At 60.0% G+C, this 57,671-nt stretch carries 50 protein-coding genes and 4 pseudogenes (2 of these 54 cut by a window edge); 24 read left to right on the plus strand and 30 right to left on the minus strand.

All coding sequences use genetic code 11. The annotated features are described in order from the left end of the window. Positions 1–365: the beginning of a Gfo/Idh/MocA family protein gene (locus BK660_RS03020; protein ID WP_123432014.1), read on the minus strand. 562 nt of this gene lie to the left of the window's left edge; the window shows 365 of its 927 coding nt (coding positions 1–365); the start codon lies at positions 363–365; its stop codon lies beyond the left edge, outside the window. Between the two features lie 199 nt (positions 366–564). On the opposite strand from BK660_RS03020, the gene BK660_RS03025 reads away from it, so the two are divergent. Then, the gene (locus tag BK660_RS03025) at positions 565–1,551 is read left to right on the plus strand and encodes an AraC family transcriptional regulator (protein WP_123432015.1); all 987 of its coding nucleotides are present in this window, start codon (positions 565–567) and stop codon (positions 1,549–1,551) included. A 49-nt stretch (positions 1,552–1,600) separates the two neighbouring features. On the opposite strand, the gene BK660_RS03030 is transcribed toward BK660_RS03025, so the two are convergent. From BK660_RS03030 to BK660_RS03045, 4 genes are all read right to left on the minus strand, one after another. Continuing rightward, positions 1,601–3,520, minus strand: coding sequence for a tyrosine-protein phosphatase (locus BK660_RS03030; RefSeq protein ID WP_123432016.1), 1,920 nt, complete (start codon positions 3,518–3,520; stop codon positions 1,601–1,603). Between the two features lie 137 nt (positions 3,521–3,657). Next, positions 3,658–6,243, minus strand: a complete 2,586-nt coding sequence (locus BK660_RS03035) for a bifunctional diguanylate cyclase/phosphodiesterase (protein WP_123432017.1) — start codon at positions 6,241–6,243, stop codon at positions 3,658–3,660. 265 nt (positions 6,244–6,508) lie between these two features. Then, the gene (locus BK660_RS32905; RefSeq protein WP_259698470.1) at positions 6,509–7,027 is read right to left on the minus strand and encodes a hypothetical protein; all 519 of its coding nucleotides are present in this window, start codon (positions 7,025–7,027) and stop codon (positions 6,509–6,511) included. A 115-nt stretch (positions 7,028–7,142) separates the two neighbouring features. Continuing rightward, positions 7,143–7,586, minus strand: coding sequence for an anti-virulence regulator CigR family protein (locus tag BK660_RS03045; protein ID WP_123432018.1), 444 nt, complete (start codon positions 7,584–7,586; stop codon positions 7,143–7,145). 153 nt (positions 7,587–7,739) lie between these two features. Here BK660_RS03045 and BK660_RS03050 point away from each other — a divergent pair, with 153 nt between their 5' ends. Then, positions 7,740–8,192, plus strand: coding sequence for a hypothetical protein (locus BK660_RS03050; RefSeq protein WP_123432019.1), 453 nt, complete (start codon positions 7,740–7,742; stop codon positions 8,190–8,192). 68 nt (positions 8,193–8,260) lie between these two features. Continuing rightward, the gene (locus BK660_RS03055; protein WP_123432020.1) at positions 8,261–8,722 is read left to right on the plus strand and encodes a GyrI-like domain-containing protein; all 462 of its coding nucleotides are present in this window, start codon (positions 8,261–8,263) and stop codon (positions 8,720–8,722) included. A 142-nt stretch (positions 8,723–8,864) separates the two neighbouring features. Here the strand turns inward: BK660_RS03055 and BK660_RS03060 are convergent, their stop codons facing one another. After that, complete coding sequence (locus BK660_RS03060; protein WP_123432021.1) at positions 8,865–9,257, minus strand: GFA family protein; 393 nt, start codon at positions 9,255–9,257, stop codon at positions 8,865–8,867. A gap of 201 nt (positions 9,258–9,458) precedes the next feature. Further along, complete coding sequence (locus BK660_RS03065) at positions 9,459–9,800, minus strand: hypothetical protein (RefSeq protein WP_123432022.1); 342 nt, start codon at positions 9,798–9,800, stop codon at positions 9,459–9,461. 203 nt (positions 9,801–10,003) lie between these two features. Here BK660_RS03065 and BK660_RS03070 point away from each other — a divergent pair, with 203 nt between their 5' ends. From BK660_RS03070 to BK660_RS03095, 6 genes are all read left to right on the plus strand, one after another. Further along, a complete protein-coding gene (locus BK660_RS03070) occupies positions 10,004–10,240 on the plus strand; it encodes a hypothetical protein (RefSeq protein ID WP_123432023.1) in 237 nt (78 codons plus the stop codon). Between the two features lie 154 nt (positions 10,241–10,394). After that, positions 10,395–14,141, plus strand: a complete 3,747-nt coding sequence (locus BK660_RS03075) for a response regulator (RefSeq protein ID WP_185044946.1) — start codon at positions 10,395–10,397, stop codon at positions 14,139–14,141. 190 nt (positions 14,142–14,331) lie between these two features. Continuing rightward, positions 14,332–15,477 (plus strand): response regulator, encoded by a 1,146-nt coding sequence (locus BK660_RS03080; protein ID WP_123432025.1) that lies wholly within the window; start codon positions 14,332–14,334, stop codon positions 15,475–15,477. Positions 15,478–15,482: 5 nt separating this feature from the next. After that, entirely contained in the window at positions 15,483–16,883 is a 1,401-nt protein-coding gene (locus tag BK660_RS03085) for a GGDEF domain-containing protein (protein WP_123432026.1), read from the plus strand. A gap of 131 nt (positions 16,884–17,014) precedes the next feature. Further along, a complete protein-coding gene (locus BK660_RS03090; protein ID WP_123432027.1) occupies positions 17,015–17,887 on the plus strand; it encodes a transcriptional regulator in 873 nt (290 codons plus the stop codon). Further along, positions 17,880–18,398, plus strand: coding sequence for a hypothetical protein (locus tag BK660_RS03095; protein ID WP_123432028.1), 519 nt, complete (start codon positions 17,880–17,882; stop codon positions 18,396–18,398). The genes BK660_RS03090 and BK660_RS03095 overlap by 8 nt, the downstream gene beginning before the upstream one ends. 17 nt (positions 18,399–18,415) lie before the next feature. Here BK660_RS03095 and BK660_RS03100 read toward each other — a convergent pair whose 3' ends face one another. Further along, complete coding sequence (locus tag BK660_RS03100) at positions 18,416–19,288, minus strand: DNA/RNA non-specific endonuclease (protein WP_123432029.1); 873 nt, start codon at positions 19,286–19,288, stop codon at positions 18,416–18,418. A 216-nt stretch (positions 19,289–19,504) separates the two neighbouring features. Further along, entirely contained in the window at positions 19,505–21,052 is a 1,548-nt protein-coding gene (locus BK660_RS03105; RefSeq protein WP_123432030.1) for a phospholipase D family protein, read from the minus strand. A gap of 181 nt (positions 21,053–21,233) precedes the next feature. Here BK660_RS03105 and BK660_RS03110 point away from each other — a divergent pair, with 181 nt between their 5' ends. Further along, the gene (locus BK660_RS03110) at positions 21,234–21,536 is read left to right on the plus strand and encodes a DUF4189 domain-containing protein (protein ID WP_123432031.1); all 303 of its coding nucleotides are present in this window, start codon (positions 21,234–21,236) and stop codon (positions 21,534–21,536) included. Positions 21,537–21,593: 57 nt separating this feature from the next. Here BK660_RS03110 and BK660_RS03115 read toward each other — a convergent pair whose 3' ends face one another. Further along, complete coding sequence (locus tag BK660_RS03115) at positions 21,594–21,938, minus strand: cupin domain-containing protein (protein WP_123432032.1); 345 nt, start codon at positions 21,936–21,938, stop codon at positions 21,594–21,596. 233 nt (positions 21,939–22,171) lie between these two features. Here BK660_RS03115 and BK660_RS33530 point away from each other — a divergent pair. Next, a pseudogene (locus BK660_RS33530) lies at positions 22,172–22,450 on the plus strand (PAS domain-containing protein); the annotation flags it as partial. A gap of 303 nt (positions 22,451–22,753) precedes the next feature. Then, positions 22,754–23,737 (plus strand): annotated as a pseudogene (locus BK660_RS33535) (methyl-accepting chemotaxis protein); the annotation flags it as partial. 174 nt (positions 23,738–23,911) lie between these two features. Here BK660_RS33535 and BK660_RS03125 read toward each other — a convergent pair. The 3 genes from BK660_RS03125 to BK660_RS03135 all read right to left on the minus strand — a co-directional run bounded on the left by BK660_RS03125 (position 23,912) and on the right by BK660_RS03135 (position 26,120). Further along, positions 23,912–24,241 carry a DHCW motif cupin fold protein gene (locus tag BK660_RS03125; RefSeq protein ID WP_123432034.1) on the minus strand — a complete coding sequence of 110 codons (330 nt, stop codon included), beginning with the start codon at positions 24,239–24,241 and terminating at the stop codon, positions 23,912–23,914. Between the two features lie 116 nt (positions 24,242–24,357). Further along, positions 24,358–25,158 carry a lytic transglycosylase domain-containing protein gene (locus tag BK660_RS03130; protein ID WP_123432035.1) on the minus strand — a complete coding sequence of 267 codons (801 nt, stop codon included), beginning with the start codon at positions 25,156–25,158 and terminating at the stop codon, positions 24,358–24,360. 140 nt (positions 25,159–25,298) lie between these two features. Next, on the minus strand, positions 25,299–26,120 hold the full coding sequence (locus BK660_RS03135; RefSeq protein WP_123432036.1) for a glucose 1-dehydrogenase: 822 nt from the start codon (positions 26,118–26,120) through the stop codon (positions 25,299–25,301). Positions 26,121–26,273: 153 nt separating this feature from the next. On the opposite strand from BK660_RS03135, the gene BK660_RS03140 reads away from it, so the two are divergent. Further along, complete coding sequence (locus BK660_RS03140; protein ID WP_123432037.1) at positions 26,274–26,948, plus strand: class I SAM-dependent methyltransferase; 675 nt, start codon at positions 26,274–26,276, stop codon at positions 26,946–26,948. Positions 26,949–27,005: 57 nt separating this feature from the next. On the opposite strand, the gene BK660_RS03145 is transcribed toward BK660_RS03140, so the two are convergent. Then, positions 27,006–32,468 (minus strand): CHAT domain-containing protein, encoded by a 5,463-nt coding sequence (locus tag BK660_RS03145; RefSeq protein WP_185044948.1) that lies wholly within the window; start codon positions 32,466–32,468, stop codon positions 27,006–27,008. Between the two features lie 363 nt (positions 32,469–32,831). On the opposite strand from BK660_RS03145, the gene BK660_RS03150 reads away from it, so the two are divergent. Then, complete coding sequence (locus BK660_RS03150) at positions 32,832–33,680, plus strand: hypothetical protein (RefSeq protein ID WP_123432039.1); 849 nt, start codon at positions 32,832–32,834, stop codon at positions 33,678–33,680. Then, a complete protein-coding gene (locus BK660_RS33540; RefSeq protein WP_404942933.1) occupies positions 33,676–34,026 on the plus strand; it encodes an FRG domain-containing protein in 351 nt (116 codons plus the stop codon). The genes BK660_RS03150 and BK660_RS33540 overlap by 5 nt, the downstream gene beginning before the upstream one ends. Positions 34,027–34,431: 405 nt before the next feature. Here the strand turns inward: BK660_RS33540 and BK660_RS03160 are convergent, their stop codons facing one another. Then, positions 34,432–34,821: a c-type cytochrome gene (locus BK660_RS03160; protein ID WP_123432531.1), complete on the minus strand. Its 390-nt coding sequence runs from the start codon at positions 34,819–34,821 to the stop codon at positions 34,432–34,434. 165 nt (positions 34,822–34,986) lie between these two features. On the opposite strand from BK660_RS03160, the gene BK660_RS03165 reads away from it, so the two are divergent. After that, positions 34,987–35,283: a DUF7693 family protein gene (locus BK660_RS03165; protein ID WP_123432041.1), complete on the plus strand. Its 297-nt coding sequence runs from the start codon at positions 34,987–34,989 to the stop codon at positions 35,281–35,283. A gap of 6 nt (positions 35,284–35,289) precedes the next feature. On the opposite strand, the pseudogene BK660_RS03170 reads toward BK660_RS03165, so the two are convergent. Then, a pseudogene (locus BK660_RS03170) lies at positions 35,290–35,669 on the minus strand (hypothetical protein); the annotation flags it as partial. A gap of 174 nt (positions 35,670–35,843) precedes the next feature. Next, the gene (locus tag BK660_RS03175) at positions 35,844–36,179 is read right to left on the minus strand and encodes a hypothetical protein (protein ID WP_123432042.1); all 336 of its coding nucleotides are present in this window, start codon (positions 36,177–36,179) and stop codon (positions 35,844–35,846) included. A gap of 331 nt (positions 36,180–36,510) precedes the next feature. Here BK660_RS03175 and BK660_RS03180 point away from each other — a divergent pair, with 331 nt between their 5' ends. Next, positions 36,511–38,223: an amidase gene (locus tag BK660_RS03180; protein WP_123432043.1), complete on the plus strand. Its 1,713-nt coding sequence runs from the start codon at positions 36,511–36,513 to the stop codon at positions 38,221–38,223. 48 nt (positions 38,224–38,271) lie between these two features. On the opposite strand, the gene BK660_RS03185 is transcribed toward BK660_RS03180, so the two are convergent. Together BK660_RS03185 and BK660_RS03190 are read right to left on the minus strand one after the other, a co-directional pair. Continuing rightward, entirely contained in the window at positions 38,272–38,652 is a 381-nt protein-coding gene (locus BK660_RS03185; RefSeq protein WP_123432044.1) for a RidA family protein, read from the minus strand. 67 nt (positions 38,653–38,719) lie between these two features. Further along, positions 38,720–39,259 carry a carbonic anhydrase gene (locus BK660_RS03190; RefSeq protein ID WP_123432045.1) on the minus strand — a complete coding sequence of 180 codons (540 nt, stop codon included), beginning with the start codon at positions 39,257–39,259 and terminating at the stop codon, positions 38,720–38,722. Between the two features lie 157 nt (positions 39,260–39,416). On the opposite strand from BK660_RS03190, the gene BK660_RS03195 reads away from it, so the two are divergent. After that, entirely contained in the window at positions 39,417–40,310 is an 894-nt protein-coding gene (locus tag BK660_RS03195) for a LysR family transcriptional regulator (protein WP_221178634.1), read from the plus strand. Here BK660_RS03195 and BK660_RS03200 read toward each other — a convergent pair. Next, positions 40,307–41,323, minus strand: a complete 1,017-nt coding sequence (locus BK660_RS03200; protein ID WP_123432046.1) for a M14 family metallopeptidase — start codon at positions 41,321–41,323, stop codon at positions 40,307–40,309. The two genes, BK660_RS03195 and BK660_RS03200, sit on opposite strands and share 4 nt — an antisense overlap. 170 nt (positions 41,324–41,493) lie before the next feature. On the opposite strand from BK660_RS03200, the pseudogene BK660_RS03205 reads away from it, so the two are divergent. Beyond that, positions 41,494–41,979: pseudogene (locus tag BK660_RS03205) on the plus strand (TetR family transcriptional regulator C-terminal domain-containing protein); the annotation flags it as partial. Here the strand turns inward: BK660_RS03205 and BK660_RS32910 are convergent. The 5 genes from BK660_RS32910 to BK660_RS33420 all read right to left on the minus strand — a co-directional run bounded on the left by BK660_RS32910 (position 41,935) and on the right by BK660_RS33420 (position 47,338). Further along, positions 41,935–42,942 carry a DMT family transporter gene (locus BK660_RS32910; RefSeq protein ID WP_123432047.1) on the minus strand — a complete coding sequence of 336 codons (1,008 nt, stop codon included), beginning with the start codon at positions 42,940–42,942 and terminating at the stop codon, positions 41,935–41,937. The pseudogene BK660_RS03205 and the gene BK660_RS32910 sit on opposite strands and share 45 nt — an antisense overlap. Continuing rightward, positions 42,942–43,640, minus strand: a complete 699-nt coding sequence (locus tag BK660_RS03215; RefSeq protein WP_123432533.1) for an ABC transporter permease subunit — start codon at positions 43,638–43,640, stop codon at positions 42,942–42,944. The genes BK660_RS32910 and BK660_RS03215 overlap by 1 nt, the downstream gene beginning before the upstream one ends. A gap of 5 nt (positions 43,641–43,645) precedes the next feature. Beyond that, a complete protein-coding gene (locus BK660_RS03220; RefSeq protein WP_123432048.1) occupies positions 43,646–44,359 on the minus strand; it encodes an ABC transporter permease in 714 nt (237 codons plus the stop codon). Between the two features lie 153 nt (positions 44,360–44,512). Beyond that, positions 44,513–45,295 (minus strand): transporter substrate-binding domain-containing protein, encoded by a 783-nt coding sequence (locus BK660_RS03225; RefSeq protein WP_123432049.1) that lies wholly within the window; start codon positions 45,293–45,295, stop codon positions 44,513–44,515. A gap of 27 nt (positions 45,296–45,322) precedes the next feature. Next, the gene (locus BK660_RS33420; protein ID WP_123432050.1) at positions 45,323–47,338 is read right to left on the minus strand and encodes an aminotransferase class I/II-fold pyridoxal phosphate-dependent enzyme; all 2,016 of its coding nucleotides are present in this window, start codon (positions 47,336–47,338) and stop codon (positions 45,323–45,325) included. Between the two features lie 381 nt (positions 47,339–47,719). Here BK660_RS33420 and glcD point away from each other — a divergent pair, with 381 nt between their 5' ends. The 4 genes from glcD to BK660_RS03250 are packed head-to-tail and all read left to right on the plus strand — an operon-like array spanning position 47,720 to position 51,927. Continuing rightward, positions 47,720–49,219 carry a glycolate oxidase subunit GlcD gene (gene glcD / locus BK660_RS03235; RefSeq protein WP_123432051.1) on the plus strand — a complete coding sequence of 500 codons (1,500 nt, stop codon included), beginning with the start codon at positions 47,720–47,722 and terminating at the stop codon, positions 49,217–49,219. Next, positions 49,219–50,283 (plus strand): glycolate oxidase subunit GlcE, encoded by a 1,065-nt coding sequence (gene glcE, locus BK660_RS03240; RefSeq protein WP_123432052.1) that lies wholly within the window; start codon positions 49,219–49,221, stop codon positions 50,281–50,283. The genes glcD and glcE overlap by 1 nt, the downstream gene beginning before the upstream one ends. 3 nt (positions 50,284–50,286) lie before the next feature. Continuing rightward, positions 50,287–51,504 carry a glycolate oxidase subunit GlcF gene (glcF, locus tag BK660_RS03245; RefSeq protein ID WP_123432053.1) on the plus strand — a complete coding sequence of 406 codons (1,218 nt, stop codon included), beginning with the start codon at positions 50,287–50,289 and terminating at the stop codon, positions 51,502–51,504. A gap of 21 nt (positions 51,505–51,525) precedes the next feature. Then, complete coding sequence (locus BK660_RS03250) at positions 51,526–51,927, plus strand: heme-binding protein (RefSeq protein WP_123432054.1); 402 nt, start codon at positions 51,526–51,528, stop codon at positions 51,925–51,927. 182 nt (positions 51,928–52,109) lie between these two features. On the opposite strand, the gene BK660_RS03255 is transcribed toward BK660_RS03250, so the two are convergent. The 5 genes from BK660_RS03255 to BK660_RS03275 form a co-directional block, all read right to left on the minus strand. Continuing rightward, positions 52,110–52,439: a hypothetical protein gene (locus tag BK660_RS03255; RefSeq protein WP_123432534.1), complete on the minus strand. Its 330-nt coding sequence runs from the start codon at positions 52,437–52,439 to the stop codon at positions 52,110–52,112. Between the two features lie 104 nt (positions 52,440–52,543). Beyond that, positions 52,544–54,085, minus strand: a complete 1,542-nt coding sequence (locus tag BK660_RS03260; protein ID WP_123432055.1) for an ArnT family glycosyltransferase — start codon at positions 54,083–54,085, stop codon at positions 52,544–52,546. A 3-nt stretch (positions 54,086–54,088) separates the two neighbouring features. Then, on the minus strand, positions 54,089–54,367 hold the full coding sequence (locus BK660_RS03265; RefSeq protein WP_027924746.1) for a lipid-A-disaccharide synthase N-terminal domain-containing protein: 279 nt from the start codon (positions 54,365–54,367) through the stop codon (positions 54,089–54,091). Beyond that, entirely contained in the window at positions 54,364–55,104 is a 741-nt protein-coding gene (locus tag BK660_RS03270; protein WP_123432056.1) for a glycosyltransferase, read from the minus strand. Before BK660_RS03270 ends, BK660_RS03265 begins: the two co-directional genes overlap by 4 nt. A gap of 43 nt (positions 55,105–55,147) precedes the next feature. Then, positions 55,148–56,125, minus strand: a complete 978-nt coding sequence (locus BK660_RS03275) for an NAD-dependent epimerase (RefSeq protein WP_123432057.1) — start codon at positions 56,123–56,125, stop codon at positions 55,148–55,150. A gap of 145 nt (positions 56,126–56,270) precedes the next feature. Here BK660_RS03275 and BK660_RS03280 point away from each other — a divergent pair, with 145 nt between their 5' ends. Next, a protein-coding gene (locus BK660_RS03280; protein WP_259698471.1) for a M15 family metallopeptidase crosses the window boundary here: on the plus strand, positions 56,271–57,671 show its 5' portion. 21 nt of this gene lie beyond the right edge of the window; only the first 1,401 of its 1,422 coding nucleotides appear in the window; the start codon lies at positions 56,271–56,273; its stop codon lies off the right edge, out of view.

The raw sequence follows: 57,671 nt of genomic DNA on the forward strand, positions 1-57,671 counted from the left end.
GCATAGCGTGAGTGCCAGGCGAACAAGCCGCTGACGCCCTGCTCTGCGGCCTGACTGACCAATGCCATCGCTTCACCTAACGTCGCGCACGGCGGTTTTTCGACCAGCACGTGTTTGCCGGCGGCCAGCGCTTGTTGCACCAGTGCGAATCGACCTTGCGGCGGTGTGCAAAACGCAATCGCATCGACGTGCGGGCCCTTGGCGAGCAGCTCGCTCAGGGACTGAAAATTCTCTACCCCGGCGCAGGGCTGACCTTGCGTGGCGACAGACACCAACTGGAACGCGGGGTTGGCGTTGATAGCGGGAACGTGTTGATCCTGGGCAATCTTGCCGTAGCCCACCAGGCCGAGACGAATCGGTTGCATCAATGACTCCTGTTTTTTTTGTCTTGTCATGGAACGCGAAGCGGCAAGATTACGTTTGTCTAGCGTGGAAGTCATTGATGACATGCTGATGCCCCCGCCGTCACAATCCTGTCACTCCCGCCTGCTAACGTCTGCGCGCTCCCCGCCTACCCCAATCGCCCCTGTACCCAAGTTCCCCCGACCCAAGGTGCCACTCAAGGTGTTCTCAGCCCCGACACGCCAACAAATCATCCTCAGGTCCGATGGCATGCGCTGCGATGACTTTGGCGCGTTGTTCTCGACGATGTTCGGCAACCGCTATTCCGACACGCCGCCCCCGCCGTCAAACATCATCATCGGCGGGGTCTACGGCCGGCATGAAGGCGTGAGTTTCCGCAGGATGCATTACCGCGGCGACTTCACGGTCGTGTTTCCCGACCCCCATGACGAAATCACTTTTGTCATTCCTACTGCCGGCAAGATCGTGTTCAATCACGCGACCGAGTCGGTCGGCGTCACCCACGTTGGCCTGGCGATTGATAAAGCCGACATTCGCTCGATGCGTTTTCTCGATAATCATGCCCAGCATGGGATGTCGATCAGGCGCGCCCATCTCACCGAACGACTGTCGACGCTGCTGGACAAGCCGATCCTGGAAAAGCTGCACTTCGAGCCGACGGTCGATCTGAATGTCCCGGCGTTCCAGGGCATCAAGGCATTGATCGATCTGGCGACGGGCACTGAGTTCGATCAACTGATCAATGCCGGTACGCTGATGCCTTCGCGTCTTCGCGAAATGCTGATCGACACGGTGCTGGAGGCCTGGCCGCACAACTTCACCGAAGCCTTGCGACGCCCTGCCCCGTTGATCGCGCCACGGCATGTGAAGCTGGCGGTCGAGTACATTCAGGCGCATCCCGAGCACATGGTCAGCGGCACGGATCTGGCTCGGCTGAGCAACGTCAGCCAGCGTGCCTTGCAGGAAGGTTTTCGACGGTTCGTGGGTCTTTCGATCGTTGACTATCAACGGCAGGTGCGTCTGAAACGGGCTTACGATGCGCTGGCGCAGGATGTCCCGACGTCCGTGACCGAAGTGGCCTTGCGATTTGGCTTCAGCAATATCGGGAGGTTTTGCCAGTATTTCCAGAATGCCTATGGCGTCAGTCCCGCTGAGGTGAAATCGGGGCGCAAGCGAATCCGGCGCTAATGGCGAGGGAGCCTGCTCCCTCACCACAAGTGTCCATGTGCCTTCTGGATCAGAATAGATAGCTGGCCTTGAGGCCGCCGCTGAAACCGTGGCTGTCCCCTCCACCGCTGGCACCGACTTCGGCACCCAGGCTCAGCGGGCCAAGATTGGCCATGACATTCACGCCGCCAGTAAACTGATCCCGGTTGTCGAAGGCGGCACGCTGCTCGACGTCCAGACTCAGCAGGTGTCCTTCGCTATAGACGTCGTTATCGCCCAGCACATGTTCATAACCCACCTGAACGCCCGGCACCAGTTGCCACGCGCCCATGCCGACCGGGGCAAATGCGACATTGAGATTGGCCATCGCGCTGCGGCGGGTTTCCTCTGTGCTGTCGACGTCGAGGGCCAGTTCGCTGCCTTTCTCCTGGAAGCCGGACACGTCCAGGTGACTGACGCGTACGCCGAGGCTCGGTTCGAGGATCATATTGCTCACCGGCACACGATAGCCTACCGCAACCGTTGCACCGGACAGCGTGCCATGGCTATCGCCCTTGGCCGTGCCCAGTCCGCCACCGAGGTCGCGTTTGCTTTCGTAGTCGAGCCAGCCGGCGTTGGCCTTGCCTTCGACAAACAGACCGCGTTCCAGACCGTCGAATGCATAGCGGGCGCCACCGGTGAAAAAAGTCCAGTCGGTATCCACCTCACCGCCCGCCCCGCCGACATTGCCGTTGCTGTAGCCAAAACCTGCGTGGGCACTGAGTTGTTCGGAGAAGCGCTGGGTCAGGCCGATCATCAAGCCCTGGCTGTGCTCGTTGCTGCTGGCAGCCTGGGACGAACCATCGGTGCCCAGATAGCCGGCCAGCGCCGTGCTCCACAAACGATATTGGCCGATCTTCAGATCCGTGCCGCTGGCGAACGGCGCAGCGGCCTGCTCGACCATCGCCCCTTGGCGTAGCAAGTAGCTGGTCGCATCGGCATGCACCTGGCCACCGACTGTGGACTCGACGCCGCCAAGGCTGCCGGCATCGATCGCCGATTGCAGGTAGTAGTTGTAAGCGCTGTAAGTGCCGGACAGGTCGCTGTTCTGCAGCTGTTGCAGCAACCCGGCGCCCGCGGCGGCGTTGCCGACGAGACCGTCCTGGCCCGGCAGGCTGTTATAGAAAACCATCTTGCCGCGCAGCACGTAAATGGTTTCCTGGGACAGCCCGAGGCCTTGCTTGAGGTAGTTGTCCATGCTGCCGTACTGCGCGGTCACCTGATCCAGACCGGCTTGCAGGAAACTCGCCTCCACGCCGAGCAACGGCGCATAGATCGCCGCCATACTCGGCGGCATGGCCGCCAGTGTCGCCTTCACGCGCGCCGCGGTGTAGTCGTTGGTCGCCAGGTAGTTGCTCATGATGGTGGCGCTGTCGACGCCGGCAATGCTCTGCAACACGGCGGCGGTCCAGCCCGTCCGGTCCTTGCCGGCCGTGCAATGGAACAGCTGCGCGCCATCGATACTGGCCAGTTCATTGAACAGCGTGCTGAGTTGACTGCGCATCCCCGCGTCACTGACGAACGCCCGGTTGGTCTGCTGCATCATGGCGACGGCATCGGCGGCGCTTCTGAACGAGACCGTGGTGATGTTGGCACCGGACGTGGCGCTGCCAATAATGTCGATATTGGTATAGGTCGCCCCGGTCAGCAGGGTATCGGGTGTCGCGGCGATTTCACTCGGCGTGCGCAGGTCGTAAACGGCCTTGATACCGAGACCGTTCAAGGTGGCCAGATCCGCCGCCGACGGGGTCAGCGCGTTGGATCGATAGAACACACCACCGCGCATCGTGCCGTCGTTGGCCGTGGAATACGCGGTAGTGGTGCCGGCGATATCGCGGAAGTTGTCGATGCTGCGCAAGCGCGGAGTGTCGAGGTTGGTGGCCTCGGCAGCCTGGGCAGCAGCGATAGACAGGCTCAAAACGGACAGCGAACACAGAAGACGTGGAAACACGGTACAGCCTCATTCATGCGCATTGGGCTGACCACTATCTGCAAGGAAGGAACACCGAATATGACAGTTTGGCCACGGATGAAAATCCGTGCGCGATTGGTCCGGAGGGCGCGTTTTTGGTCTGTATTTCCCGACCTTTAAATGTTGCTGGCGCTGACTGCACTGCCTTTGACGCCGACCAACGCATTAAACGTATTCACATCAAGCGGCCGGCTCAGGAAATAACCTTGGCCTTCATCGCACGCCACCCCTTTGAGCAAGCTCAGCTGCTCGGCGCTTTCAATGCCCTCGGCCGTCACCGTAAGCGCCAACGCGCGTCCCAAGCCGACGATCGCCTGGATAATGGCCCGGTCATCCTCGCTTTCGTCCAGCCGGTTCAAGAAGCTGCGGTCTATTTTCAGGCCATCGAAAGGAAACGCGCGCAGGTAACTCAACGATGAATATCCGGTTCCAAAGTCGTCCATGGAGATCCGCACGCCGAGGCGTTTCAGCGTGCGCATTATCTCAAGTGCACCCGTGGCATCTTCAAGCATCACGCTTTCGGTAATTTCCAGCTCGACCCGGGCAGGATCGATTCCGGTGTCGTGCAGTGTTTTCTGAATGCGCTCGACCAGATTGCCGCGCTTGAATTCGGTCGATGACAAGTTGACGGAGACGAACAAATTCTCCGGCCACTTTGCGGCGCAACGGCAAGCGGTCTGGATTACCCAGTTGCTCAGGAACAGGATTAGCCCGGACTCCTCGGCGATCGGGATAAACGTATCGGGAGGGATTAAACCGCGCACGGGATGTTGCCACCGGACCAGCGCTTCGGCGCCAACCATCTGACCGTCCGAAATACGATAGCGTGGCTGGAAATGCAGGCGCAGCTCGCCGTGTTTGATGGCGAAACGCAGGTCGTTTTCCAGACGGCGGCGCTCAATGATTTTGGCGTTCATGTCGCCGGCATAAAAGCGCCAGGTGTTACGCCCGCCCGTCTTGGCCTCGTACAACGCAATGTCCGCATAGCGCAGCAACTCGGTCGCTTCGCACGCATCATTGGGCGCCATCGCGATACCGATACTGGCGCTGACAAACACTTCCTGCTGATCAATCTCTATGGGCCGCTCAACCGACTCGATCAGGCGATGACACAGGGTCTCGACTTCCTCCTGAGAACTCACGTCACTGAGGATCAATACAAACTCATCCCCCCCGACCCGGGCGACAAGGTCGCCGTGGCGCACGCAGTCAGCCAGACGGCTCGACACTTCATTGAGCACCCGGTCACCGGCGGCGTGCCCGAGCAAGTCATTGACCGGTTTAAAGCGATCAAGGTCCAGACAGAGCATGACCAGCGGTTGTTCCACCGTTGGTAATGCCTTGAGTTTACCGTCCAGAAACTCTTGAAGACGGGTCCGGTTGGGGAGCCCGGTGAGGGCATCATGCTGGGAAAGGAATTCGATGCGCCGACGGGCTTCGACTTCGTCCGTCACATCCGTTGCGGTGCCCCGGAACCCTGCGCCCGTCATGTCCCGGGCCGAGATCCGCGTGATGCGCTCCCGCCCCTTGGCATCGACATAGCGACACTGAATGCTGATGTCCGGACGACGGTTCGGAATGCTCAACCACTGGGTCAGCAAACCTAATTCGGTGCTCAGCAGATCATTGATCGACGCACCGATCCAGGCATCCCGTGAGAGTCCGGTGACGTTTTCAAATCGATCGGACAAATAGGTGAAACGCCCGCCATCGCCTGTTTCCCATACCCAGTCCGAGATGGCTTCAACGACGTCGCGAAAGCGCGCTTCGCTGATACCGAGGGCGTCCTGACTGTTCTGAAGCGAGGTGTAGCTGGCGTCCAGCGCAACTGCGCTGGCGGTGGTGCGCCGCAAAATAACCCAGGTCATCAGGCACACCAACAACGCGGCAATGCCGATCAACGGCAGCCCTACTGCCAGTAACCGCTGACCCGGGCTGGACGGACTCCAAGACAGATTGCCGGCAGCACCGTTCTCTCCCAACGGCAAGAAGGACGTTGTGTCAAGATCATCAGCCGAGGCGACATGCAGGCCCTCGACCCCAAAATCATTACCTAATAGCTGAAGCTTGGCGCTGTCCAGAATGTCGACGAAAATCAACACCGACGGCTGCCGGGCATCAGACTCCACGGTCGGGTCGGTTCCCGGTGTAATGGCGGCTGCCGCGACCAGCGCGGGTTCGCCTCCAATATTGATAAAAGCGGTTGTCGGTGTTTCTGATTCCGCACCGGCACGGGCCTTTTCGAGAAGCGGTGCGATGGCGTTTCCCAGCCACTCTGAAGCGTCAACGGGTTTCAGCTCACCCTTGATCACCGAGTAAACCGTTTGATTGACGTCGTTGACGACAAACAGTCCCTGAAAGCCAAAATCGGTGTAAAGCGTTGGCCCGGCGTTTTGCCGTACATAAGCCCAATCCGGGTCTACTTGAGCATGCAAGTGCTTGTAGGCATCCCCCCAAAATGCGTAATCCTTGACGACCGAGCGCAGCGATTTTTCCAGCGATTGCACAGCCTTCTTTGTGTAAAACGCACTTTCGACTTCCTCTGTCCGGTCTAAATCGTTGGCAAGATAAACCAGTGAAAAGCTGGCCAGTAAAAACACACCGGCCAATAGACCGACAAACTTGAACAGTGAAGTCCGTGCCAGCGACACGTTTGAACGATGAGAGAGGGAGTGGACGATAGAGGCGAGGCTATTCGGCATAATTTCCCGCTGGTCGTTGATGCAAGAGGGTTGTACACCACGTTATCGGCTGTATGAGCGAACTAATGAATAACCAGATTTTGCGCGAGGCCGTTCACAATGCTCTCGCAGAGGGTAGACGAGGAATCTGTCCATTACTCGCAACACGTCAGAAATTTATGCCGGATATGGGAGGTAATCGATAAAGCTGAGGGGTATTAATGGTTGCCGAGTGTGGCGCCTGAAGATCGGATTCAAACAGGCGCCCAGTCAGAGGTTCATCTGATCAATGGGTCTTGGGCGATACCGAGGTCCCGACTTTGCTCAACCCTTTCGTGTTGTGATCACCTGGCGTCGAAGTCGCAACCGCTCGAGCTTTGGCTACGCCGCGAGTGTCTTTGGAGTGAGCGATGCCTGAAGTCGTTGAGCCATGACCGCGATCACCATTGCGATCACTGCCGTAGTGGTTTCCGCTTTCACCATGATCGCGAACAGCTTTGCCGGCATGGTCACTGCTGAGCCCGTCGCCGCGCCCGTTACTGCTAATGCCGCCGGCGTGATCTGATCCGCTATGGCCGCCGGCTGTACCGCCACCATGGCCACCGCCAACACCACCGCCGCCTCCGTGACCGCCACCATTACCGCCGCCGCCACCACCACCACCACCACCACCACCACCACCACCACCACCGTCCTTCGCATAAGCGGAGTTCATGATGGACAGATCAGCAGGCAGTAAGGGGGCGGCTGCAAGCATCATGGCGCATGACAATACAGCAACGAGACTCTTGTTTTTTAAAAGCATAATTGCTTCCACAGGGTTGATATCACGTGTTTTAAGACGCGTCAGACCCTAGTCAGTTCAAGTCCCGCGACAGATGGAATGGCTTTCCTGCGCTATTGAAAACAAGAATCAAACACTAATCGAAAGCACCGTTAAGCACTTCGTAAATTAGCCCGGTGGCGAGTGCGACCAATATCAAGTCCGTGCCTGCTTGTTGCCATTCATATCCGTCGTAATGAGGCAGCCTGCCGACTAACCGGCCGTCCAGTTTTTTGGCAATCCCAGGTGGTAACGGTTTGCCTCGCGCAAGGTTCTTTTGAATACCCGGTGGCAATGCAGGCCCAGAGTTCCAGTAGCCTGGATACCCGCCAATAATTCCCAGGACATTGCCGCGATCAATGCTTGGGCCGTTGTCCCAATCGCTGCCCTTGCCTTGGTTTCCATGGGCCTGATTGTTGTGCGAATTTCCCTTGCCGTTACCCTGGCCCTTTCCATTACCAGGGTCGGCTATTGCCGATGTTGAGCCGACGATCAACGCAATGCTCGTGACGGCTGTAATCAATAAGCGAGATCTGAACATGGGTCGTTCCTTCTTCGTGGCAGGACGCTCTACTGAAATTTAGTTCTCCAATCCAACAAGTGTGCACAATTTCGTGCGGATAACACCAGAAATGACATTAATGAGCTATACCGGCTAATCACCCCCGCAGATCTTCGACACAGGAGTTTGGCCATGAAGTTCAGACACTCACTGGCAGCGCTACTGGTCAGCGCAACGCTTTTCGGCTGCGCCACATCATCAGACAAAAGCGTGACCGTTCCGTTAGTTGCCACGCGGCAGAACGCCGGTCAGATCGGCGATGTAACGCTGACCAGCTTTGACAATAAAACCGGGCTCAGTTTCTTCATCAGCGGTGCTCCAAGCGGCGTTATCCTGCCTTTGCGCCTCTACACCTTCATCTATAAAGGCAGTTGCGAGAATCCCGGCGCCGAGGCCTATGCCATGAATGATCAGGTCAACACCGAACGCCAGCCCATACGCGGCTGGACGTTATCAAGAACCGCGCCTGTTGCGATGTCGGTGCTGATGGCGGGCGGGTATTCCATCGTCCTGCGAACAACTGCAACGGATGGCAACGTCGATATTTTCTGTGGCGATATCAAGCAAGGCAGCACGGCGAAGTAGCCATCCCTTAACTGGCGTCAGGGTGTGCTTTAATCCGGGCTCTTCAACAGAGAGTGAGAGTCCCCGGAATGGAACCCAACATCGCACACCTGTCCAGCTTCCACGTAGCGGGCCTGACCGCACGTACGAACAACCGCGATGAGTCCACGCAGGACTGCGCAAAAATTCCCGATTTGTGGGGCCGGTTTTTTTTCGACAATGTCGCCGAGAAGATCCCGCACCGGGTGCCTGACGCGCCGATTGTCGGCGTTTATTCAAACTACGAATCTGACGCGAGCGGCGCTTATGAGGTGACGGCGGGGGTGTCCGTCAGTACGCCGAACCGCGACTTCGATAACGTCGAGATTCAGGCAGGCAAGTACATGGTCTTCGAGGCCCGCGGCCCCATGCCGGCGGCCGTTATCCAGGCCTGGGGGACTATCTGGGCCTACTTTGAAGCGCATCCACAGGTGGTACGCAGTTACGCCACGGATTTTGAATCATATGTCGGGCAAGACGAAGTTCAAATTCACATTGGCATTGTGTCGTAGGCGCTCCGAAAGTTTTTTTATTTCGACAACACGTTTTTCACGAAACGCTTACAGAACGTAGCGCAGATTGAAATCACAAATGGATTTGACCCCAAACAGAGAGCCCGCCGAAGCGGGCTTTTTGTTGTCTGCCGCCTCCCCCCTACTCCTCCGCCCGCCCCGTGCCTTCCCGATCGTGCTCATAGTGTCGGGTGAACGGAAACGCCGGCAACCAGGACTCGCGACGCACGGTCCAGCTTTCGTAAGTGGGCTTCAGTTGGTCAGGGGCATCCAGCGAGCCCAGGTTCACTTCGACTTCGTCGCCCGAGCGGGCAAACACCGACGAGCCGCAACGAGGACAGAAGAACCGTCCGGCGTAATCGCCTGTCTGGCCCTCGATCGTCACCGCCTCCTGAGGGAATATCGCTGAGGCGTGGAAAAGCGCTCCATGGTGCTTGCGGCAATCGAGACAGTGACAAAGACCGACCCGGTAAGGGCGGCCCGAGGCCACAATCCTGACGTTGCCGCACACGCAGCCGCCCGTGAATCGATCCATGCTGCACCTCCTCTGGAATCACCCGGTCGCAAGGGTGATTATGAAGATAGCAGCACGGGGCGAACGCCATTCTTTCACTCACGTGGTTGTTCAGTTTCAGGCAAAAAAAAGCCCCGTCACCGACATGCGGTGCGGGGCAAGAAAATTGGTTGGTTGCGGCCAACCAAAGGAGCTCTGTAAAAAAACGCTTTCAATCCGGGGTCAGATGCAATCCTGTGCGGCGCGTTCAAAACTTGACGGCAGGAAGCTCGAGGCCAGCAAATGCCGTTCATAGATGAACACCTTGCCGCCGTTCCCGGCCTTGTAGGCTTCCAGCACGTTGTCGGTCGAGACTTTGCTCGGCACCACGATCCGGTAGCTGCGCGAGGTCTGCGAGACGGTCGGGCTCAACGCACTGCCCTGCAATTTCGGGACGACGCAGTCAGCGTATTGCGCCGGGGTCTTGCGGGTCTGCAAGGTCAGGGTCGGGTCGTTCGGTGTGGAGGCACAACCGGCGAGCAACACTGAGGCAACTGCCGCGGCAGATACGAATAAAGGACGCATCGGTCTCTTCCTGAAAACAAAATGTTCGGTTCATCACGGGATTTTTTTCATCCGCGTGTTCGATGGAGGGGATTTTCCGACTATTGTCGACAAAGAAGAACTTGTGTTTGGTAATGGTCACTATTACGTCTAGCGATAGTTGCGCGCCACGCAGATGGATGCACACTCAATCACCACCAGAAACGATTGATGAGGATCACGCCTTGAGAACTTTTGACCTGATCCGCGACGCGGTTCTGCCCGACTTCCGTGACCGGGTGGCCGAGTACCTGGTCCAGTACGAAACCGTGCTGATGGGCGAAAACCCGCCCGAGCCGGAGCTCGCGCGGGCCACTGCCAATCAGTTGCGCGGTTATTTGCGCGGCTTGAACACCATGCGGGTGCTGGGCATGGCGGATTGGGAGGAGCTGGATCGGCGGGTGGTGAATACGTGGCTTTAGCGCCGCCAGCCCGGCGCTTCACACCTTTTCAGCGTTTTTCATCAAACCTATCCCATTGAATCAGCTGTTTTCACAGCACCACTGAAGGCGTAGCGGTTTTACTGCACACCCAAGCTTACGGCGCATGTCCGGGGCTTTTGTCGCAGGAGAACCCATGAGCCTGGAACGTCTGAGCAAACTCATCTCGATCGGATTTGGCATGGCGCTGATGGCCTGCCTGACCACCGTGGCACTCGATGAGTACTTCGGCAAACAGGCCGAGCACGCCACTGATCGACGCCACCAGACGATCATCGGCGTTGCCAGAATGTCGACCCTCAACCGCGAACTGACGCAACTGGCGAGGCTCTATGTCGGCACCGGCGATGAGCTGTTTCTCACCCAATACAACCAAAAATGGCAGGACGGCCAGACATTCCACGCCGCGGCGATGGAGTTTCGAGCGATTGGATTGACGGACACAGAGACCCAATTGCTGGCCAGAGTCGAGGACATGGATCTCAAGCAGACGGGCATGGAGCGCGTGGCAATGAAGGAGAGTTTCCACAGAGGGGGGTCGTCACTACTGGCAACGACCACCTACATCAACTCCGAGTGGAATTTTGCCGCCGCGCTCAATCAGCTGACACTCTCGACCACCCAACGTTTTAATAGCGACTTCGAGGCAGCCCGCCACAATGCCGAGTTGGCGAGCCACATTAATGTCCTGATGCAACTGATCACGCTGGGCGCGGGACTGGCCTTTCTGGTCATCCTGCGCCGTCAATTGGTGATGCCGTTGTTGCGTCTTTCCGAACGCATGCGCCGCCTGCATGCCGGCGAAGCCCTCGGGGAATCGCTGCACCGCCAGGGGCTTGCTGAAGTCGTGACCCTGGCCGAGGCCTTCGATGCCTATGTCGAGGTCAATGAAGAACTGCGCCGCCAGCACTGGGTCAAGGGCCACCTCGGCGAGCTGGTGCAAGCCTTGCAGCTGTGTACCAGTCGGGAAGCTTTCGCGGCAACGTTGCAGCAAAAACTCGGCGAATTCCTGGGTTGCAAGGCCGTGTTGCTGTTCGACGCCGTGCCCTTCACCCCCCGTACTGGCCAGGTGCATTTCAGTTTGCCGCTGCTGCAAGAAGGGCAACAGTTGGCCAGCCTGGAGCTCGATTTCGCTCATCGCCCGGATCCCGCCCAGTTGACGTTGCTCGACAACTTGCCCAACCCGCTCGGCACCTTGCTGAGTTTGCTGCAGCAGCGAACGCACAATCTGCAGTTGTTGCTGCAGGCTCACCGGCAGACCCGGCAACTGGAAATTCAGGCGATGAAACTGCAACAGCGCCAACAGTCCCTGGAAGCCACTGAAAGCTGGTATCGCGGCATCGTCGAGTTCGCCCCCAAAGCGTTGCTGGTGTTCGACGAGCACGGTGTGATCCTCGCCAATCAGGAAAGCGAAGCGACCTTTGGTTATGCCCCCGGCAGCTTGCTGGGCCACAGTTACCGCACGCTGTTGCCCGATAACCAGCTCGAGGTGATTGATCACTTGCTCGAGCGGGTGCGTATCAACAACGTGCTCGATACGGTCGAGCTGGTGGCCCGTCGTGCGGACGGTGGCGAGTTTCCTGCCGAGATGCGCCTGTGCCTGCTGCCCGCGCGCGAGGATCGCGGGCAATGCCTGTGCGTTGCGATTCGCGATCTCAGCCAGCGCAAAGCCGAAGAACGCAGCCTGCGTGAAGCGCACGAACTGCAGCAGGCCATTGTGAGCTCGGCGCCGTATGGCATTGCACTGGTGCAAGGCGGGTTGATCACGCAGGCCAATTCACGGCTGGATGAATTACTGGGGTACGCGCCTGGCGAGCAGTTGCAGTGCTCCCCGCTGATCTGGCTGGATCAGGTCATGTCAGCGCACACCTTGATGACGCTGGAAGCGCAGGTTCGCGCTGCGCTGGAACGCGGCGACATTTATCAGCAGCACATTCAACTGCGTCGCAAGGACGCCCAATGCTTCTGGGCCAGCGTCAGTGCGCGAGCCATCGCGTCCGGAAACCAGTCGCGCGGTTCGATCTGGATCATCGAAGACATTTCCGCCCAACAAGCGGCCGCAGACGAGATGCAACAGGCGCGGCAACTGGCCGAGGACAGCGCACGCATCAAGGCCGAATTCCTCGCCAACATGAGCCACGAGATTCGCACACCGATGAACGCCATCATCGGCATGACGCACCTGACGTTGAAGACCGAGCTGAACGAACGTCAGCGCGACTACCTGAACAAAGTCCAAAGTTCCAGCCGGCATTTGCTGGGGGTCATTGACGACATTCTGGATTTCTCCAAGATCGAGGCCGGCAAGCTTCAGCTGGAAATCCGTGACTTCAGCCTCGCCCGGTTGCTGGAAGAAGCGCTCGATCAGGTACGACCGCGCATTGCCGATAAAGGCCTGGATGTGCGCCTGAATATCGGTGCCGACGTGCCCGAATGCTTGCGTGGCGATGCGCTTCGCCTGCGGCAAATACTGCTCAACTACCTGAGTAATGCGGTTAAATTCACCGAACGTGGGCAGATCCGGCTTGAGGTGAGCGTGCGTCAGGCTGGCGCGGATGACGCTTTGCTGTATTTCAGCGTGACCGACAGCGGCATCGGGCTCTCGTCCGAACAGCAAAAACATATGTTCCAGAGCTTCCAGCAGGCTGACGCCTCCACCACACGCCGCTTTGGTGGCACGGGCCTGGGGCTGGCAATTGCCAAGCAACTGGCCGGGTTGATGGAGGGTCAGGTCGGCGTCCAGAGCGTGCTCGGCGAAGGCAGCCACTTCTGGTTTGAGGTGCGCCTGCAGGTGGCTCGCAGCACGGCCATTGATGGCCTGACCGCAGGAGAGCCTTTCAGCGACTGGAGAGCGGCCGAAGGAACCCGTGTCCTGCTGGTGGAAGACAACGAACTGAATCAGCAGGTGGCCGCCGAATTGCTGCAGGCGGCGGGGTGTGGGGTTGATATCGCGGCGGATGGCCGACAGGCGCTGAACCGGTTGTCGCAAGTGCGCTATGACCTGGTGTTCATGGACATGCAGATGCCGGTGCTCGATGGTCTGGCGGCCACCCGTCTGCTGCGCCAGCTGCCGGGGCTGGGCACACTGCCGGTGATCGCGATGACCGCCAACGCCAGTCAACGTGATCATGACGCCTGTCTGGCGGCCGGAATGAATGATTTTGTCAGCAAGCCCTTCGAGCCGCAGACGCTCTACGCCCTGCTCCGACGCTGGCTTACGCAAACTCCTACCCCCCAACGCGCAGTCACGCCGGAGTCCGGGATGAGCGACGCTGATGCGGGTTTGAAGCTCGATGACGTAGACACGGTGGCCGGACTCCGACGGGTACTGGGCCGGCACAGCCTGTATGCGGATCTGTTGCACCGCTACCTGGATCACCAGAGCCCATTGCAGGAACAGTTGAGTGCGGCGCTGGCGGCGGGCGAGTTGGTCAAAGCCGAGTTGTTGGCCCATAGCTGCAAAGGCGCATCCGCGACTATCGGTGCCGACGCCGTCGCACAAGCGGCCAATGCATTGGAGCTGGCACTGCGCGCAAAGCGCCCAAGCGATGAGCTGCAACTCAGGTTGCAGACGTTGTCCGTCCCCTTGAAGGCACTGCTGGGGCAACTGCGGGTGAAGTTGCCCTACGAAGTTGAGGCAACACCGACAGCGGTCGACATTGTCGAGTTGCAGCGGATCTGCCGAGACCTCGACGCCCTGCTGGGTGATTGTGATGCGCAGGCAGTGCCTTACTTTTGCGCCCATGCGGGCGTGTTGCGCGGCGCGTTTGCCAATCGCTTTGCGCCCCTGGAAGGCGCAGTCAACCAATTCGATTTCGGCCGGGCCCAGGCCTGCCTGAGAGAGGCCCTGCAGGCTGTGCAACCGCCGGCCAACACGTGCTGATCAGAAGTTTTCAGCGTTTTTCAGCGCCCGGCGGCGTCAGTTCAGGCCATTTCAGAGCAGCTGCGTGGGTGGCATGCGTTACTGCAGTCACTTGGCAGAAGCGACGGACCGTGCATTCCCGTCGCGCTTTCGGGTTTGCGCCCGGCTGCTTGACCGCCCCATCCGGTGACCCCGTCACGAGGACGTCCATTTGAACAGCTCAACCCCTCGACCCACCGTGCTGGTGGTCGACGATATGCCGGCCAATCTGCAACTGATCAGTGAGCTGTTGTTTGATCTCTATCACGTGCGCGTGGCGACCAGCGGTGCCCAGGCGTTGCAGATCGTCGAGCGGGCGATACCCGATCTGATTCTGCTGGATGTGATGATGCCCGACCTGGATGGCTATGAGGTCTGCCGTCGTCTCAAGACAGATCCCAAGACACGTGATGTGCCGGTGCTGTTTTTGAGCGCGCGGAATCAGGACGAAGATGAGTGCCTGGGGTTCGAGCTTGGCGCGACCGACTACCTGTTCAAGCCGATCAACCCACCCACGCTGCTCGCACGGGTGCAGACCCAGTTGCGCCTCAAGGCGACAGCCGACCTGTTGCGCTCGCAAAATACCTACCTCGATCAGGAAGTCCTGGCGCGAACCCGTGAGCTGCAAGCCACCCATGACGTGACCATCCTGGCCCTGGCGTCGTTGGCCGAGACCCGCGACAACGAGACCGGCAATCACCTGCGACGCACGCAGCACTATGTCCGGTTGCTGGCGGAGAAACTGCGCGATCACCCGCGTTTCAGCGCGCATCTGGATGATCAAAGCATTGAGCTGATGTTCAAGTCAGCACCCCTGCACGATATCGGCAAGGTCGGTATTGCCGACCATATCCTGCTCAAGCCGGGCCGCTTTGAGCCCGCCGAATTCGAAATCATGAAGACCCATGCCCAATTGGGTTATCAAGCGCTGGTGCATGCCGAGGACATGCTGGGGGCGCAAGTGCCCTTCCTGCGCATCGCCAAGGAAATTGCGCTGTGCCACCACGAAAAATGGGATGGCAGCGGTTATCCCAATGGACTGGCCGGCGAGGCCATTCCGGTCAGCGCCCGCCTGATGGCCGTCGCCGATGTCTACGACGCGGTCATCAGCCGAAGGGTCTACAAGTCGCAAATGTGCCATGAGACAGCGGCAACGATCATCCGCGACGGCGCCGGCCGGCATTTTGATCCGGACGTGGCGGCCGCCTTCATCGCCATTGAACAAGAGTTTGAACAGATCGCCGAACGCTATGCCGACCCGGTTACCGAGGAGTTCCTGGCAAACGTTGATGCGGTGCCGGTTGTTACATCGGAGTAAACATCATGAGCTGGGTCGTCAGGCACGCACAGACAATCAAGCGCAGTTGCTGGATAACAGTCGCCGTTCTGTCGACGCTGATCGTCGTTGCGGTGGTTGATCGTTATCAGCGTCAATACGTCATGCTGCTGGACAGTCAGCAAGCACTGCTGGCGCAACGCAGTGCCTGGGGTTATGCCAGCCTGTTGAACGATCTGCAAACCCATAAACTGCAGCAATCGATGCTGATGGCCAATCCGCCGCCCAAAGGCTGCCTGTCCGACGTATTCATTGCCGGACAGCAGCGCTCGACGGCGACCCAGTCTGCGGATGTCGAAGGGCTTTCACAGTACACATTGCGGGTGCCGATTCACCAGTTGGCACCAATGCCAAAACCGCAGGCGCCACGCATCCGCCTCAAGGACAGCGGCATCCACATGACCAGCCGGCAACTGCTGGGCTATACCTGCGATGGTCGTTACGCGGTGATCCAGGAAACGCAGACCCGGTTGGAACCACAACCGCTACTGCCGCCGCAGGCGCTGGGCTCAGCGATTGCCGAGGGGCTTATCGTGCATGTCGCCCTGACGCAGGGTCAGGGACCCACCTTGTATTTCGACATCCACTTCTCCGCCGGCAAGGCCACGTACCTGCCGGCCACGGAGGCGGCCTGGTCGACCTCATTGCCTTTTCAGGTGCAAGGCGAAGAGCGCTTCTTCCGGCACTACGCGAATCTGCACCATGGGCTGCTAATGCGTATCTACAGTGATCCACTGGCGCCGCATTTTCTGTCGCAGTTCCTTAGCTTCAACGGCTTCGGCTTGTTGTTGGCGATCGGTGTACTGGCGTGTTTGCTGCTGATCAGTGGGCTGGTGACACACCTGATCGACGCCAGTGTGGTGCAACATCAGGCGGCCACTCGTGACTTTCTCACCGGCCTGTACAACCGCCGGGCGGCGATGACGCGGGCTGAAATGGAATTGGCGCGCGCCACGCGCAAACCGGGTTCGGTCTGCGTATTGATGCTGGATATGGACCACTTCAAGCAGATCAATGACACCCACGGCCATGACGGCGGCGATCAGGTGCTGAAGTTTCTGGCGCAGTTACTGACCCGGACAGTACGGCAACAGGACCTGGTGGCCCGCATCGGCGGTGAAGAGTTCCTTATCCTGCTGCCGGACACCGATTTGCCAGGCGCACAACAGATGGCCAATCGTCTGCTGCAGGCGCTGCGCACCTCGACGGTCGAGTACGCCGGCAAGCGAATTGGCGTCACCTGCAGCCTGGGTGTGTGCGTCTGGAATGGCCCCGGGGAAAGCGTTCAGAACCTGCTGATCCGTGCGGATCGGCTGCTGTATCACGCCAAGCAGCAAGGGCGCGACCGCTTTGCCAGTGAGCGCCTGCCCGATTCTGCGCTGGCCTGAATTCGGCCCTGAGGCCGGGATTTCGCTACCAGTTGCGTGCAGAGGTTGGCCAAAGCAAGGAATGGCCGCTTAACTCTAGAGGTCGACGACGCGAATCCGACTTGCCGTCCTGCCACGCACGGAAGCTCGCCATGGGCCAATTGCTGATTGATGAACACCTGGTGTTCGACGAGAACAACTTCCTGTTGTTTCGCGCCGACGCCGATGAGGAGCCGTTGCGCATCGGTGCAATCGCCAGCCGCTGCCTGGCCATGCTGCTCCGGTCGGACGGTGCCGTGGTGCGCAAGCGCGAGCTGATGGCCGGCGCATGGGGGCAATATGGCCTGGAAGTGACCGACAACAGCCTGGCCCAGGTCGTCCGGCAATTGCGCCTGGCGCTGGAAAAACTGCAGCCCGATCGCGAATTCATCCAGACCTTGCCACGCATAGGCTACAAGCTCGCCGACGGCGTAAGGGTCGAAGAGTTGTCAGCCGTGGCGAAAACGGCGCCTGCCCCGAGCGAGGCGAAGGCTGGCAGCGAGGCACCCGCCTCTGCTGCAACTCCGGTATCAACGATGGCCGATGCAGAGGACGAACCGCCATCGATCTCGGCAACACCTGCATCAGCCAGACCCGATTCGACTCCGATCCCCGTGCTCCCAAGAACATCGACAAAGCGTTGGGGCCTGTGGCTCGCATTGCCGCTGTGGGGCGTACTTGCATTCTTGTCGGGAAAAACCTGGCTGGCACCCTCGCCCGAAGCGGCGCCGCCCGCGTTCGCCGCGCCCGTCACGATGGATGACGTGCGCGTGCATCTGACGGCTCAGGACGTACAACCCCCAGCGCCATCGCACCTGCAACTGATGGTCCAAAACAGTCGAAAACTGGCGGGACTTCTAGGCATCTCGGTGCAAAACATCCACCTCTACCTGTTGCCGTCGCGTCGAGGGGCGGATCAGATTCTCTGCGATGGCGAGCTGGAAACAGCCAGCAGTCGCTGCATTGGCGTCCAACAACATGACTAGACGCGCCGCAAACACACTCTGGAGCCTGGCCTTCGTCGTCGTTGGCCTGTCGGGCTTGGCGCTGGGACGCCTGTCGGGCGAACACACGACCAAACCGAACCTTTGGTGCACGGGAGAAAGCGCGCACCAAGTGCCGTCCGAAGTGCGTCCTGCGTGGCTGACGACGCGTTTCAGGCTGGACTTGCAGCCCACCGGCCTCAGCCATATGCGCATGGTGGCCCGATTGATCGATGCCGACTCGGGCGCTGAAATCGGCGCTCTACGCCGCAACAGTGCCTTTGGGGTGCAACAACAGGACCAGCGATTGCAGATTACTGTCGAGCGTTCCGCCAAGGGCGAAGCGGACAGCCCGATTCCTGAACTGTCGGGCGCGCTGGGGATGTTTATTTTCCGCTCGGACAACAGCGTGAGCTACTGGATGCGGTCGCTGTCCGATACGCGCTACCTGTTCGATGACGGCAGTGACATGTTCATACTGTGCAGTCAGCGTTCATCATCGAACAAGGGTTGATGGCCAAGCGCAAGCGATCAAGTGCGCCCGACGGAACCTGTGACGGGCAAGTTACCCAGCAACTTCAGCCCCGTGGTTTTCACGAACGTCTCGTAGTCCATCGGTCTCTCGATACGGGTTTCTGCGTTGGGCAGAACGTACGCCCAGGCGCGCTTCGACGAGGCGTCGTAAACCAGCTTGAACAGGCGCGTCGGCACCCAGACCTTGTTGTCGCCAATGGTGCTGTGGCCCGAGTCAAAGATCGGTCCGGTAAACACAAAGACGTTGCCATCGGCGCGCTTGGCAAACTTCCTGACATCCGACTCGACCTTGCTCCAGATCTTGCGGTTGTTGGTCGGGTCTTGCGGCACCATGTTCGACAGCGCAAAGGATTGGGCCATGGCATTAGGGTTCGGTGCATCGGCGGCCGGGGATTGGTGACCACGATCCACCGCCGGGTGTTGGCTGCGGTAATCGCTCAACTCTGCCCGCCCACCCTTGGGGATACGTGGGTCCGGGTAGAACTGGTTGGTGCGTTCCTCCCCTTTGGCGTCCTGAAGCTGGGCGGCATTCAGTCGCTCGACCACCACCAATGGCGTCTTGCTGGTTTGCGAGTACAGCACCGCGAAGTTGTCGGAACACAACGCCAAGGGATTCATGGTGGCAGGCACCGTGGCGATGTTGATCGGCCTGGCTGCCGGGAACAGATCGGCACAGCCGTCGAACGAGGCCAGTTTCTGTTTGTTTGAATAGAGGTCCAGCGCCGCGTTCTGGCTGATCGAGCCCGAACGGGACACTTGCTCCTGATGCTGGGCGGGCGGTTTGAGGAGATCCAGCAGGCTGCGGGCTTGCGCCCCGGTCGAGAGCAAAACAAGGGCCGACAGCCCAACTGCAATTTTGCGTAGGTACATGCGTCAGATCTTCGATGTGTAGTGAGGGATAAACGAATGGCGAGCCCCGATTCACGGGACCAGGTGGCGGCGGTTGCGGATTATAGTGCGGTGAGCATGCGTTCACAGTCCTTGATCAAAATACCGATGCGGGTCCGGTCGGCTCCGGGCAGTTCGACCGCTGAGGGTCGTGCGGAGGTTATTGACCACCATAAATTCTTTTAGTGCGAGAGGTTTCTAAAGCATTTTTTCCAGGCCGATCTTGTCGCTGAGCCACGCCTTGAAACTGCGCCAACGACCGCCCGGCTCCGTTCGCAACGTATGCAGGCGGCCGTCGTCTTCAGTGAGCCAGACGACTTCGCCGTTTTCCAGGCGAGCCTGGTAGCTCACGGCGGGCGCCATGCCCTCAAGCGCCAGCTCGCGCATGTAGCCGGCCAACTCAGGACTGTCGACCAGCACGCCGACTTCGGTATTCCACAGCACTGAGCGCGGGTCAAAATTGAAAGAGCCGATGAACACCTTCTGTTTGTCCAGAATCATGGCCTTGGTGTGCAGGCTGGAGTCCGAGCCACCACTAAAACCACGGGAAGAACCGCCACTGGGGTCGTCCGGCTGAAGCCGCAGCTCATAGAGTTTCACGCCATGTTCGAGCAGGGTCTTGCGGTAAGGCGCATAACCGCCGTGCACCGCCGGCACGTCGGTGGCTTCCAGTGAATTGGTCAACAAGCGCACATCAACACCGGCATCCGCACGCCCGAGGAGGTAGCGCATGCCCGACTGTTGCGGGACGAAATAGGCCGAGATCAGGATCAGGTCCTGACTGACCTTATCGAGCTCAGGTCGCAGTTGAGTGGTCATCAACAGTGCCCGGGCCGGTTCGTCGTCGGCCAGCACCTTGCTCGGAGCGTCCCACATCGCCTTGCTGTGCGCCCAGATCAGTTGCTTGCGCCAGGTTTCGAGTTGCGGTTGAGTCCGGTAGGTCATGAGGTGATCGTACAACGCCCTGTTCTCGACACGCGTGCTCTGCAGCGATTGCTCGAGGCGTTGCCGACTCTTGAGCAAATCTTCGGCGGTTGGCTTGTCGGACACCAGTTCACTGATCGGCTGGCTCAGGGCGCTGTTCCAGTATTGATCGAAGCTGCGGCCCAACTGCGCGGCGACCGGGCCGACGCACAGCAAATCCATGTCGGTGAAGTTGCGATCGGCCTTGGCGTCGAAATACTCGTCCCCAAGATTGCGTCCACCGACGATGGCTGCGCTGTTGTCGGCCAGCCACAGTTTGTTGTGCATGCGCCGGTGCTGTTGGGACAGGTTCAGCAGACGGCCCATGGTTCGGGTGACCATCGTGCTGCGCCCCAGATGCAAAGGGTTGAAGACACGGATATAGATATTCGGGTGCGCGGCCAGGGTCGCGATGACTTCTTCCTGGCCGTCGCTGGCGGTGTCATCAAGCAACATGCGCACCCGTACGCCGCGATCGGCGGCCAGCAACAATTCACGCACCAGTGCCCGGGTGCTGAGACCGTTGTGCACGATGTAGTACTGCAGATCGATGCTTTTCTGCGCGTTGCGAATCAACTCGGCGCGCGCCCGGAACGCTTCGCTGCTGTTAGGCAGCAAGCGAAAACCCGAGCGCCCCTCGTGCGGGGCGGCCTGGGCCTGGATCGAGCGCCCTAACGCCGATTCGTTGGCCGGTATTGCCTCGCTGAATTCGTGGGGCAAGCGCGTGGGGGTACAGCTGACGACCAGCAGTGCGAGAAACAGTGCGGGGAAGAACCAGGGCATGGACAAGGGGCTCGTCCTCAACCTCGACGGGGGCGTTCCAGCGGCAATCTGCACAACTTTTTTCAGTAAAGCCCGGTTCAAGCAGCCTGTCGAAAATTAACTGCCTTACTGTTCCTGTGCTGCACCGTCTAATCTGAATAGAGCAAGACCCTAAACATGCCTCTTGATCAGGGGAAACAGGATGACCGAAAAAACAGCGCGCCACTGCTGGTCATGGTTCCTGCTTTCCCTGCTCGCCATCAGCCTGGCGCTGACCGCTGGATGTTCAAGAAAAGTGCACAGGGATCCCTATGCGCTCTCAAGCTTTGGCTCAAATTGCTACGCAAAAGCGCTACCCACTGCTGGCGAAGGTGGGCTGGCCTGGGGCGACACCCTGAACATGGCGCGCAAGAAATCCATGGACAATTGCATACGCTATGCCGGCCGCTCCGGTGGCACGCCGAAGACCTGCCAGGTGGTGGTGGCGGAGTGCAAAAATCAATAGCGGCCCAAGACCTGGCTTGTGCCACGTCGGCTTGTTTTGTGGGGAGCGGAACTGGCCTTAGTCCTGCCGCACAATGTCGACCGAGATCTCCACCGCCGTCATCGTTCCTCTGTTCTCAAGCCAATGTGTGGTGTTCCTGTCTTCGGGCCAGCCAACTCCCGGCCCATAGTCCGTGGCGACTCCATTGCGATGATCGGTGATCGTACCTTGCAGGATGTAGACGGTGCCGGGGCGGTCTACATGGTTGTGAATCGGCCCGAAAACGCCTCCAGGCTCGATGGTCACTTTGCGCATTCTGAGTTGGCGCCCTGCCATGCCCTCGATCTCAGGACCCAGGTCAATCGTTGCCAGTAACTGCACCGCAACGCCTTTTGTCTCGGGTGCTGGCTGCTCGTTGTTCATCACCTTTACCTCTCTGTACAGACAGGGCCTGACTTGCAGTAGACACCCTAATGAGGGTCGGCTGTCGAGAGTCGATTAGCGGTTCAGACGTGTCATGAAATGAAAAGAAAGTGTCGTCGAATGAATGGTCGACCGCAAAACAATACGCGTAAAACACGTCACTAACTGTAGTGGCGCTGCGCCTCTTTCGTACCTCCAAAACATAATAATAATCCGAAGAAGGATCGCGTTTCATGCGTGTGAATTTGCCCGTAACCGAGCAAGAAAGAGTCTTCCCTGCCGAACAACGGTTGATCTCCATTACCGACCTTGATAGCCGAATCACTTACTGCAACGAAGCGTTTGTCGCCATCAGCGGTTTCACCCACGACGAATTGATCGGCCAGCCGCATAACCTGGTCCGACACCCCGACATGCCACCCGGGGTGTTCATTCATATGTGGCACACCATCAAGCAAGGCAAACCCTGGATGGGGATTGTGAAAAACCGCGCGAAAAATGGTGATTTCTATTGGGTCAGTGCCTACGTCACGCCCATCTATGAAAACGGGCGCATGAGTGGTTACGAGTCGGTCCGCTCGGTGCCCACCCGCGATCAGGTTTGCCGGTCCTCGACACTCTATGCGAGGATGCGTGCCGGCAAGCCGATCGTTTCGCTGAGTGCGCGGATTTTCCGGCCGATGCAACACGGTTGGCCATTGCTGATGGCAGCCGGTGTTTCGCTGTTGGGTGATCAGTGGTTACCAAAATCGGCGGCCCAGGGAGTCCTGGTGGCGAGCCTGATAGTTGCCTGGTACCTGATCGAATCCCGCCAGCGCAAAGCCATCGAGCGCACTCTGGCCGAGCACCCGAAAGCATTCTCCGATCCGTTGGTCGCGCTCACCTTCAGCGACAACCACGGCCCCCAGGGTCGACTGGACATGGCCATGCTCAGTGAAGAAGCGCGCTTGCAGACAGCACTGACCCGGCTGGTCGATGCCGGGATCAATGTAAAAGCCAAAGCCGCACAGTCCTCCGAACTCTCGGGAGCGCAAGCGCAGTCGCTGGATCGCCAGCGCAGTGAAACGGATCAGTCCGCTGCCGCCATCTCGCAAATGGCGGCAACGAACCAGGAAGTGACGCAAAACGTCATGAACACGGCGAATGCCGCGTCCGAAGCCGACCAGTTGACTCGCGAAGGCAGTGAACTGGCCGTGCAAAGCCTGAGCGCCATGCAGGCCATGAACGACGCCGTCAACGAAATCGGCCAGGCGGTCAACGCCTTGGCGAGCGAGACGCAAGCCATCGGCAGTGTCGTGGATGTCATCACGTCCATCGCCGAACAGACCAACCTGCTGGCGCTGAATGCGGCGATCGAGGCAGCCCGGGCAGGTGAACAAGGTCGAGGTTTTGCCGTGGTGGCCGACGAGGTGCGCTCCCTGGCACAACGCACCCGCACCTCCACCGAGCAGATCCACGGCATCATCGCATCACTGAACAGCGGCGCCGATCGCGCCGTATCCACCGCCAGCCGGGGTGAACAGATTTCCCGCGACAGCATGCAGCGTGTCGAGGCGGTGCAGTCGGCGCTGGTCGGCATCAGTGAAGCCGTCAGCCGGATCACCGGCATGAGCCAGCAGATGGCGTCGGCCTCGGAAGAACAAAGCCACGTGACGGAAGACATCAATCAACAGATCACGCGGATCGCTCAACTGTGTGATCACAGTGCCGGACAGGCCAAACAAGGTGCTGCGATCAGCCGGGATCTGGAGGGAATGGCGGAGTATCTGCACGGTTTGGCAGAGCGGTTTAACCGTTAAAGATTACCGATTTATTTTCCAAAAACACAAAGCACCTGTGGGAGCGAGCCTGCTCGCGAAGGCGGCAGCCCATTCAACATTGATGTTGGCTGCCACACCGCTTTCGCGAGCAGGCTCGCTCCCACAGGGATTTCATTTGCCTGAGGTAGTGCGTCAGCAGGTCCACCCCCACTACTAATCCACAATGAACAACTTCGCCCCGGTGGTGGTGAACGACCGATGTCCCTCGGCATTATTACCCACCTGATAACTCATTCCCGGCGTCAGTGTGAACTGCCGACCATCTTCCAGCTCCGTATGCAACTGCCCCTCGAGGCACAACAGGATGTGCCCCCTCCAGCACCAGTGATCGGCCAGATACCCAGGGCTGTACTCAACCATCCGCACACGCGCTGAACCAAACTGACAGGTCCGCCAATAGGCTGTGCCCGTCTGACCCGCATACGCCACCGGCTCTATCGTTGACCAATCGGTGGTACCGAAAGGGATTGCGGTGAGATCCATGGTTGCCTCATCGAAGTACAATAATTGCCGACCGTAACAATCTGGCGATCGTGCCGATAGACACAGACGGTCCGCATTTATGGGATACAGGTGCCGCGAACCCGCAACGGGCCATACTAGCGATGGTTGCGATAACGTTCGGTCAATGACTGCACGAGGGTGACGTAGGATTGCGTCTCCGCGTAGGGAGGCACCCCGTTGTACTCGACCACGGACGCTTCGCCAGCGTTATAGCCTGCCAACGCCAGCACCTGATTGCCGTTGAAGCGTTTGAGCAGCCAGGCCAGGTAGCGCACGCCGCCACGAATGTTCTGTCGTGCGTCGAACGGATCGTCCACCGCGAAGCGCTCGGCGGTGGCGGGCATCAACTGCATGAGTCCCCGGGCGCCGGCCTCGGAAATGGCGTTGGGGCGAAACGCCGATTCGGCATGAATCACTGCGCGGACCAGCGCCCTGTCGACACCATAATGACTCGAAGCGGCTTCGATCTCCCTCCGATAGGAATCAGTGTCCAGGCGCAGTGAGGCGACCTTGAAATCCTTCGGCACCCTGCACAGATAGCAGCCCTTGATGACATAGAGCTCAAGGACATCGACCCGTGCGGAGATCCCGACGGGGCGTCGGCTCACATATTGACGAACACCCTTGTGCATGAAGGTAAACACCCGAACCCGCACCGCGCCTGAATCGTCGTCCTGCACAAGCTGCGGCAGGGCACTTGCCTTGGCGCTGACACCGGCCATGCCAGTCTGGCGAGTGCAGCGGGCGTTGGTGATGGCTTGGCTGGTGTAGCTGATGGTTCCGTCACTGGCTTGGCATTTAAACGTGGCGCTGGCGCACAGTGGAGCGACCAGCAAGGCCAGCTCGATGCAGCCAAGAAGGCTCTTTCGAGCCCATCGCCATGCTCTGGAACTCATCACATCGCTCCGTGCCCGGGCTCAGCCTTTGTTCTGATAGTTATACCCCTTGTAACCGGTCAGGGAACTTGCGTTGACGTACGGGCTGCCCCTAGCCAGTCGTCTCATTCTCGGATGAGTTCGGCCCTTTACACCCGAAGCTAGGCGCCGCCGTCATCCACTTGAGTCGGCGTTACCGGCGAGCCTGCCAACAGGCCGCCATCAATGTTGAACTCACTGCCGGTGATGTACGTCGCTTCATCCGAGGCCAGCAACAGTGCCATGGCCGCCACCTCTTCCGGCATGCCGAACCGTCTGAGCGGCGTGTCCCGGACCAGTGCGGCCATTCGTTCTTCACGACCTTCGTCGGTACCTAACATCGGCTCCCACATGGGCGTGAGGATGGCCGCCGGATGAATCGAGTTGCACCGAACCTTGAGGCCTTGTTCGGCGCAGTAAAGCGCCACCGTCTTCGTGTGATTACGAACCGCGCCCTTGGACGATGCGTACGCCGCCGCCCCCGGAATGCCGACCAGGCCTGAGCGAGAAGAGATGTTGATAATGGAACCCGCCCCTGCATTTCGCATGGCGCGAATGGCGTACTTGCAACCAAGGAATACACCGTCGAGATTGGTCTGATGCACGGCGTGCCAGTCCTCCAGTCGCGCATGCTCCGGATCGTGCCGCACGGCACCTTGCTCAAACCCGGTAATCCCGGCGTTGTTCACCAGGACGTCCAGCCTGCCGCGCTCCTTCAAGATTTGCGCCGTCACTCGCTGCCAGTCGTCTTCCCGCCGCACATCAAGTCGCAGATAAGTGGCGCGGTCGCCGAGTGAGTTTGCAAGCGTTCTGCCGAGTTCGTCGTTTATATCCGTGACATAAACAAAGCAGCCCTCCTGCACAAAGAGTCGCGCAATCGCGGCGCCAATCCCTTGGGCTGCCCCTGTAATGATCGCAGTCTTGGAGGTGAGTTTATTGTCCATAAAAGATCCCGAGACTCCCTTGGTTTGATGCATGCAAAGCGTTAACGAACCCGAACGACCGGTCAAATCCACACCCAACAGCAGACACTAGCATCCCTGACGTAAAGCACATGTTCTATCCTCTAATCCAACCCCTCAACTCCGGACATCAACATGCCCGCCCCCGAATCCATCCTCCTCCAAAGCTGGCACCATAACGCCCGATCCTGGATCGAAGCCATCCGCACCGGCGCCATCGAAAGCCGCCAGCAGGTCACCGACCAAGCCATGCTGTTGGCGGTGATGGGCCGCCAGCCTGAGCGCGTGCTCGACCTCGGTTGTGGCGAGGGCTGGTTGTTGCGCGCGCTGGCGGACCGGGGCATCGAGGCGGTTGGTGTGGATGGTGACGCGACGCTGGTCGAGGCAGCGCGGACGGCGGGCTCTTCGTCGGTGCATGTGGCGAGTTATGAAGAATTGGTGGAGGCGAAGGTCAACGTCGGCATCGACTACGACCTGATCTGCGCCAACTTCGCGCTGTTGCACCAGGACATCATCCCTCTGCTCGCCGCCATGAACGCCCTGCTCCTCCCTGGCGGCACGCTGGTGATCCAGACGCTGCATCCGTGGACCGCAGCAGCTGGTGATTATCAGGATGGCTGGCGGCAAGAGACCTTCGCCGGGTTCAAGGGGCAGTGGCAACCCATGCCCTGGTACTTCCGCACCTTGTCCAGTTGGCTCAATGCGCTGGACATGGCCGGTTTTCGGCTGGTCGGCTTGCAGGAGCCGCAGCACCCGCAAAGTCCTGTGCCGCAGTCGTTGCTGCTGGTGGCCGAGCGGCCGAAGAAATAGCGGCCAATGAGCCGGGGCGCGTGAGCGCCGAATTCACGTTCGAGGCGATCGCGCATTTCAATCCTGCGCGCTCACCCAGTCCATCATCTTTTCCTTGAACTCCGTCACTGCCGATTTTTCCGCTTTACCGGCCTTGGACATGTAGCGGTCCAAAACGAAATCGACCTGCATCTGAACCTCACGCCACTTCAGCACGGCCGGCACTCTGCGCTTCAAATCAGCGAACTCATTAAGCAGCCGGGTGCTGTTGATCTTCAGCTTGTTGTTTGCCAAGGCCAGGTAAAGACCGGAGAGGATCAACGCGGCCACATTCTGGAAATCCGGACTGCTTTCCACCCAGGGCCTGAGTTGCACCTGGACTCGCAGAATGTCAGCTTCGACTGACGCTGGCGCAGCGATAAACAGATGTGCAGCGACGCGTTCCAGAGCCGGCTCATAGGCGCGGCCCGGATCACTGACAATGGCACGCTGCTCAGCCTCGGCAAAATATTCCTCCATCTTTTGCAAGGCGGTTTTCTCTGCCTGCGGGTCGTTGGCCAGCACCTCAATCCAAGCCAGGCGCTTGTACGCCGTACCGCAAAGGCTGATACGCCCCAAGGTCGGTTGCAACTTGCACACCCGGGTCAGCAGATTGATCGCACCTCCCGTCTGCTTGCGCGCCGAGTTCAGCGCCGAACTCAACTCCTGAGGGGATTTTTTCGCCGCAGCATTCACTTGCAGCCAGGCTCGACGAGCCCGCAAATCGCCCAACTGTTCGCTGGCCCTAAAGCTGGCACCGCCGTCGTTGGCACCGATGGCGCGCTCGAACCAGGCGATCGCCCGTTCGGTTTCCCCGGCTTCGGCCCAAGCCTGAGCGAACGCCTCACACACTGCGCCCATCTCGTTCCATAGATGGCCGAAACGGCTTTCCAGGATTTCGATCATATTGATGACCTGCACCTTGGGTACCTTCTTGTAGCGGCTGTCATCGATGGCGATTTCCAACGCCAGTACCAAGGCCTGTGGTGAGGCAATGCTGTCGAAGCCTTGGTCAGGTGCAGCAGCAGGCTGATTGGCATCTTCCTGTACGCGTGCGAACACCCAGTCCGGGTCGCCGTAACACTGGAAAGCTGCCCAAGTATTACTTTCCGGGGCCGCCCGCAAAGCCTCCTTGCGCGCCGATGCCACGGCATCGATAAATCTGATGCCGTTGAGCAACTGGCTATAAAACTGGGTTGCAAACAGACTGGCCGCTCGGTCATCCACCGCCCAGCCCGCAACAACAACGCAACGCACGCCCATGGCAATCAGCTCCTCGGCCACCGTAGCTGCGAAACGGGTGCGGTCGTAACTCAGATGCGTGGTCTTCAACAACTGGGTCGGGTCGATCGCCCCCAAATAACAGCAGTTGATGAATACCAGCTCGGGCACCACGCGCATGCTTTTCATCTCTCGCGGGCCGAGGAAAATGTTGTTGGACAAGACGATCCCCCGTGGGTCCAGCATCTTGGGCTGGGTTTCCCCCGCCTTGGCCGGCGCATCGATGTCCGGCAAGGGCAACGCCTGGAACAGCGGCGGCTCACCGTGGCCAGCGATATGCACGATTCGCCAGTCGTGAGCCAGCAAGGCACTGGTCACCGCCAAGGCATCGACTGTGACGCTGGGTTCGGTGTCCTCGGCTATCAACGAACGCACTTTGCCAGTCGGCAGGGAGTTTTCCATCAGGGCCGTGATGGCATGGGCTTCGGCACGCGCACCAGGCAGTCTCGGATAGCGCTTTATATCGGTGACCGGCTCGCCAATGATCAAAACGTAGGCGTCGGTTGTGGCGTCCAGTACCTGTTCGCGATAGCTCTCGGTCCGTAGCTTGCGCAGCAGTTTACTGCGGATCGCCCAGGGGACCTGTTCTTCTGAGGTTGATCGGTCCGGATCACGCTCGGTATTGAGCAACTCCCAAGGGATGGCAGCAGTGGAGCTGTCCAACTCGATTTGCATTTCCGTGGTGCCACCGAGGTAAGCGTCCATCTCCAGTGGCACCAGCAATTTGAACAGGGTCTGACCGATAGCGCTGCCGGCCGAGGGCTGGTTGGACGAGGCACCGACCAGCTCATGCAGCAACGCCACTTGCATCGACTGCGCCCGCACTTCGGCGCGGGCGCGCCGAGTGTCCAGGGTATAGGCAATCATCGGCAGCTGATTTTCATCGTACTGCGTGACGGCGGAAATGAAGTCGTAGCGAGTGCTTCGGTAGCCGCCCTCCAGCGGCCTACGCAGCCATCCGGTGCCGGACTTGATGGTCGGCGTCACCCGGAAATCTTTTGCCCGTGACACACCCAGCACCTGCACGGCGCGCCAGGCGTCGGTGGCGCGATCCAGGTAAAGCTCGGTCAGATGCAGGTGACTGACAGTCGGCCAGCCCTTCTGCTTGAGCCGGATATTAGCGTCGCGTACCCCTTGGGCAATTAACGCCGCTGACTGCCCTGGCGACATGCCAGCCCCGCCGCTGCCAATCAACGCAGCAGCGATTTCGAACTGCACCGGTGCACCGCGATTCTGTTCGGCCAAGCGTTGGGCCCAGGCCAGAACACCCTGGCGAACCGTCTCCAGCAGGTCGTTGGAACTCAATTTGCCCTCTTGTCCCAGGCCCACCACGATAACCGCTTCGGGACGCGGTAGTTGCAGTGGATTTTCGCCATTCGCGGCGATGTTCATGAATACCTGATTGCTGCGCGGAGCCGAGGGGTAGAGGCTCATTTTCAAGGCATCGCCAAGCAAGCCGCCGACCATTTCATCGACTACCCGTTCGCTGCCAGTAAGACCGGCGCTGGCGTAGTGACCGACGATCAGCGGATCGCGGGTGAACTTCAGGTTGCAGTTGATCACGGTCACGGGCAGCGGCGGCAATTCTTCGCGCGCGGTCGGGGTGATCGTCTGGCTGTACAACGTGAAGACATCATCGACGCTGACCGGCACAGTAATCCGGTCACCGCGCACCGGCCTGCTCGTCACATAGGGCAATGACCGCTGGGGGACGCCACCACGGCTGACTGTCTGGTCCAGCACCGTGAGTTCAGTGGTGCGACCGGTTTGCAGCAACGAAAGAAATGCCGGGAATGCCGCACTCTGCTTTGGCAAGTCGCCGTGGACACAGGCTAATTTATAGGCTTGCACCCCAGGTAGCAGAGCGCTGTGCAACGTTACCCTGCCATCGCCGCCGTCCTGCGCATCCTGATAACCGAAACCCTTTTCGGCACTGACGGTATACCCATCGGGGGTAAATTTCGCTTCGCCCACAACCATCGACAGCTTGTCCTTCCAGGGGCTTAGATCCTGATCATCCAATGCCTTGCGCAACGCTGCCGCGACCGCCAGAACTTCACTGCTGGGCTTGCCCCAATCGTAGTAGTCCTGCTGAATGCGCAGGTGGTGCCAAAAGCTGTGCGCCTTCAGCCACTGCTGGTCCTTGCTGGACAGATCGGCCCAGACCTCGGCATCGGTCAGGTTGAGCACCGGGTCGAGCAGATTGGCCTGCAATTGAATAAATCCGGGAAAGGTTGCCATGAGTGCCCGGGACTTCTGCGGTGTAAACGGCGCACCGGCGAACGCCAGGCTGTTGCCGAAGGTATCGTCTCCCGACAGCACCTGCATCGGTGCCCAGGAACCACCATTGGGTGTGCCAAGCATTAACAGCCGAGCTTGTGGATCGGCCATCATTCGCGCCCAGACTTGCGGGCACTTGAGCAACATCGTCCGTGCCAGCAAGCCGCCCATCGAGTGCGCCAGCATCCTTACCGGTTGCCGCGTAGCGGACCTGGCGTCGAGCGCGTTTTCCACGGCATCCCCGAGTCGTTTGGCCTCCCGTTCCATCGGCACGCGCCAATCGTAAGCAAACACAATCACCTGGTGTGTTGCCTCAAGGAATTTAATCAAGTCCTCGTAGACCATGCCCACTGCGCCATCGGGTTCTACATCGTCCTCCATGCCTTGCTTGTAGCTCAGTTCATCGAGGCCATTGATTAACCAGGGCCCCAGCCAGATACGTCGGTCGCCTGCTTTGAGATTACTGCCCAGAATGCCCGGTAACACGAATACCGCCGGCTTCTGCGCCGCAGGTATGTCGCTGCCACCACCGCGCCGTCCACTGGCATCCCGGCCTTGCCAGGACAGAGGCCCGATGGGCGTGAAATCCCTGGGTTCGTCCAGCGTCAGGCCCTCGACAACGGCTGACGCGGTGCGCTCGTTGCTGAAATAGGAGAAGTGCGAAACGGTGCCGCCCTGGTTGAGCAGGAAACTCGCCGACCTGGCCCTGGGCGCACCGCCGTACATGGAACTGGTTTGCACCACCAGGTCGTTATCGGTCCAGAAAAACGTGTCAGAGAGTAAGGTCTTGAGCCAACTGACCACCGAGTCCCCTTCCATGTCACCGGCAATGACTCGCAATTCACTGTCAACCGGCGTGCGAATCAGGTGCAGCCACTGGACCAGCGGGCTGTCGGGCATCTGTGCAGCCAGACCGGGCATGAGCAATGGATCGGTGCGACGGCGGGCCACGTCAGCCAATAAATCGATGAGTTCGGGCACCACAGGCACGCCGCTCAGTTCCATGCTCCATTTGAGCACCGAAAGGTAGGCATCCAACCTGTTCGACGCCAGCAGCGTACCGCGTGCAGGGCAGGCTACCCGCACGAAACGCGTGACTTTGATCCGCTTGTCGCTGACCAGACTGATCAACAGTTGCAGATCCTCGCGTTGGGTCTTGTACTCATCGCCCTTGGCCAGGTCCTCGAAGCTTTGCAGTAGATCGGCACCGCCACTGCAGGCTTTGGCCAGTACCTCGCCGATCAGCCCTCCCCGAGAGTGCGAAAGCAAATGCAGGACCGCGCCTTTGGGCAACGCGTTGGCCAATTCCATCGCGTTCTGAATTGGACTGGCGGTCAAGGTTGGATGGTCCAGTGCATAGACGCCGCTGTAGGCGCCGAAGATTCGCGCGACCTTCGACGGATGGTCGGTCCACAGTTTGCCGAAGGTCCCCTGAGTATTGGAGAAGGTGCCATGCAACAGTACCAACACAGGTTTATCGTCGATGACAATCCCGGTGGCCACCGCGCTGCCCTTGAGTGAGTCAAGGACCTTGGAGTTAAGCCGGTAGAGACCTGGGTCAACCTGCTTGTCGACCCTGTCCGCTGCCAGCGTGGCAGCAGCGTTCGCGACGGAGTCCTTGCCAACACCGGCGATGATCTGAATCAGCTTCACCAGCACCTTGCCAAGCGGACCCCGTGAGGGGCCGCGGGTCTGCCCCTGGATTTCGTCCTGGCCATCCCATGCCAGTTCCACGGGTATCCGCACACTATCGGTGCCCTGAGCGCCGCGGGATGCGGAGCTCTGCTGTGAAAGAAACAATTCGCATGCGGTCTGTGGATTCAATATCAGTACCGGGCCGTTGGCGATATGCACAGCCATTACGTCTTTTTCCGGATCGACGTTGAGAGACACTTCGCTACCGGTACCACGACGCACCGCAACCTGAACTGAGTACCTCACCGTACCCTCGGTTAATCCAGCAGGCAGTTGCAAATTTGCACCGCTATTGGAGGCATTATTTCCATGACCCGAAACAACAAACGTAATGCTCATTTTTTATATCCCTGGTGCGAGCTATTCGTAATAGTGTTCATCCACCATAGGCGAGCACGCAGGCACATTTATACTTTTTCGCTAAATACGTTAGAGCCGATAGTTTGAACTTGAAGAAAAACAAGCTTATGTGTAAACGCCCTGACACACATGAAACCAACAATAAACAAAACAGATACCCCGACTGGAACTTGATGAAGCACACGCTATGCTAACCCTCCGGTATTGACTCATATAACTCAACACCATCACGTCAAGCAGGTAGATACCATGGCCAAACTCAGCCTTACCCCTGCGCTAAAACTGGAATATGAGCAGCTATTTAATAGCTGCCTAATAAACCCAAGTCGTTTTAATGACGTCAACGCATTGGTAAACAGTCTTTACGAACACCGCGAACAGTATCAGGGTGTGGCCGAAAGCATGGACATTCCGTGGGGTTTTATCGCAGTTGTACACAACATGGAGTCCAGCCAAAAATTCCAAAAGCACTTGCATAATGGCGACCCGTTGACAGCACGCACCGTGCACGTGCCCGCAGGCAGGCCTCTTGGTCCACCGCCTTTCACGTGGGAAACCAGTGCCGTTGATGCCTTGACCCTGCGCAAGCTGAACGCGAGGACCGACTGGACGCTGCCCGGTACGCTGTATCAACTGGAGTTGTATAACGGCATCGGTTATCGGCTGTATCACCCCCATGTGCTGACGCCCTACTTGTGGAGCTTCAGCAACCACTATCAAAGCGGCAAGTATGTCGGTGACGGAACTTGGTCGGAGAGTGCAAAGTCGGCGCAATGCGGTGCAGCGGTGTTGCTACGGCGCATGGCTGAGAACGGCTATATCGATTTCCCCGATCAGCCCTCACCTGCTCCGCAGGACGGCCCATTCATCGTTGAATATTCGGCCACCAGGCCGGGCAACCCTGAGGCCGAGGCCAAGGCAGAAAACCTGCAGCGCTGGCTCAACACGTTCCCGGGAATATTTGTAAAGGTAGATGGTGCTCCCGGAGACAGGACATCCGCGGCGTATTTCAAGGTGACGGGGCATTATTTGCCAGGAGATCCGCGCGGGGGAGGAGTCTCGGATCGCCTTTCACCAATGGCAGCAACTGGGCATTGAAGTCACCAAACATCCTGACGGCCTTCCCGACTTACCTCCCACACCCGTATTTCGAGGCCAGGCAAATTCATCTTATGATGTGACGCCCTCCTTATACAGAGCCACTACCAATCAAAAACTCGAGAAAAAGAAACTCGAGTTCTTCACGCTCCTGATGAAGTGCCCGGAAATAGAAAACTCAGTAGGCGTACCGCTTTCGAAATATGACATAAAAGCCACGGCTCAGCATTTCCAGGCCTCCTTGACAGACTTTGTCGATATGACCGGCGCCTGCTGTGGCCATCCATTTCGCCAGTTCCACTACATCACCCAACAGCCCCGCCCTATCGGCCGTATTCATGTATAACCTCGACGAGTTTATAAGAGATGGTGCATCCATCGTGATGCCCCACCTTTCGTGAACCGCCTATATCTGCAACGAGGGAGGGGTTTTACACACAAACCCTTATGATTTTGAAAGATTTCAACAATGGAGGGTGAAAATCGAATTCCCTCACAACCCAAACTTCAAATCAATAAGAAATACAACGCCGGCAGACATCATCCCCGTAACGCCTTTAATCTACGTCTACAGATATGAAGGGAAACAGAACAAATAGAAACGTGGGAAAAGATGCTTGATTTAGCGCGAGCCCTTCCGGACGACGGTTGATTCCACAATCGATAGTTGCCTCAACAGGTTGCGCAATACGAAGACCAACTCAGCTAATCGAGGCACACGCCCACTGTCCTTGGCGAAAACCGCAAAGCGTCACTGCGGCTGAAAGGTTTGCAGGTAAGCCAGCAGGTTTTCGATCTTTTCCGGATCGCTGAGCCCCCAGAAAATCATGCGAGTACCGGGGACCACTTGTTTCGGCGCTTCGAGGTAAGCGGTCAGTGTTTCGCGGGTCCAGACGATACCGGCGGATTTCATCGCGTCGGAATACTGGTAATCCGTGGTGCTACCGGAACGCCGGCCAAAGATGCCATTGAGCTGCGGACCGAATGAACCCCGCGCCGATTCCCCGACCTGATGGCAGCCCCCGCAAATTCGCTTGAACAATGTCGCACCCGCTTCAGCATCGCCGGCCGCGTGTGCCTGAAGGCTGAATACACCTGCCGTGAGCAGCAAGGTAAACGTGAGTGCAGCGGCTTTCTTCATGTTCATTTCCCAATCGTGTTTCGTTGGGCGCGAAAGTCTACGCAAAGAATGGCTGTCTTCATAACCCACGGCGTCATTAAGGCTTACTCGCTGACAGCTTCCAGCGCAGTCTTTATCCTGTGCCGGGCGCATTGACGCTTGACGAATATTTGACTGGAGACACCTGTGCCCCCTCTCACCGCCCGCGAGGTTTATCAGACATTGCGCGATGCCGCCCTGGGCATCCACCCATTGCTGCGCCTCGATGAATCCTCCGCGCCCGGCCAGGTACAGGTTGACATCGAAGGCTGGCGCCTGACTCTCGACATCGACGGCGTCCATTTGCGCCGGTGCCAGCGTTGCCACAGCCCCGATGGCCGCGAGGGTGATCTCGACAGTTGGCAACGTTTCGGCACCGACCCGGTCAGTTTTCTCAGCGCATGGGAACTGGCTCAGATCGAGCGGTTACTGGCCGCAAGCTAGGCAACCTCAACCCATAGCCTTCTCAAACCGCTTCAACGAAAACGCTGATAAATCCAGCTCGCTGCGGCCCCGTATGCACCACTGCGCAAACGCTTCGCCCAATGCCACGGAGTGCTTGAAGCCATGCCCAGAGCAGGCAGAAACCACCAGCGTGTTTTTCAGTGTCGGATGTTCATCGATGATGAAATGGCTGTCCGGGGTGACGGTATAGGTGCACACGGTGACACCGGTGCAAACCGGGCGCCCTCCTCCAACTCAAACCAGAACAGCTTCTGGCGACACACCCTCAGCAAGCGGTCGAACGGCTCGCCGAGCAAACCTGCCGACCACATGCCCGCGCTGATCACCACTTTGTCGGCGAGGATCGTCCGCTGGTCGGTGATGACGGTAAAAGCCCGGCTAAACCGTGATGCTGTTCACGCACCGTATCTGTGGCGAGGGAGCTTGCTCCCTCGCCACAAGTTTGCGTTTGTCTCAAGATTTTCTTGAGTGAACAGTATTACGGCTAAACCGGGCTTTTTCACGTCAACGCATCCCCGCCAACCGGCAGGGCTCTGCGCTTACTGAACGTTTTTCAGCTTGACCACATCACCGGAGATCTTGGTGGTGTAACCAGTCAGGACCCACGCCCAGAACCAGTTTTCCTGCACTTGGGTGTTGATCATCGCGTCGCCGCCCCTGGCTTTGATCGCCGCGTCTTGCGCGCGAACAAAACGGCTGTTCTGCCGGATCGGGATCACACCGAACAGCAACAGGCCGGTAGCGGTTGCTTCGCTGTGGCCGATGACGGTGTATTGGCTGGCGTCATAGTGCTGGGTATTCATCGGGGCACCGGTGCAACCCGCCAAAACCAGACCGAACAGAGCAACCGCGACAACTTTACTGAGGTACTTCACTGAAAAACTCCATGAGAATGTGCCCGGGATCCGTCTCTCGGGCGGCGCACACTCTAGCGGAGGTGATGGCCAATTGGTACTACCTACAAAAAGGATAGTTGCCGCTCGCCCACCGCTCGAGTGACCCTGACTGACGGCACCTCCATCCGGCACGCGCGGCGGACAGCGTTTCCTCTGCCACCGGCTTAATGCCAAAATGCAACGCTCAGGTCACCCGTCCAGCCCCTGCCCCGCGTCATGCAGTGCAACGAGAATCGAATATGAACACCCGTTTTCAGATAAGTGATGCCCCTGAATCCCACGTCTCCCATCAGCCGTCGGCGGTCACAGCATGATTGAAGTTACTGAGGTTTCCATTGCGCAACTGCGTGCTGCGCTTGAATCCGGCCAGACCACGGCGGTCGAGTTGGTGCAGGCTTATCTCGCCAGGATCGAGGCCTACGACGGCGCCGACACACCCACCGCTCTCAACGCGGTGGTGGTGCGCAACCCCGACGCGCTCAAGGAAGCGCAAGCGTCCGATGCCCGCCGGGCCAAAGGCGAGACGCTGGGCCCACTCGATGGCATCCCCTACACGGCCAAGGACAGTTATCTGGTGAAGGGGCTGACCGCCGCGTCCGGAAGTCCGGCGTTCGCCAACCTGATTGCTTATCGTGATGCGTTCACCATCGAACGCCTGCGCGGTGCCGGCGCCATCTGCCTGGGCAAGACCAACATGCCGCCCATGGCCAACGGCGGCATGCAGCGCGGGGTTTATGGCCGTGCCGAGAGCCCGTATAACGCGGACTACCTCACCGCGCCTTTCGCTTCGGGTTCGTCGAACGGGGCCGGCACCGCAACTGCGGCCAGTTTCGCCGCGTTCGGCCTTGCAGAAGAAACCTGGTCGAGCGGACGCGGCCCGGCGTCGAACAATGGGTTGTGCGCCTATACGCCCTCGCGCGGGGTGATTTCGGTGCGCGGTAACTGGCCGCTGACGCCGACCATGGACGTGGTCGTGCCGTTTGCCCGGACCATGGCGGACCTGCTTGAAGTGCTCGACGTGGTCGTGGCCGAAGACCCGGACACCCGCGGCGATCTGTGGCGGATGCAACCCTGGGTGCCGATTCCGAGTGTCACTTCGGTGCGCCCTGCCTCCTACCATGAACTGGCCGCGCAACCCGAGGCACTCGCCGGCAAGCGTTTCGGCGTGCCACGCATGTACATCAACAAAGATCTCGAAGCGGGCACCAGCGAGGCGCCAGGTATCGGCGGGCCGACCGGGCAGCGCATCAACACCCGCGACTCGGTGATCGGACTTTGGGAAGCAGCGCGCAAGACCCTCGAAGCCGCCGGCGCCGAAGTCGTCGAAGTCGATTTCCCGCTGGTCTCCAACTGCGAAGGCGACCGTCCGGGTGCGCCGACGGTGTTCAATCGCGGCATCGTCTCCAAGGAGTTCCTGCACCATGAGTTGTGGGACCTGACGGCTTGGGCGTTCGATGATTTCCTTCAGGCCAATGGCGATCCAAAATTGAACCGCTTGGTCGACGTCGACGGACCGCTGATTTTCCCCCACGATCCGGGCACGCTGCCCAACCGCGAGGGCGACCTGGTGGCCGGCATGGACGAGTATGTGCGGATGGCCGAACGCGGGATTACGCCGTGGAACGAGATCACCACGGTGCCTGATGGCTTGCGCGGGCTGGAACACACGCGGCGTATCGATCTTGAGGAATGGATGGATCGTTTGGGGCTGGACGCGGTGCTGTTCCCGACGGTTGCTGACGTTGGCCCGGCGAATGCCGATGTCGATCCTGCGTCTGCGGACATTGCGTGGAGCAACGGCATTTGGGTCGCCAACGGCAACCTCGCCATCCGTCACCTCGGCGTTCCGACGGTCACTGTGCCGATGGGCGTGATGCCGGACATCGGCATGCCCGTCGGGCTGACCTTTGCCGGTCGCGCCTATGACGACTCGTCGCTGCTGCGCCTGGCGTCGGCGTTTGAAGCCACCGGGAGCAAACGCTTGATCCCGCCGCGCACCCCGCCGCTGCCAACCCAGCCGTAAACATTGAGCGGGATTGGTTCGCTACAGGCTCCCATCCCGCTCAACGATTCAGCCCTTCGCCGCCATCGCGGTCACTTCCACACGCATACCTTCGACCGCCAAAGCGGCCACGCCCACAGCGGCGCGAACCGGCCATGGTTTGGCAAAGAAACGCGTGTAGACCTCGTTGAACGCGGCGCGGTCGGCCATGTCGGTGAGGTAGATGGTCAGGTGCAACACCCGATCCATCGAACTGCCGGCACCTTCCAGTGCTGACTTGAGCGCTTGCAGCGTGCATTCGCTTTGCTCGACGATGCCACCCAGTTCCAGGCTGCCGTCGGCGCGGGTAGGGATTTGAGTGGAGACCAGCAACCCACCAAAACCGGCAACGTCGGAGGAGATGGAATCCTGGTCCGGATCAGGGATGAACGTGATGTCTTGGTTAGCCATGGGGATCTCGCGCTTGAGGTGAAAAGGAGCTGTTGCGTATCAGGCGCGCAGTTTACATCCATCTCCCTTACTCGGGGCGCAGCAACCCGGAAGGAACCACCGTTTCGATCAGCCCGGTCGTCACGTCGTACACCAGACCTGTCACCGTGAAACCACCCGGCAGGTTCGGATGGGCCTTCAATGCCGCCACGTCAACCGCCACCGCTTTATAAGGGTCGTCGATTTCAAGCGCTGCCAATTCGTCTGTCGCGACGCCCATGTGTTTGGCCAGCAATTCAGGTGCATGGTGGTAGCAACCGCGAATGCCGCAATCGGTATGGTGCAGAACGATCAGGTTCCAGCCCTGCCCCACCGCAGCGCCGCCAACACGCGAAACGGTGCCAAGAATGGCCATCGTCTCAAACAGCGCCGGGTTCACGCGGCCACCGACATTACGGATCACCGCGGCTTCACCGGGCTCAAGCTGGAGCACATCCATCGGGTCGACGCGGGGGTCGACGCAACCGAGGATCAGCGTTTGCTGCGAAGGAATGATCTTCAAATCGGTAGCGAAACCGTTCGCGGCGAACGCCACATTGCGTTGGGTCAGGGTCTGTAGAAAGTCCATGGTCATCTCCATCAATCAAGTGTGGAATCAGCTGCGCTGCGACAGCAGGTGTCTCACTATCCCGCCCGGCCAGATCCTCCGGTAGCCGTCGAATCAAGCTAAGATTTATCTCGGATCAGCATTAATGCCTTTGTTCGCCCACAACAGGAACGCGGCCATGCCCTTGAAAGACATCCTCACCCTGAGGCTGTACACCCGCGTCGCACGGCTCGGCAGCTTCTCGGCGGCCGCGCGTGAAAGCGGGCTGGCGCAGTCGCAGGTGTCGCGGATGATTGCCGAGCTGGAGGCCAGCCTGGGGGCGCGGCTACTGTCGCGTACCACCAGGGCGGTGGTGCCGACCGAGGCCGGACTGGAATTTCTGGCGCGCATGGAGCCGATCCTCGCCGCCGTCGACGATGCCGAGAACAGCGTGCGCGAGACCGGCGAGTTACGCGGGTTGCTGCGCATCGGGATGCCGTCGACGATGGGCATTCGCGTGGTCATTCCCAGGCTGGCGGCCTTTACCGAGCGTCATCCGCAGTTGCACCTGGAGTTGATGCTCGAAGACCAATGGCAGGACATGGTCAAGGAAGCCGTCGACGTCGGCATTCGTGTGGGTCACCTGCCGGACCTGGCCGGCACAGCGCGGCAGATTGGCACCATGCACCGGGTGATTGTCGCGTCCCCGGCCTACCTCGCGCGCCACGGTACGCCCACCCTGCCGAGCGACCTTGCCCACCACCGGATCGTCGGTGGTCCGGCCGGCGCGCAGGTCTCGTCCTGGCAATTCGAGCGCGACGGCAATGTCTCATCGATCAATCTCAATCCGCAGTTCTCGACCAATGACACCGCAGGTGCGTTGGCGGCCGCCGCCGGGGGCCTCGGCATCGTCTCGACGACGTCCTGGGCCAGCGCCCTGGAACGGGCCAGCGGTGATCTGGTGCAACTGCTGCCGGAGTGGAAAATGGCAGACTTGCCCGTGCACGCCTACTTTCCGCTGGGACGCACGACTCGCATGGCGGCGCGTGCGTTCGCCGACTTCCTCGCCACCACGCTCGGCAGCGATGCCTAGTTCGGGTCCAGCAACCCGCCGCTCCAGTTGCGCGAGACCCGGCTGCCGGTGAATTTCGCCACTACCATGCCCTGTGGCACCAGCCGATCGCGATAGCGGGTGACCATGCGCCCCGCTTGTTCGGCCACCAGCACCACCTCGGATGACGGATCGCCCGGTCGGCGCAGAATCCGCGCAAAGCGCTGCCCTTCTTCGACGAAATCGCCCAGCTGTTTTTCAAAGATCAGCACGCCGGGCTGAGGCGCCAGAATGGTTTCCATGTGGCCCATTTCCATGGCCTCGACGGGCCAGTCAGCGGGTACCTGCACCTCATCGATGACCCCGCAGCCGCATAGCCAAACGTACAATCCTTCGGCGTCCTGCTCGGCAATCCGGTCGCTGACGTCGCCCTGCCCGCGCAACTCCAGCGTCGCCGCCATGCGCTGCTCGGTGACGCCGTCGCGCAGCCACGGCGCAATGATGGTCTCTTCGAAAGAGCCATCGCCGCCGTCATCCCAGATGATCGCCACATCCATCTTCATCGCGGCGGCCAGTTCACGGCCACGGGGCCAGAAACGGCGGTGAACGTAGAGGTAGGGCAATGCTTCGTCATCGGTGTGAAGGTCGAGCATCACGTCTGCCGGCGCCGCGAGTTGCACCAGTTTCTTTTGCCATTCCTGGACGTTGGTCGAGGGTTGGGCCATGGCGGCCGATTGGTCGAACCCACGGTTGAAGTTATGCCCGGTAGCGTCGTGAAAGCGACCGAGAATGCGTCCCTGGCGAAACTGCCCGATGCCCAGTGGATTGGCTTGCGGCACTACCGTCACGCTGCCGTTGAGCCGACCCAGGGCCTGAGCGATCTCAAGCTTGTGCATCAGCAGATGCAACACCAGCATCCCGGCGATTTCATCGGCGTGCACCCCGGCCTGGAGGTGCACGGTCGGCCCGCGGCCATTGCCGTCGAAGCGCCACGCGCTGACCTGCATCGGGTCACCGTTGTTGTTGCGAACACTGAACGAAACATCCTGCGCCATCTGCTTGTCCTCCCGCGTCACGAACGTTAAAAACCGACACATTGCCCAGACCGAACTGGAGATTGAACGCACGTTCAACTAAGCTCGCCACCAGGCAACACACCCAAGGATTCCTTGTGACAATCCCCTCCACGAAAAACCGCCGCGCTGAGCCGGACGAGCGACGCGAAATGCTGGTGGCCGCGACCCTGCGCTGCCTGGTGCGCGACGGTCACGCCGGCATTTCCGTGCGCCGCATCGCCACCGAGGCCGGCGTGTCCGTGGGGTTGCTCAACCACCATTTCGGCAGCATTGATGCGTTGATTGCCGACACCTACCAAAAGATCGCCAGCGAGCTGACCACTGCCCTGCTCCAGGAAATCCAGCAGGCCGGCACGCCCGCGCAGAAGATGGACGCGTTCCTCACCGGCTCGTTCTCGCCTCGGGTAATGGACCCGCAATTGCTTGGGGTCTGGGTGGTGTTCTGGAGCCTGATCCGGCACTCCGAACACGTCAGCCAGTCCCACGAAAAAAGCTACCGCGCCTACCTCGACCTGCTCCGCCAACTGCTCGATGACATGGCCGCCAGCGAAGGCTTCGTGATCCACGACACGCGCCTGGCCGCCATCGGTTTATCGGCGATGCTCGACGGACTCTGGATCGAGTGGTGCCTGAACCCCGAAACCTTCAGCCCCGCCAACGGCCTCCACATCTGTCGCTGCTGGATAAAGGGGCTGCGACACGGAGCATTCAGCACCGACGACGTCTTGTGAGGGATGACGCCCGAAGATCATCGCCAGGGTGCCACTGACGGCGATCAGCCCGGCACCGACCATCAGCGACATGTCCATCAGCGTGCCCCAGATCAGGCTCGACAACAGGAACGCCCAGATCAGCCCGGTGTATTCAAACGGCGCGAGCAAGGTAGCGGTGGCCCGCTGAAAACTGGCAAACAGCAGAAACTGGCCGATGCCGCCGACCAGCCCGGCGCCCAGCATCCCCAGCCACGCGGGGGTGGATGCCGGGGTGTAGGTCCAGGGCAACGCCACCGCCATGCAAATCACAAACACCACGTTGGTGATCAACATCTGTTCCAGCACGGACGTCTGCTCATCCACCTGGCGCAACTGGATGTAGGTGAAGGCCCAGCACATCGCCGCCAACAACGTCAGCACCACCGGCACCGGATCGACCAGGTTGCTCGGGCGGCAGGCGATGATCACGCCGACAAAACCGATGACCAGGCTGAACCACTGCCAGCCGCTGGCGCGCTCCTTGAGAATCACTGCCGCCAGCACCGTGACCATGATCGGTGCCGAGAAATACAGCGTGGTCATTTCTGCCAGGGTCAGGTCCCGGGCCGCCGTGTAATACAGCACCCAGGCGACAATCGACAACAATCCGCGCACCACCAGCAAGCGTCGGCTCGGCGAGCGCCAGGCGCGCTGGACCAGCCGCAAACGTCCCGCCAGCAGACAGGCCAGCACCACCACGAGGGCGCGCCAGAACAGAATGCTGACCACCGAGTAATCCGCCACCAACCACTTGATGGCGGCATCCTGCAACGCCAGGAACGTATAACCCAAGGTGCACAGGCCAATGCCTTGCAACGACCGGTCGACGATCCGCGGCGTACTCATTACACCGACCTGCGCACGGGCGTCCCGCGCCGTTCGGCAAAGGCAAACAGCGCTTCGATCATGAACGTCAGGCAAACATACACGCCGGCCACCAACAGCAACGGTTGATAGACTTGCAGCGTTTGCGCCCGCACCACGTTGGCGGCGCCCAGCAGGTCGATAATGGCAATGGTCGAGGCCAGCGCAGTGGACTTCAGCAGCATTACGGTCTCTCCGGCCAACGTCGGCAACAGCAGACGCAACGCCCTGGGTAAACGCACCCGCAGCAACGACTGGCGCGGGGTCATGCCAAACGCCGACGCGGCTTCCATCTCACCTTTGGGCACCGCCAGCAGCCCGCCGCGAATCACTTCGCCGACATAGGCGCCCACCGACACCACCAAGGCAAACACGATGTACCAGTAACCGTCGCGCAGGTACGGCCAGAGGAAGCTGCCGCGAATCAACGGGAACTGCGCAAACAGGCTGCCGAGGCCGTAGTAGAAAATGTAGATCTGGATCAGCAACGGCGTACCGCGCGTCACGCTGGTATAGAACAGGCTGACCTTGGCGATCACTTTGTTTTTCGAGATCCGCGCCAGCGCCACCAGCACCGCGAGCGCATAACCGAACACGCTGGAAATCAACAAGATGGTGATGGTCGTTTGCAGCCCCCGGCCCAACAGCGCCGCGTATTCAACTATCCACGCTGGAATCATTTCATTCACTCAGCCAAAGGCATCCAGCGACGGATGCGTCGCTCAAGCCGTCCAGACAGGTAGTTGGACACCAGTGTCACCGCGTAATACATCGCCGCGGCGGTGAGGTAGAACAACAGGTAGTGACGCGTCGAGCCCGCGCCTTGCTTGGCGGTGTACAGCAGCTCATTGGTGCCGACCACGCTGATCAAGGCGCTGTCCTTGATCAGGTTGATCCACAGGTTGGCCATCCCGGCCATGGCGTAAGGCGCCATGATCGGCAGCGTGACCCGCCGGAACAGGCCGAAGCCGCTCAAGCCGAACGCCTTGCCTGCCTCGATCTGACCGAACGGAATGGCCTGGATCGCCGCCCGGAAAATCTCCGAGGCGTATGCGCCCTGCACTAGCCCCAGCACCACAATCGCCGCCAGCGGACCGCTGACATTCACGCTGTCGTAGCCCATTTGCGCCATCAGCGAATTGAGCAGCATCGAACCGACGTAATACAGCAGCAGGATCAGCAACAATTCCGGAACCGCACGGAATAACGTGGTGTAACTGCGCATCAGTGCCGCGATCGGTTTCGGCGCGCCCAGCTTGAGGCAGGCCACCACCAGCCCGATCAGGAGCCCGAGCACAAACGCCCCGGCGGAAATCTGCAGGGTCATCCAGAGCCCCTTCAACAGCGCACTGCCCCATCCTTGTTCGCTGAAATTGATCAAATCGAACATTGCCGGCATTTCACTCTCCCGTTAAAGCACCACCGGACCTTGTGGGAGCGGGCTTGCTCGCGAAGGCGGTGTATCAGTCAACATCATTACTGAATGTCGGACCGCATTCGCGAGCAAGCCCGCTCCCACAGGTTTTGCATCTGCCACAGGATTGTGTGGAGGTCAGAACGCCGGTTTCACACTGGTACCAAAGTAGTGTTGGGACAGGTCGTCATAGTCCTTGCTCGCCAGCAAGGTCTTGATGGCCGTGTCGAGCTTGGCCTTGAGTTCGGTGTCATCCTTGCGCAGACCGGCGCCCACGCCTTTGCCGAAGATCGGGTCGTAAGGCACTGCGCCGAGGTAGGCCAGGTCCTTGGCATCCGGGGTCTGGACGAACGCCGCCATGGCCGTGCCGTCCGCCATCATCAGGTCGATGCGACCGGCAATCAGGTCGGCGTTGGCCGAGTCCTGGGTGTCGTAATACTTCACGTCGGCAATTTTTTCGTAGTACGTCTTCAGGTAGCTGGCGCTCACCGTGGAGTTCTGCACGCCAATGGTCTTGCCCTTGAGGTCATCCGGGTACTTCTTAACAGCCGCATCCTTCGGCCCGACAATCGCGATCACCGAGTCGTAGTAAGCCTTACTGAAGGCGATCTGTTTTTCGCGCTCTTCGGTGACCGACATCGAGGAAAAAATCACGTCGATCTTCTTTGCCAGCAATGAAGGAATGATGCCGTCCCACGCCACTTCCTTGATTTCACACTCGGCTTTCATCTCGCTGCACAGCTTGTGGATCAGGTCGACTTCAAAGCCTTTCCACTCACCGTTGGCCTGCTTCTCGGTGTACGGCGGATAGGGTTCGGCCGCGACCGCGAACCTGATCGGTTGCGCCTGCGCCGCGCTCATGCCAGCCAGCAACAAGCAGGCCGCGCCGGTAAACCAGTTTGCCAAACGTCGATTTCCCATGATTTTTCCCCGTCTTTTTATGATGTTTTAGCGAGTCTGATGTGCGTTGACGAACTGTCGGCAACGTTCACTGCGTGGGTGTACGAACACTTCATCCGGCGAACCGGTTTCCTCGATCAGCCCTTGGTGCAAGTAGGCGACTTTGGACGAGACATCGCGGGCAAAGGCCATCTCATGGGTCACCAGGATCATGGTCCGGCCTTCTTCCGCGAGGGAGCGGATCACCCGCAGCACTTCGCCGACCAGTTCCGGGTCGAGTGCCGAGGTGGGTTCATCGAACAGCATGACCTTGGGCCGCATGGCCAGGGCCCGGGCGATGGCCACCCGTTGCTGCTGTCCCCCGGAGAGAAACGCCGGGTACTCGTTGCGCTTGGCCGCAAGCCCCACGCGTTCCAGCAAGGCTTCAGCCCGTTCAGTGGCTTCGGCTCGGCTTTCACGCAGGACCTGGGTCGGCGCTTCGATGAGGTTTTCCAGCACCGTGCGATGGGGCCAGAGGTTGAAGTTCTGAAACACCATGCCCAGGCTCGAACGGATCCGCACCAGCTGTTTGGCGTCAGACACCAGCGGCGCGCCGGGACGGTCGTGGTTGAGCTTGATGCTTTCGCCGTCCACCAGAATGCGCCCCTGGTCCGGCACTTCAAGCATGTTGATGCAGCGCAGCAAAGTACTTTTGCCCGAGCCACTGGCGCCGATCAGGGAGATCACATCGCCTTCGCGGGCCGTCAGCGAGACGCCCTTGAGCACTTCGATGTTGCCGAAGCGTTTGTGCAGGCCATCGACTTCGATCATGGTCTTGGAGGTGACCGGTGTAACGGTGGCCTGGCAGGTGACGCGACTGGTCACGGGGCTGATTACGGGGCGAGGCGCTTCACCTTTCAGCACCAGGACAAAATCGCGAATGCGCTGACAGGCCTGGGCCTGCCGCTCTTCACCGAGGGTGAACGAGAGCCGCACAAAACCTTGCGCCGGCTCGCCAAACGCGGCCGCATCGAGAACCGACACGCGCGCCTCGCGCAGCAGACGCCAGGCGAACTCCAGCGAAGTCAGCCCGGTGTCACGCACGTCCATCAACACAAACATGCCGGCATCGGGGTTGAGCACTGAAATCCCCGGGCAGTTCGACAGGCCCTTGACCACCAGATCACGCCGACGGCGATAGATATCGCGCATGCCGTCGGTGACGTCTTCGTGGGCCTGCACCGCTTTCAGCGCTGCTTCCATGACGAACCCCGGCAAGCCATAGAGCATGCTCAGCACCAGGGTTTCCGCGTGGGCGATCAAGGCTTCGTTGGCGACGATCCAGCCGATCCGCCAGCCCGTCATGGCATGGGATTTCGACAGGCTGCCGACCACCACACAACGCTCGGCCATGCCCGGCAGCGCCGCGAGGCTGAGGTGTTCGCGTTCGAAGGCGAGGCTTTCGTAGACTTCGTCGACCACCACCCACAAGTCATGTTCGATGGCGAGGTCGGCGATGGCTTGCAGCTCTTCGCGGTTGAGCACCACGCCGGTGGGGTTGTTCGGGTTGGAGAAGAAAATCGCCCGGGTGCGCGGGGTGATGGCCTTGGCCAACACGGCGGCATCGAGCCGGAAACCGCAATCCGCCGAGCACGGCACCCGCACCAGCGTTGCACCGGAGGCCTTGAGTGTGGCCTCGTACGTCACGTACATCGGGTCCAGGGCAATCACTTCGTCGCCCGTGTTGAGCAAGCACATCGAGGTGATGAACAACGCGTTTTGCGCCCCGGCCGCGACGATCACGTTCGACGCTTGCACCTCACGGCCGAACAATGGGCTGTAGCGGTTGGCGATCGCATCGCGCAAGGCCTGGCGACCGGCGATTTCGGTGTAGTGGGTGTCGCCCTCGCGCAGCGCTTCGATGGCAGCATCGGTGATGAAGTCGGGCGTGGGGAAATCCGGGTCACCGACGCTGAGAATGATCACATCCTCGCCACGGCGCTGGGCTTCGAAGGCTGCATTGTGAATATCCCAGGCGGCCACACCGTCGCCTGAAATCCGCTCAACAAAAGGTGAAAACCGCATGCCAGTGCCTCGTTCGAATTGAAGAAACGCCAGCCCGCGCTACCAGCCGGGGAGGTGGCCATCAACATAGTCGAAGCTGAACAGTCGTTCAACAGAAAAGTCGCGAAGGTTCGCGATCAGCGTAAACAGGTCGTTTTCACGACAGTCGCGCCGCTTTTCGATAACGGGGTTTGATGGGTAATACGTGAACTCAGACGCCTGTCCACGTCTGCAATCAATGTTTACGAGCAGCTATAAGCTAATGTTTTGAGGGGGCTTTTGTTAATCAGCCGAACAGCCTGAGAAACAACGCATAGACAGAAAAACCCGTCAGGCCAATGATGCACGTGAGCTGCCACCGAAGGACCTCTAATAAAAACAAGCGAGGGTCGCGATCAGGCTATGAACATTCTTTACGACGAACGCGTCGACGGCGTTTTGCCCGAGGTCGACAAAGCCGCCCTGGTCCAGGCGCTGCGAGCACGCTTGCCGGATCTGGACATCCTGCATCAGCAAGAAGAGCTCAGACCGTACGAATGCGACGGGCTCTCTGCTTATCGCACCACGCCGTTGCTGGTGGTATTGCCGCGCCACCTCGACGAAGTCCAGGGCATCCTTCGAGTCTGCCATGAGCACCAAGTCCCGGTGGTTGCCCGTGGCGCCGGCACCGGGTTGTCCGGCGGTGCATTGCCGCTGGAAAAAGGCGTACTGCTGGTGATGGCGCGTTTCAACAACATCCTGCACATCGACCCCGCCGCCCGCACCGCGCGGGTTCAGCCGGGGGTGCGCAACCTGGCGATTTCCCAGGCGGCTGCGCCGTTTGGCTTGTACTACGCGCCGGATCCGTCCTCGCAGATTGCCTGTTCAATCGGCGGCAACGTCGCCGAAAACGCCGGTGGCGTGCATTGCCTCAAGTACGGCCTGACTGTGCACAATCTGCTCAAGATCGACATCCTGACCGTCGAGGGCGAACACCTGACGCTGGGCTCCGACGCGCTCGATTCGCCCGGTTTTGACCTGCTGGCCTTGTTCACCGGTTCCGAAGGCATGCTCGGGGTAATCACCGAGGTCACGGTCAAACTGCTGCCCAAACCGCAAACCGCCAAAGTGCTGCTGGCCGCCTTCGACTCCGTGGAAAAGGCCGGCCGCGCGGTGGGTGACATCATTGCCGCCGGCATCATCCCCGGTGGCCTGGAGATGATGGACAACCTGGCGATTCGCGCCGCCGAGGACTTTATCCACGCCGGCTACCCCGTCGACGCCGAAGCCATTTTGTTGTGCGAGCTCGATGGCGTTGAGGCCGACGTCCATGATGATTGCGACCGCGTGCGCCAGGTGCTCGAACAGGCCGGTGCCACCGAAGTCCGCCAGGCCCGCGATGAAGCCGAACGCGTGCGGTTCTGGGCCGGGCGCAAGAATGCCTTCCCGGCCGTGGGACGCCTGTCGCCGGATTACTACTGCATGGACGGCACGATCCCGCGTCGCGAATTGCCCGGTGTGTTGCGGGCTATCGCGTCACTCTCGGCTGAATATGGTTTGCGGGTGGCCAACGTGTTCCACGCCGGCGACGGCAACATGCACCCGCTGATTCTGTTCGACGCCAATCAACCGGGCGAGCTCGACCGCGCCGAAACCCTGGGCGGCAAGATCCTCGAGTTGTGCGTGAAGGTCGGCGGCAGCATTACCGGCGAACACGGCGTGGGTCGCGAGAAGATCAATCAGATGTGCGCGCAGTTCAACAGCGATGAGCTGACCGTGTTCCATGCGGTCAAGGCCGCCTTCGATCCGGGTGGCCTGCTCAATCCCGGCAAGAACATTCCGACCCTGCACCGCTGCGCCGAGTTTGGCGCGATGCACGTGCACATGGGGCAGCTGCCCTTCCCTGACCTGGAGCGCTTCTGATGCGTAGCGAATACGACATGGATGACAGTGCCGCGCTGCTGGAGCAGGTCAATCAAGCGCTGCAAAACGCCACGCCGTTGCGCATTCAGGGCTCCAACAGCAAGGCGTTCCTTGGACGCATCGTCGCCGGTGAAGTGCTCGACACGCGCACCCACCGAGGCATCGTCAGCTACGATCCGACCGAACTGGTGATCACCGTCCGCTGCGGCACACCGTTGTCAGAACTGGCTGAGGTATTGGACGACGCACATCAGATGCTGCCCTGCGAACCGCCCTCCTTCGGCGAAGGCGCTACCGTCGGCGGCATGATTGCCTGCGGCTTGTCGGGGCCACGGCGCCCGTGGTCGGGCTCAGTCAGGGACTTCGTCCTCGGCACGCGGGTGATCACCGGGCACGGCAAGCATTTGCGCTTCGGTGGCGAAGTCATGAAAAACGTCGCCGGCTACGACCTGTCGCGCTTGATGGTCGGCAGTTATGGATCGCTGGGGGTGGTGACGGAAGTGTCACTCAAGGTCCTGCCCAAACCGCGTCAGTGCCTGAGCATCAGCCTGGACATGGACAGCGACCGCGCCTTGCTGCGCCTTGCGGAATGGGGCCAGCAGCCCTTGCCGATCAGCGCCGCGTGCCACGACGGGCAACGCCTGCACCTGCGGCTTGAGGGCGGCGAAGGCTCGGTGGCGGCGGCCCATGACCGATTGGGCGGCGAGTTGCTGGACGCGAGCTATTGGGCGGACCTCAACGAACACCGACTGAGTTTCTTCGATGAGGACCAACCCCTTTGGCGCTTGTCCCTGCCCCATAACACGCCCCGACTGTCCCTGCCCGGCGTCCAACTGATCGATTGGGGCGGCGCCCAACGCTGGCTCAAATCCGAAGCGCAGGCTACGTTCATTCGCGAGATCGTCGGTGAGGTCGGCGGGCATGTCACCTGCTACAGCCATGGCCTGATCGACAGCCCGTTCCAGCCGTTGCCTGCTGCGCTGATGCGCTACCACCAGAACCTGAAGCAGCAACTTGACCCACGGGGCATTTTCAACCCCGGTCGCCTGTACGCGGAGTGTTGAACCATGCAAACCACGCTCAGCGAACAGGCCCGCCAACTGCCCCGTGCCGAAGAAGCCGAAAGCATTCTGCGCACCTGCGTGCACTGCGGTTTTTGCAATGCCACCTGCCCGACCTATCAGTTGCTGGGCGATGAACTGGATGGGCCGAGAGGTCGCATCTACCTGATCAAGCAGGTGCTGGAAGGCAACGAAGTCACGCAAAAAACCCAGCAGCATCTGGACCGTTGCCTGTCGTGCCGCAACTGCGAAACCACCTGCCCCTCTGGCGTCGATTACCACAACTTGCTCGACATTGGTCGCGCGGTGGTGGACGCCGCCGTGCCGCGCCCGCTCGAACAGCGCCTGTTGCGCGAAGGGTTGCGCCGCGTGGTGCCCAATCCGGGATTGTTCAAAATGCTGGTGAGCAGTGGTCAGGTGTTCCGTGCCTTGTTGCCAAACACTCTGCAAGCCAAGTTGCCTCGCCGCGTGTACCCGGCCAAACCGCGTCCGACGGTGCGCCACGCGAGACAGGTGCTGATACTGGAAGGTTGCGTGCAACCAGGGTTGTCGCCCAACACCAATGCCGCCACTGCACGGGTGCTGGATCGACTCGGCATCAGCGTCCTACCGAGCCGCGAGGCTGGATGCTGCGGCGCCGTCGATTATCACCTCGACGCCCAGGCGGCCGGGCTTGATCGCGCACGGCACAACATCGATGCGTGGTGGCCGGCGATTGAAAACGGTGCCGAAGCCATCGTGCAAACGGCCAGCGGTTGCGGTGCGTTCATCAAGGATTATGGTCACTTGCTGCGCAGCGATCCGGCCTATGCCGCCAAGGCGCAAAAAGTCAGCGCACTGGCCAGGGACCTGGTCGAAGTGCTGCGCGATGAACCGCTGGAAACCCTCGGCATCCACAGCGACCAACGCCTGGCGTTCCATTGCCCCTGCACCTTGCAACATGCGCAAAAACTTGGCGGCGCGGTTGAGGCGCTGCTGACACGTCTGGGTTTCAACCTGACGCCCGTGCCCGACGGCCACTTGTGTTGCGGCTCGGCGGGCACCTATTCGTTGACCCAACCGGAACTGTCCCGGCAACTGCGCGACAACAAGCTCAACGCGCTGGAGAGTGGGCACCCCGAAATCATTGTCACCGCCAATATCGGCTGTCAGTCCCACCTCGACGGCGCGGGTCGAACCCCGGTCCGGCACTGGATTGAACTGGTGGAAGCCGCCCTGCCCTGATCACCCTTTGGAGCCATTGCCATGAAGAGTAAAGCCGTACTGAGCCAGGCCGAAGTCAGCCAGATCCTCGCCGCCGCCCGCACCGAAGCTCAGAACAATCAATGGGCCGTGACCATTGTGATTGTCGATGACGGCGGCCATCCCCTGGCGCTCGAACGCCTCGACGGTTGCGCGGCGAGCAGCGCTTACATCGCCACTGAAAAAGCCCGTACTTCGGCCTTGGGCCGGCGGGAATCGAAGGGTTATGAAGAGATGGTCAACGGCGGACGCTTCGCTTTTTTATCGGCGCCGTTGCTGACGTCGCTCGAAGGTGGCGTGCCGATTGTTTTTGACGGCCAGGTGATCGGTGCGGTCGGCGTGTCCGGGGTCAAGGCCGAGCAGGACGCACAAGTGGCCAAGGCCGGGGCGCAGTGCTTGAAGTAACGGAATCCGGATCTACAAGTGATGAGTAACCTGTGGCGAGGGGGCTTCTGTGGCGAGGGGGCTTGCCCCCGTTGGGCTGCGAAGCGGCCCCAAAAAATGGAACAGCTGCGCTGTCCAACGGGGGCAAGCCCCCTCGCCACAAAAGCTCCCTCGCCACAGGTTCGTCGTCATTTCGCAAGTGCTTACTTGCGCGCCAACTTGTACCGAATGCACTCTTCATAAAAACTCTGCCGCACCGCAGCTGGTTTGAATCGCGACGGGCTGTCGTACGTCTGCTCGGTAATGCCCATGGCCATCATGTGCATCCACGGCTTGTTGAATTTGTAGGTCTGTACCTTCTTGCGAGCGGCATACAACGACACCCCGGACAACTTCAGTTCCTGGGCCCTGGCCGCCGTCCCTGCGCCCCAGTCGCACATATACCGGTCATTGGCCACCAACTCTCTGGCCTGGGCCGTGCCTGCCATGCTCGCCAGGGCGAACGAGATCATCGTGATCGCTACATTGCGCAATTGCATTCCGCCTAACCACCTGAAAATAAAGTGATTTTGGCGACTGTTTTGCACCAGCGGGGCCAGCAAATTGCCTTATTCGCGGGAAATAAGTGAGATCGAAATCAGCGCAGCGCCGCCTTCAACTCATTGACCCGCTCGTTCCAGGTGAAGTGATAGACGTTGGTTGGCGGCAACGGATGACATTTACCGTTATCCGCGTCGGCCCCGACAATTGACCACTGCGCACGCGAGGTTTCGCCCAACTCACGGGCAGTCTGGGGATTGAAACACTTCTCCAGTTCCTCGTCGGGGACCAGCGCGTAAGCCTTGGGATGGTCGCGCAGCCATTGTGCCGCTTGCTCGATCGAAGAACCGGCCATGCCGAAATGCACAATCGGCTGTCGGGCGTACAACCAATGGCCCTCACGCCAGTCGACCAGCACCAGTTCCGCGCCGCCGGTCATGGTCGCGGCCTGCGCCATGATCGCGTTATGCGGGTTGGCCCCGTCCCTGACCGGCTCGATGAAACCCCGGGCGAACCACAGCGCAAACCAGATCACGGCTACCACCTGGAACACCTGACGACCGCGCGGGCGCTGGCTGAACCAGCGCTTGAGCAGCCAGGGAATCAATGGTGCCGCCACCAACACCAACCCTGGCAGCGCCGGGTAGATGTACAACTTGCGCTTGCCGCTGCTGATGCAGAAAAACAGCACCACCAGCAGGACCCAACCCAGCAATACCAACACCCGGCCGTCATGCTTTTGCAACTGCCGGCGCCACGCGGGCACCAGCCACGGCAACGCCAATACCAGCGGCAACCAGTACTGCGGGATCACGTAAACGAAGAAATACCAGAACGGTTCGCGATGGTCCCAGGCCGCGGCATATCGCCCTGCGGTCTGACGCAGCAGAATTTCCTTGGCATAGGCGATTTCATCGGCGCCGCCAGTGAGCACGATGGACAACGCCAGGGGCAGCAACCAGATCGCCGTGGCGCCCAACATCACCGCCAGACCCAACCACCACTTGCGCGCTTCGCCGGGCATCGCCACCACGCCGGGCCAGTCTTTGCGCACCGCATAGGCATACGGAATCAACATCAGCGCCGGGACAAACCCGACCCCTTTGGTGATCACGCCCACGCCCATGGCGGCGCAGCCGATGTAAAACCAGCGCCAGGCCGGGCCGAGCAACAGGTGACGCGCGAGCCCGTAAAGGCCGACCGAGGTAAACAGCACCAAAAAGCTGTCGATCTGGCCGGTCTGCAAGATGCTGTAGGTTTGATAGGTGGCCAGGTACAACAGGGCCGCGATCCGGCCGATGCGCTGGCTCCACAGGCGTCGGCCCAGGTCGTAGACCACCGCAGTGACTGTCATGCCCGACAGCAAGCCCGGAATATAAAGGGCAATCGCAGGCTTCCCGGTCAGCCAGCTGAAAAACGCCACGGTCCACATGAAAATCGGCGGCTTGTCGCCGTAGATCTCTGCCGCCCGATGCGGAATGAGCCACGCGCTGTTGTGCAGCATCTCCAGGGCAACGCCGAGGAATCGTTCCTCGTCGACATTCTGCGGCTGACGCAGCCCCAACCCTGCGCCGAGCAGCAGCAGGGCCAGCAACATCAGGCCCAGGCACTCAACACTGGGCGATAGCGTTCTACGCATGACTCATTCCTTAGCGGGCGTGCTTTTGGCAATCAGTTGCAAATTGCGCAGGTAAACAATCGAGCCAAATGCCTGACCGGCGATGAACACCGGATCCTGGCGGTAAATGGCGTACGCGAGCAGTAGCGTGCTGCCGACGATGCTCAAGTACCAGAAACTCGTCGGGATCACGCTGCGCTTCTGGTATTCGCTGTACAACCATTGCAGGACAAAACGGCCAGTGAACGCGATCTGGCCGATGAAGCCGACCGCCAGCCACAGGGCTTCGCGGGAGAGGTTCATCCTTCGATCTCCTGCGCCTTGGTGTTCAGGCGCGTGCGTTTGATCAGCCACCAGACCCCGACCAGATCAAGAATGCCCACCAGCGCCCGGTCAAGGTTGCCGTACTTGGAGACCCCGGCGGTACGCGGGCGATGGTTGACCGGGTGGACGATCATGCGGCCGTTGTGACGCTGGATCAGCGCCGGCAGGAACCGGTGCATGTGGTCGAAGTACGGCAGGCGCAGAAACGCCGCCCGCTCGATCAGCTTCAGCCCGCAACCGGTGTCCGGCGTGGCATCGTTGAGCATGCGCCGACGTAGTCCGTTGGCGAAGCGCGAGGCCCAGCGTTTACTGGCGGTGTCGCGGCGGTTGACGCGGTGACCGGCCACCAGTTGAACGTCGACCGGACCGTGGCCGCCGCGCACCAGTTGCAACATGCCGGGGATGTCCGCCGGGTCGTTCTGGCCGTCACCGTCGAGCGTCGCCAGCCACTGCCCGCGCGCGGCGAGTGCGGCATGGTAAAGCGAGGTGCTTTGGCCCAGTGAACGCTCATGGCACAGAATGCGCAGCGTGCTCAAACCGCTGTTTTTGATCTGTTGCAGTTCATGCAGGGTGGCATCGGTGCTGCCATCGTCGACGACGATGATTTCGTACGCTTCATCCGCCAACGCCGTGCGGATTTCCTCAATCAAGGGCTTGAGGTTGTTGGTTTCGTTTTTCGCCGGAATCAGTACCGATACGAAGATGTCTTGGCTCATAGGGTTCTCCCCCCGCTAATGGTTGGTATCAAGGGTGAACGCTTCATCGCTGATAAAAGTGCCGATACCACTTCACAAACTCCGCCACACCGGTCTCGACTGCCACGCGCGGGCGGAAGTCGACCCAATCGGCCAACGCCGACACATCGGCCCAGGTCTTGATCACATCGCCCGCTTGCAGCGGCAAATAGTTGCGCCGCGCCTTGATGCCCAGCACGTTTTCCAGACACTCGACGAACGCCAGCAACGGCATGGGTTCGCCCCGTCCGATGTTGAAAATCCGGTTGGCGCCTTCGCCGGCATTGTCCGCTATCGGCGGTTTGGGCCGCAGGCGAACGATGCTTTCGACGATGTCATCGATGTAGGTGAAATCCCGCGCCATCTCGCCGTGGTTATAGATGTCGATCGGTTCGTCGTTGAGCATCGCTCGGGTGAACTTGAACAGCGCCATGTCCGGCCGCCCCCAGGGCCCGTAGACCGTGAAAAACCGCAGGCCACTGGCGCGAATTCCGTAGAGATGGCAATAGCTGTGCGCGAGCAGTTCATTGGCGCGCTTGCTGGCGGCATACAGCGAAACCGGATGCTCGACGGCGTCTTCGACACTGAACGGCATTTTGCTGTTGGTGCCATACACCGAGCTGCTCGACGCGTAGATCAAATGCTCGGGGCGATGGTGCCGGCAGGCTTCCAGCACATTCACAAAGCCCACCAGGTTCGATTGCGCGTAGACGTCGGGGTTGTCCAGCGAATAGCGAACGCCGGCCTGAGCGGCCAGGTGCACGACCTCGGTGAATCGATGCTCCTGGAACAGCCCCATCAGGGCCGTTTTATCGACAATATCCAGTCGCTGAAAACGAAAACCCGGCAACGACTCCAAATCATTGAGCCGCGCCTGTTTGAGCTCTACGCTGTAGTAGTCGTTGAGGTTATCGATACCGACGACATCAAGACCTTGCTGGCACAGCCGTTTAACCGTGTGATAACCAATAAAACCGGCAGCGCCGGTAACCAGAACAGTCATAGCACCTCATTATTATTCGAAGCCCGATGCAACTTCATGTCCGGCACCATTGATAAGTCCTTGAGGCCCGTGACATCGTTGACACGCCGCCCCGTTACCCTGCCTGTGCAATGGTGAAATCTTGTTACATATTTATTTAATTTGTGTGAAGGCGACAAGCGTGCGCAATTGCGTTTTAGCGGGACTGATAAGCCTTGTCAGTTGCGGCATGGCCAGTGCCGAACCAAGGCCTGCGAACATGGTGTATTTGCGCACCATCGACCCGAGCATCGAACAGGACATGCGCTACGCCAGCGCCCACAACTTCACCGGGCACCGGCTCGATGGTTACGACACGGCCGAATGCCTGTTGTCCGTGGACACCGCCAAGGCCCTCGCCCGGGTCCAGGCGACACTGCGCACCCAAGGCTACGGTTTGAAGGTGTTCGACTGTTATCGACCCAGCCGCGCTGTCGCCGACATGGGGCGCTTCGCGACAGAACCCGGTGACCCGCACAAGGCCGAGTTCTATCCGCGCGTGGACAAACAGGACTTCTGGCGCCTGGGCTATGTGGCGCGGGTGTCGGGACACTCCAAGGGCTCAACCGTGGACCTGACGCTGATCGGCCCCGATGCGCTGCCGGCCGACATCTGGACACCGACGGCGACGCAAGTCGATTGCACCGCGCCCTATGACCAGCGCTGGCACGATGGCGCACTGGATATGGGCACCGGTTTCGATTGTTTCGACGAGCGCGCGCATACCGCCAACCCGACAATCAACGCCACCGCCAAGGACAATCGCCAACGCCTGAGCAGTGCCATGGAGAAAGAAGGGTTTGCCGGGTATTCGAAGGAATGGTGGCATTTCACGTTCAGTGGCGAGGGTGCGCCGAAGGACGTGATGGACTTCCAGATTTCACCGATGAGCGCCAGCGACACTGTCGGCAGCAGTGGTCAGTTGATTGTGGTGACCAGCAAAAACTGGGATGACATTCAGGGCACCGCACAGCGCTATGAACGTGACGGTAAAACCTTTCGAAAAAACGGCGATGCCTTTCCCGTCGTGGTCGGCAAAAACGGCATGGGCTGGGGCAAAGGCGTGAGCAGCCTGGGTGATGTTGAAGGCCCGATCAAACGCGAAGGCGATGGAAAAGCACCCGCGGGGGTCTTCAAACTGGGCACGGCCTTTGGTTTCGACACCACGGCCGACACCCACCTGCCGTACCTCGCGCTGACACCGACCACTGAATGCGTGGATGACAGCCAATCCAGTCAGTACAACAAACTGGTCGACGGCGCGGCGATGGCTACAGACTGGAGCAGCTCGGAACACATGCGCAACGAAGAGGGTTATCGCCAAGGCATTTTCATCGAGCACAACACCCCGGCCACAGCGGCCTCGGGCTCGTGCATTTTCTTCCACATCTGGCGCGCCCCCGCTTCGCCGACAGCGGGCTGTACGGCCATGGATCAGGGGGATATTGCTGCGCTGCTCAAATGGCTCGACCCTCGCGAATCGCCATTGCTGGTGCAGATGCCGGAGGCGCAATACGAACAGTTTCGT

The sequence above is a fragment of the Pseudomonas brassicacearum genome, from assembly GCF_003732265.1.
In the GTDB taxonomy this organism is placed as follows: domain Bacteria; phylum Pseudomonadota; class Gammaproteobacteria; order Pseudomonadales; family Pseudomonadaceae; genus Aquipseudomonas; species Aquipseudomonas brassicacearum_D.

Bases quoted from the DNA above. Each gene is read 5' to 3' on its own strand.
- BK660_RS03035 (WP_123432017.1), bottom strand. From the start codon at position 6,243: ATGCCGAATAGCCTCGCCTCTATCGTCCACTCCCTCTCTCATCGTTCA.
- BK660_RS32905 (WP_259698470.1), bottom strand. From the start codon at position 7,027: ATGCTTTTAAAAAACAAGAGTCTCGTTGCTGTATTGTCATGCGCCATG.
- BK660_RS03045 (WP_123432018.1), bottom strand. From the start codon at position 7,586: ATGTTCAGATCTCGCTTATTGATTACAGCCGTCACGAGCATTGCGTTG.
- BK660_RS03050 (WP_123432019.1), top strand. From the start codon at position 7,740: ATGAAGTTCAGACACTCACTGGCAGCGCTACTGGTCAGCGCAACGCTT.
- BK660_RS03055 (WP_123432020.1), top strand. From the start codon at position 8,261: ATGGAACCCAACATCGCACACCTGTCCAGCTTCCACGTAGCGGGCCTG.
- BK660_RS03060 (WP_123432021.1), bottom strand. From the start codon at position 9,257: ATGGATCGATTCACGGGCGGCTGCGTGTGCGGCAACGTCAGGATTGTG.
- BK660_RS03065 (WP_123432022.1), bottom strand. From the start codon at position 9,800: ATGCGTCCTTTATTCGTATCTGCCGCGGCAGTTGCCTCAGTGTTGCTC.
- BK660_RS03075 (WP_185044946.1), top strand. From the start codon at position 10,395: ATGAGCCTGGAACGTCTGAGCAAACTCATCTCGATCGGATTTGGCATG.
- BK660_RS03085 (WP_123432026.1), top strand. From the start codon at position 15,483: ATGAGCTGGGTCGTCAGGCACGCACAGACAATCAAGCGCAGTTGCTGG.
- BK660_RS03090 (WP_123432027.1), top strand. From the start codon at position 17,015: ATGGGCCAATTGCTGATTGATGAACACCTGGTGTTCGACGAGAACAAC.
- BK660_RS03095 (WP_123432028.1), top strand. From the start codon at position 17,880: ATGACTAGACGCGCCGCAAACACACTCTGGAGCCTGGCCTTCGTCGTC.
- BK660_RS03100 (WP_123432029.1), bottom strand. From the start codon at position 19,288: ATGTACCTACGCAAAATTGCAGTTGGGCTGTCGGCCCTTGTTTTGCTC.
- BK660_RS03105 (WP_123432030.1), bottom strand. From the start codon at position 21,052: ATGCCCTGGTTCTTCCCCGCACTGTTTCTCGCACTGCTGGTCGTCAGC.
- BK660_RS03110 (WP_123432031.1), top strand. From the start codon at position 21,234: ATGACCGAAAAAACAGCGCGCCACTGCTGGTCATGGTTCCTGCTTTCC.
- BK660_RS03115 (WP_123432032.1), bottom strand. From the start codon at position 21,938: ATGAACAACGAGCAGCCAGCACCCGAGACAAAAGGCGTTGCGGTGCAG.
- BK660_RS03125 (WP_123432034.1), bottom strand. From the start codon at position 24,241: ATGGATCTCACCGCAATCCCTTTCGGTACCACCGATTGGTCAACGATA.
- BK660_RS03130 (WP_123432035.1), bottom strand. From the start codon at position 25,158: ATGAGTTCCAGAGCATGGCGATGGGCTCGAAAGAGCCTTCTTGGCTGC.
- BK660_RS03135 (WP_123432036.1), bottom strand. From the start codon at position 26,120: ATGGACAATAAACTCACCTCCAAGACTGCGATCATTACAGGGGCAGCC.
- BK660_RS03140 (WP_123432037.1), top strand. From the start codon at position 26,274: ATGCCCGCCCCCGAATCCATCCTCCTCCAAAGCTGGCACCATAACGCC.
- BK660_RS03150 (WP_123432039.1), top strand. From the start codon at position 32,832: ATGGCCAAACTCAGCCTTACCCCTGCGCTAAAACTGGAATATGAGCAG.
- BK660_RS03160 (WP_123432531.1), bottom strand. From the start codon at position 34,821: ATGAAGAAAGCCGCTGCACTCACGTTTACCTTGCTGCTCACGGCAGGT.
- BK660_RS03180 (WP_123432043.1), top strand. From the start codon at position 36,511: ATGATTGAAGTTACTGAGGTTTCCATTGCGCAACTGCGTGCTGCGCTT.
- BK660_RS03185 (WP_123432044.1), bottom strand. From the start codon at position 38,652: ATGGCTAACCAAGACATCACGTTCATCCCTGATCCGGACCAGGATTCC.
- BK660_RS03190 (WP_123432045.1), bottom strand. From the start codon at position 39,259: ATGGACTTTCTACAGACCCTGACCCAACGCAATGTGGCGTTCGCCGCG.
- BK660_RS03195 (WP_221178634.1), top strand. From the start codon at position 39,417: ATGCCCTTGAAAGACATCCTCACCCTGAGGCTGTACACCCGCGTCGCA.
- BK660_RS03200 (WP_123432046.1), bottom strand. From the start codon at position 41,323: ATGGCGCAGGATGTTTCGTTCAGTGTTCGCAACAACAACGGTGACCCG.
- BK660_RS32910 (WP_123432047.1), bottom strand. From the start codon at position 42,942: ATGAGTACGCCGCGGATCGTCGACCGGTCGTTGCAAGGCATTGGCCTG.
- BK660_RS03215 (WP_123432533.1), bottom strand. From the start codon at position 43,640: ATGATTCCAGCGTGGATAGTTGAATACGCGGCGCTGTTGGGCCGGGGG.
- BK660_RS03220 (WP_123432048.1), bottom strand. From the start codon at position 44,359: ATGCCGGCAATGTTCGATTTGATCAATTTCAGCGAACAAGGATGGGGC.
- BK660_RS03225 (WP_123432049.1), bottom strand. From the start codon at position 45,295: ATGGGAAATCGACGTTTGGCAAACTGGTTTACCGGCGCGGCCTGCTTG.
- BK660_RS33420 (WP_123432050.1), bottom strand. From the start codon at position 47,338: ATGCGGTTTTCACCTTTTGTTGAGCGGATTTCAGGCGACGGTGTGGCC.
- glcD (WP_123432051.1), top strand. From the start codon at position 47,720: ATGAACATTCTTTACGACGAACGCGTCGACGGCGTTTTGCCCGAGGTC.
- glcE (WP_123432052.1), top strand. From the start codon at position 49,219: ATGCGTAGCGAATACGACATGGATGACAGTGCCGCGCTGCTGGAGCAG.
- glcF (WP_123432053.1), top strand. From the start codon at position 50,287: ATGCAAACCACGCTCAGCGAACAGGCCCGCCAACTGCCCCGTGCCGAA.
- BK660_RS03250 (WP_123432054.1), top strand. From the start codon at position 51,526: ATGAAGAGTAAAGCCGTACTGAGCCAGGCCGAAGTCAGCCAGATCCTC.
- BK660_RS03260 (WP_123432055.1), bottom strand. From the start codon at position 54,085: ATGCGTAGAACGCTATCGCCCAGTGTTGAGTGCCTGGGCCTGATGTTG.
- BK660_RS03265 (WP_027924746.1), bottom strand. From the start codon at position 54,367: ATGAACCTCTCCCGCGAAGCCCTGTGGCTGGCGGTCGGCTTCATCGGC.
- BK660_RS03270 (WP_123432056.1), bottom strand. From the start codon at position 55,104: ATGAGCCAAGACATCTTCGTATCGGTACTGATTCCGGCGAAAAACGAA.
- BK660_RS03275 (WP_123432057.1), bottom strand. From the start codon at position 56,125: ATGACTGTTCTGGTTACCGGCGCTGCCGGTTTTATTGGTTATCACACG.